Below are 57,671 nucleotides of genomic sequence, written 5' to 3'. Positions count from 1 at the left end.
GTTGTACGAGCCCGGCGATGCCCTGCTCGGCCCCGTCGGCGGTCGGCTGGAACGTGGCGAAGAAGGCGACCAGCAGGATCAGCGTCAACAGGCTGCCGAGCCGCAGCCAGTTGCCGAACCGCCGCCAGCCGGGTACGCCCCGGAAGTAGTAACCGGCGACGAGGAAGCCAGCGACCGGTGTACCGATGGCGAGGACGAAGCCGAGGGTGTGCGGCAGTACGGCCTCCAGGTTGAAGATGCCGCAGACGGCCTGCCCTATCCCGCTGCATCCGAGCAGTACCACCGACCAGCGGCGCAGGGCGGGCCGGCCGGTCGGAACCGCGCGGAACACCGCCACCACCCCGACGAGCAGGATCAGCCCGGTGACGACAAAGGCGCTGTTCATGTACGGCGCGGTCGCACCCATGCCGAGCCCGCTGATCGGCTGGCTGACCGGCGAGTAGTCGGTGAACCGGTGGTCGAAGAGGGTGTAGCCGTCGCTCACGACACCGAGGACGAGCCAGGCGAGGGTGAAAAGCGCCGGCCCGACGACGGCGCCCAGGGCGAGCCGTCGAGCGATCGGGTGTCCGGGCTGGACGCTGGGGCGGGTGTCGGAACGGGCGGCAGGAACGACGCGAGGGGAGATAGTCATAAACTGACTATACATCTTATGGCTAGTCCGTGGATCTGGATAGGCTCGGTGTGTGCCCGAATCACGCCGATCCGTCCTTGCGCTGGCCGTGCTGTCGATGCTCACCGAGGAGCCGATGCACGCGTACCGGATGCAGCAGTTGATCAAAACGCGCCGCAAGGACGACGTGGTGAACGTCAGTCAGCGCAACAGCGTCTACCAGACGATTCAGCGGCTGGTCCGGGACGGGCTCGTCGCCGTCGTCGGGATCGAACGCGCCGAGAATCGGCCGGAGCGCACGACGTACCGGATCACCGATGCCGGCCGGGCGACCCTGGCCGACTGGCTCCGCGCGATGCTCGCTAGCCCGACCGCGGAGTATCCCGAGTTCCCGGCCGCGCTGTCGTTCCTGCCGAACCTCTCCCCGGCCGACGCTGTTGCGGCGCTGACGCTGCGGGTGACCCGGCTGGAGGAGCGGCTCGCCGCCCTGGACCGGGAGATCGCCGAGGTCGCCACGTTCCTGCCCCGACTCTTCGGGATCGAGACGGAATACCGGCGCCAGGTCGTCGACGCGGAACTGCGGTATGTGCGCGACCTGGTGGCCGACCTGCGGGCGGAGCGGATCACCTGGCCGTTCGTCGACGGCGCACCCGGCCGCTTCGGCTGAGCCTCGCGTTTGCCGACCGGGTGCCCCTGCCAACCGCCGCTGCCGCAGCGAATCCGGTCAGGGCCGCTGCCGCAGCGAATCCATTGAGGACCGCTGCGGCAGTGAAACCGGTCAGGATCGGCGGCCCCACTGTCCTCGGTGGATCACCTCGTCGCGGTCGCGGCGGCGTCCGGCGATGGTGGGATTCTGCGGCGGCAGGTCCTCGGCCCGATAACCGACACAGATGCCACCGATCGGCGAGTACTCGTGGGGGATGCCGAACTCGGCCTTGAACGCGGCCGTGTGCGCGGGAACCTTCACCACGGGATCGAAGTCGTCGCCGGCCATCGGCATGATGCCGAAAAAGCAGGCGCCCAGCCCCTCGTCGACGGCGGTCAGCAGCATCATCAGGGTGGCCATGCCGGTGTCGACGTACCAGTACGGTGCCGGCCAGCGGGCCTCGGAGCGATCGGTCCAGCCCTTGTCGGCCTCGGCATACCGGGCCAGGTACGCGGCCTTGTGCGCCAGCGGCACCACGACGAGCGGCGCGTCCTGCATGGTCGGGGTCTGCGCGACGCGGGTCGGGACGAAGGGCCAGAACCTGGCCCGGTCGGCCGGGTCGGTGAGCGCGAGAAAGGCCCAGCCCTGCGAGAAGCCGGCCGACGGTGCCCGCAACGCACTGGCCAGGATCCTGTCGACGACGTCGGGACTGAGCGGCCGGTCGGCATAGTGGCGCACCATCCGGCGGCGGCGGATCACCTCGGCGAACTCCATGGGAATAGATCCTGCCACCGTCGAGCCGTCAGGCCGAGTTGACCTGCGCCGAGTACGGGCCGGTGGTGTCGGAGGGCTCCCGGCTGTCGCGGAGTGACAGTCGGCGGGCCAGGATCGTGGCGCCGCCGAGCGCGGCCAGCACGATGGCAATCTCGGTGACCACGACCTCTGGTGCGGTGCTGTAATCCGTCGACCAGGCGAACGCCATGGTGAGCGGCGTGACGAGGATGCCGGCGACCGGGAGCAGCAGCCCCATCATCCGGGACGTCCTCCTGATCTTCGGCACCTCGGGCAGCCAGAGCCGGACCGCGACGACCGCGCCGGTCACCACGACAGCGGCCGGCACGCCGTAGTAGACGGCGACGGCGAGCTGGATCGGTATCTCGATCGAGCGGGGGATGTCCACCGCGCGCACGAATATCGGGTACAGCACGGCCAGCGCGGCGTAGCCGAGCACGGCGCCGAGCACCGCACCGGTGAGCGCGGTGCCGAGCAGCGGGCCGTAGTGTCGGCGTACCCGTTGGACCCCGGCCTCGTCGGCGAGTCGGCGGGCGAATCCGGTCACGTCGCCGCCGAGCAACTGTGCCGGGTCGCCGCCGTCGGCGGCCGCGGCCTCCAGGTCTAGGCGCAGGTCGGCGGCGAGTGCCGCCCGATCGGCCCGGCCGACCCCGTAGGCCCGCCAGGCCCGCTCGGCTTCCGCCATGACGCTGTCGATGGTGTCCACGGTCAACTCCTGCTGGGGTCGTGGTCGGGTGGGCCGAGGAGGGCGCCGACGGTGTCGGCGAAGTGGTTCCACTGTTTCTGCCAGGCATCCAGGTGTGCCCGGCCGAGGTCGGTCAGCGCGTAGACCTTCCGGGGCGGGCCGTTCGGGCTCGCCTGCTGCTCGTCGGCGACCAGGCCCAGCCGACGCATCCGGGTCAGCAGCGGATAGATGGTGCCGTAGCTGATCACGCCGAAGTCGGCGGTCTCCATCCGGCGGACCAGTTCGTAGCCGTGGGCCGGCTGCCGGGCCAGGAGTGCCAGCAGACACATGTCGAGCACGCCGCGCAGCAGTTGGGTGTGCCGGTCGTTGTCGTCGGTCGGCTGGTGCTCCGCCGCTATCATGCGGAACATAATACCAAGCTATTCGGTCGCCCGATATACCGAAGTCATGACGAAGGCCGTGACGAAGAAGGCGGCCGCGACCCGCCCCGGCCCGCGCGCGGGGCCAGACCAGGAGGCGGTACGGGGATAAGCGGGCTATCCGGCCCGCGCGGCGGTCCGCTATCCGGTCCGGCGGCGCAGCAGATAGGTGTCCATGATCCAGCCCTTGCGCTCCCGGGCGGCCCGGCGTACCTCGACGATCTCCGGACCAACCTCGGCGAGCGGGCCGGCGACCAGGATCTCGTCGGCGGTACCGAGGTAGGCGCCCCAGTAGATCTGCACGTCGGGCTCCTCCACCCGCAGGAACGTGCAGTGCGCGTCGAGCATCACCACCAGGTCGTCCACCCCGGCCGGCCAACCCTGGGCCAGCAGCCGGCCGGTGGTGACCTGGAACGGCCGCCCGACCCGGTTCAGCCCGATCCGGTGCCGGGCGGCCAACGTCGACACGCTGCTCACCCCCGGGATCACCGCGTAGTCGAACTCGACCGACCCGTCCGCCAGCATCTCCTCGATGACCCCGAGCGTGCTGTCGTAGAGCGCCGGATCGCCCCAGACCAGGAAGGCGCCGCAGCCGTCGACCGGTACCTCGTCACGGACCAGCGCCCGCAACAGCTCCGCCCGGCGGCGACGCCACTCGTCCACCGCGTCCACATAGTCCGGTGCGCTCCGGTCCCGGTCCGGGTCGCGTACCTCCACCACCCGGTGCCCCGGTTTCGTCGGGTGCCGGCGCAGGATCTCCTGCCGCAGCCCGAGCAGATCCTGCTTGACGGCGCCCTTGTCCAAAACGAAGAAGACGTCGACCCCGGCGATCGCCTCGACCGCCTCCAGGGTCAACTGCGCGGGATCGCCCGCACCGATGCCGATGACCAGGATCTTCCGCACGACCGGCCGCCCCCTAGCGCTTCGCCGAGCGGTCGCGGCCGGCGGAGTAGAGGTAGGAGTCCGGGAAACCCTCGGCGGCGAGCACCCGGCCCACCACGATCACGGCGGTTCGGCGTACCCCGGCCTGCTCGACCTGGTCGGCGATGTCGGCGAGGGTACCGCGCAGCACCAGCTCGTCGGGGCGGCTGGCCCGGGCCACCACCGCGACCGGGCAGTCCGCGCCGTAGTGCGGGACGAGCTGCTCGACAAGGTGACGGGTCCGGCCGACCGCCAGGTGCAGCACCAGGGTCGCCCGGCTGGCGCCGAGCACGGCGAGATCCTCGGTCTCCGGCATCACCGTGGACCGGGCGCGGGCCCGGGTCAGGATGACCGTCTGACCGACCGTCGGCACGGTTAGCTCCCGGCCCAGCGTCGCGGCGGCGGCGGCGAAGGCCGGCACCCCGGGCACGATCTCGTACGGTACGCCCGCCTCGTCGAGCCGGCGCAGCTGCTCGGCCACGGCACTGTAGATCGACGGGTCGCCGGAGCAGAGCCGGGCCACCTCGTGGCCGGCCCGATGGGCGTCCACCATCCGGGCCACGATCTCGTCCAGGGTGAGGTCGGCGGTGTCCACCAGTTCCGCATCCGGCGGGCACGACTCCAGCAGCTCGGCCGGGACCAGGCTGCCGGCGTAGAGGCAGACCTGGGCGCGGGCCAGCACCCGCTGACCCCGTACGGTGATCAGGTCGGCGGCGCCCGGTCCGGCGCCGATGAAGGTCACCGGCACGGCTTGACCACCGCCCACTGCACCAGGGCCCGGGCCGGCTTCCACGCGGTGAAGCCGCCCAGCGGTGCGGCCCGCTCCACGCCGAGCCGGGTCAGGTCGCCGCCGAGGCGATCGGCACGGATGGTCAACTCGCGTTCCCCCTCGATCGTCACCGCGTGCGCGACCAGCCGGCCACCCGGGGCCAGCGCCGCCCAGCACGCGTCCAGGAGACCGTCGGCGGCCAGCCCGCCGCCGACGAAGACCGCCGCCGGGGTGGGCAGCCCGGCCAGCACCGCCGGAGCCCGGCCGACCACCACCGCCAGCTCCGGCACCCCGAGCGCCGAGGCGTTGCCGACGATCCGCTCGGCCCGGTCCGCCCGCGCCTCGACCGCCACCGCCCGGGCGTTCGGCTCGGCCCGCAACCACTCGATGCCGATGCTGCCCGAACCCGCGCCGACGTCCCAGAGCAGCTCGTCGGGGGCCGGGGCGAGCCGGGCCAGCGCCAGCGCCCTCGCCTCCCGCTTGGTCAGCGCGCCGTCGTGCGCGTACGCCTCGTCGGGCAGCCCCGGCACCGTCGACCGGAGTACGGCGTCCGGCCCGGCCGTGGCGTGCACCGCCACCACGTTCAACGGATCACCCGGCGGATGCGACCACTCCTCGGCCGTCCCGTCGAGCCGACGCTCCCGACCGCCGCCGTCGAGCTGCGGCTCCTGCCCGCCGCCGTCGAGCTGCGGCTCCCGACCGGTGCCGTCGAGCTGCGGCTTCCGCCCGGTGCCGAGGGACGAGAGCACGACCAGCCGGCTCGCCCCGTAGCCGGCGTCGGTGAGCAGGGCGGCCAGGGCCGACGGAGTGGACGCGTCCGCGCTGAGTACCAGGATCCGCCGGCCGGGGGCGAGCACCCGGCGTACCCGGGCCAGGTCGCGGCCGACCGCGCTGACCACGGCGACCCGCTCGACCGGCCAGCCGAGCCGGGCACAGGCCAGGCTGATCGACGACGGGTGCGGCAGTACCTGCACCCGGTCCGGGCCGACCAGTTCGACGATCCGCACCCCGATCCCGAACCACATCGGATCGCCGCTGGCCAGGACGGCGAGCCGGCGATCGGCGTACCCGTCGAGCAGGCCGGGCAGCGCCGGCAGCAGCGGGCTCGGCCAGCTCACCCGCTCGGCCCGCAGCTCCGCCGGGAGCAGGTCGAGCTGCCGGCGTCCGCCGAGCACGACCTCGGCGTCTTGCAACGCCCGCCGGCCGGCGTCGCCGAGCCCGGCCCAGCCGTCCGCGCCGATGCCGACCACGGTCAGCCCAGCTCTGGCACTCGTCGCGGTCACGAGCCGGAACGTTAGCCGACCCGCCGCCGCCGATGCCCCGCCGGGTGAGCCGGGTCATCGTCGGACCCGCCGGCCCGCCGGTGCCGTGGACCACCGCGATCCGAGCTGCGCCGCCGCCGACGGTGCCCGGTCGGCCGGGCTGTGTCATCATCGGCGGCGACGGTGCGGCGAGGAACACCGGTGGGTCGGTCCGACAGGGCCGGCGACTCCGGGGCGGTCCCGCCACTGTGACCGGCCGACGGCCGGGAGCCAGACACTCCGCCCCCGTCCCGGGTCGGCCCTCCGGGCGGCCCGGTACCGGACCGGTCGCGGGCGTGGACACCCGCGAGGCAGGAGGTTGGCCCCGTGCGGTCGTACCCGTTCTCCGCCGTCGTCGGAATGGACGACATGGCCCTCGCCCTCACCCTCAGCGCCGTCTCGCCGGCCATCGGCGGGGTGCTGATCCGGGGCGAGAAGGGGACCGCGAAGTCCACCATCGTCCGGGCGCTGACCGCACTGCTGCCACCGGTGACCGTCGTCACCGGCTGCCGGTTCTCCTGCGATCCGGCCGCACCGGACCCGGACTGCCCGGACGGGCCGCACGAACCGGCGGCACCGTCGGCGACCCGGCCGGCCCGGCTGGTCGAGCTGCCGGTCGGCGCCACCGAGGACCGGGTACTCGGCGCCCTGCACCTGGAACGGGCGCTGCGCGACGGCGTCACCGCGTACGAGCCGGGGCTGCTCGCCTCGGCGCATCGGGGACTGCTCTACGTCGACGAGGTCAACCTGCTGCACGACCACCTGGTCGACGTGTTGCTGGACGCGGCGGCGATGGGTCGGGCCACCGTGGAACGGGAGGGCGTCTCGGTCGCCCACGCCGCCCGGTTCGTCCTGGTCGGCACGATGAACCCGGAGGAGGGGGAACTCCGCCCGCAACTGCTGGACCGGTTCGGCCTGACCGTCGAGGTGGCCGCCAGCCGGGACCCGGCGGTACGGGCCGAGGTGACCCGGCGGCGACTCGGCTACGAGGCGGACCCGGACGGGTTCGCCGGCCGGTACGCGGCGGCGGACGCCGAGCGCGCCGCCCGGATCGCCCGAGCCCGTCGGCTCCTCCCCGAGGTGAAACTCGACGACGACACCCTGTACCGGATCGCGATGGTCTGCGCCTCGTTCGAGGTGGACGGGATGCGCGCCGACCTGGTGACCGCGCGGACCGCGATGGCGCACGCCGCGTGGTGTGGGCGTACCACGGTCACCGGGGTGGACATCCGTGCCGCCGCCCGGCTGGCGCTGCCGCACCGGCGTCGGCGGGACCCGTTCGACCCGCCCGGCATCGAACAGGAGCGGCTCGACCAGGCGCTCGCCGACGCCGGACTCGACCAGCCGGCCGAGCCGCCCCCGGACGGTGGTCCGCCGCCGCAGGGTCCCGGGTCGGACGAGCCCGATCCGGGTGGGCCGGGTGGTGCCCAGCCACCGGACGACGGCCCGGTGCCGGGGAACCCGCCGGGCACCGGTCCCGCCCCGGGGGCCGACGCCGGGCCGGACGGCACGACCGACGGCATGGGAGCCGAGCGGCCGGACCGGGTGCAGGTGCCGGCCGGGCCGCACGGCTCGGCGGCACCGGACGGCTCGGCGGATCCGGACAGGCCGGCGGGCGAGGGGTCGGGTGGCAGCCGGACACTCGCCGCCGGGCGGCCGTACCGGGCCCGGCTGCTGGTCGTACCGGGCGTCGGGGCGGGCGTCGCCGGGCGCCGCTCACCGGCGGTCACCACGGTCGGGCAGACGATCCGGACCACGCCGGCCGGGGCGGCTGCCGGCAACCGGCCACACCTGGTCGCCACGCTCTGGGCGGCAGCCCCGCACCAGCGGCTGCGCGGCCGGCGCGGCCCGGGGCTGGAACTGCGGCCGCAGGACCTCCGGGTGCCGGTACGGCAGGGCCGGGAGGGGAACCTGATCCTCTTCTGCGTCGACGCCTCCGGCTCGATGGCGGCGCGGCAGCGGATGCGCGAGGTGAAGACCGCCGTACTCTCGCTGCTGCTCGACGCCTACCAGCGGCGGGACAAGGTGGGTCTGGTCACCTTCCGGGGCAACGCCGCCGAACTCGCGCTGCCACCGACCTCCAGTGTGGACGTCGCCGCCACCCGGCTGGCCGGGCTGCCGACCGGTGGCCGTACCCCGCTGGCCGAGGGACTGCTCCGGGCCGGTGCGGTGCTGCGGGTGGAACGGATCCGGGACCCGCGCCGCCGCCCGCTGCTGGTGCTGCTGACCGACGGTCGGGCCACCGCCGGGCCGGACGCGGTGGCCCGCTCCCGGTACGCCGCCCGGCTGCTCGCCGGCAGCGGTGTCCGCTCGGTGGTGGTCGACTGCGAGGCGGGGCGGATCCGGCTCGGCCTGGCCGTCGAACTCGCCGACGCACTCGGTGCCGAACACCTGCCACTGGAGCGGGTCGCCGCCGCCACCCTGACCGGTGCGGTACGCGATCGCACCGGTACGCGTACCCGAAACGACCATGCCCGGGACGCCTCCGGCGGCGTCGGGAGCCGGTGGGGGAGGGCTGCCTGATGCCGCAGGGACAACCGGAGACGGTACCCGCCGACGGGCTGACCACCCGGCAGCGCCGCAACCGGCCACTGCTGATGGTGCACACCGGCCCGATGAAGGGTAAGTCGACGGCCGCCTTCGGGCTGGCCATGCGGGGCTGGCACCAGGGCTGGTCGATCGCGGTCTTCCAGTTCGTCAAGTCGGCCCGCTGGCGGGTCGGCGAGGAGTCCGCGCTGCTCGCCCTCGGCCGGCTGCACGAGCAGACCGGCGAGGGCGGCCCGGTGCAGTGGCACAAGATGGGCGCCGGCTGGAGTTGGAGCCGCCGGCCGGGCAGCGAGGCCGACCACGCCGCCGACGCCCTGGAGGGCTGGCGGGAGATCCGGCGCCGGATCGCCGAGGAACGGCACCAGCTCTACGTGCTCGACGAGTTCACCTATCCGATGAAGTGGGGCTGGGTGGACGTGGCCGAGGTGGTCGACACCCTGCGGAACCGCCCCGGCCACCAGCACGTCGTCGTCACCGGCCGGGACGCCGACCCCCGACTGGTCGAGGCCGCCGACCTGGTGGTCGAGATGACCAAGGTGAAGCATCCGATGGACACCGGTCAGAAGGGACAGCGGGGGATCGAGTGGTGACCCGGCTGCCCCGGGTGGTGATCGCCGCGCCCGCCTCCGGGCAGGGCAAGACCACGGTGGCGACCGGACTGATGGCGGCGCTGCGCGACCGGGGCCTGACGGTCAGCGGCCACAAGGTCGGCCCCGACTACATCGACCCCGGCTACCACGCGGTGGCGACCGGCCGGCCGGGCCGCAACCTCGACCCGCACCTACAGGGTGAGGAGCGGATCGTCCCGCTGCTGCGGCACGGCGCGAACGTGCCGACGCCGGCCGACATCGCGGTGATCGAGGGCGTGATGGGGCTGCACGACGGCGCCATCGGCCGGGAGGGCTTCGCCTCCACCGCGCACGTCGCCCGGCTGACCCGCAGCCCGGTGCTGCTGGTGGTCGACGTCTCCGGCGCCTCCCGCAGCATCGGCGCGCTGGTGCACGGCTTCGCCAACTACGACCCGGAACTGAGCATCGCCGGGGTGATCCTGAACAAGGTCGGTTCGGAGACGCACGAGGCGGAGGTGCGCCAGGCGGTCGCCCGGACCGGCGTACCGGTGCTCGGGGCGCTGCGCCGGGACGCGTCCCTGGACACCCCGAGCCGGCACCTCGGACTCGTACCCGCCGCCGAGCGCGGGGCGGCGGCCCGGCGTACCGTCGACGCGCTCGGCGGGCAGCTCGCCCGGGCGGTGGACCTGGACGCGGTGCTCGCCGTCGCCCGGCAGGCGCCGGAGTTGCCGGCCGGGCAGTGGCGACCCGCCGAGGAGGTGCCCCGGCTGCCCCCGGTGACGGTCGCGGTCGCCGGGGGTTCGGCGTTCACCTTCCGGTACGCCGAGACCGACGAACTCCTGGCGGCTGCCGGCCTCCGGGTCGTACCCGTCGATCCGCTCCGCGACGAGGAGCTGCCGCCGGAGTGCGCGGGTCTCTACCTCGGCGGCGGTTTCCCCGAGGTCTACGCGGCGGAACTCTCCGCCAACGCGCGACTGCGTGACGCGGTCGGCCGGGCGGCCCGGGCCGGGATGCCGGTGGTGGCCGAGTGCGCCGGGCTGCTCTACCTCTGCCGGGACCTCGACGGCCACCCGATGACCGGCGTGCTGGACGCCTCGGCCCGGATGACCGGCCGGCTCACCCTCGGCTACCGGGAGGCGGTCGCGGCCGGCGCCAGCCTGCTCGCCGAGCCGGGGACCATGGTGACCGAGCCGAGGACGACGGTTACCGGGCCGGAGACGATGGTTACCAGGCCGGAGACGGTGGTGACCGGGCCGGAGACCGTGGTGACCGGGCACGAGTTCCACCGCACCCGGGTCGAGTACGGCCCGGGGCGGGTGCCGGCCTGGCGGTTCCGGCCCCGGCCCTCCCGCCCGCACGGGCTCGACGCGACGGTCGAGGAGGGCGCGGTCGACGGCAACCTGCACGCCTCCTACCTGCACGTGCACTGGGCCGGGCATCCGGCGCTGGCCGCCCGGTTCGTCACGGCGGCGGCCCGGTACGCCGGGACCGCGCTCCGGCCAACTCCGGCCGCCGAGCGACAGAACCATCGGGGAGGTGCACCGTGGTTGACCTGACCGTACTCCTGGTCCGCCTCTGTCGCCGGGGTCGAGGCCGGCGCCCCCGTGCGCTGACCGATCAGTCGACGGCGTACGGGATCAGTTGCCGGGGAAGTAGGCGGCGAGCTTCCGGCGGAAGTGGCCCGAGTAGAGCCGGCCGAGCGCCGAGTTGCCCCGGAAGCAGGCGGCCGTGCCGGTGCCGGCGTCCACCACCACCGGGCGGGCCATGGCAGCGAACCGGACCCGCTGCCCGTGCTGTGCCCAGGCCACCGCCTCCGGCTCGACCTGCGTGCTCACCAGGGTGGGGAAGACCGCGACTCCGCTCTGCAAGCCGCGCAGCTGCCCCTTGCGGGCCACGACGTTGTCCAGGGCCGAGGTGGTGAACTGCTCGATCGCGCTCGCCGTGACCACGGGTGCCGGCGCGGCGATGGTGAACAGGTGCAGCTTGGTGGCCATCCATTGCACCTTGAAGTCGGCGCGGTAGCCGACCAGCACCGGTACGCCGGCCCAGTCCTCGGTCGTCACGACACACCCGTCGGCCCGCAGCCGCTCTGCCGTGGCGTCGAGATAGGTCCGGACCGGGTCCGTGGTCGTCCTGTCCGTCTGTTCCATCTGCCCCACCTGTTCCTCGCTGCCTCCGCCGGTCCGCCCGGCGACGTCATCTAACGCCAACCGGACGGTCACGTCGAGCCGGCACCTCGGTCGCCGTCCTCAAGATCACCTTCGAGTCGGAGGTACGTCTCCCGCAGCGCCGCCATCGTCGCCGGGTCCGGCTTGGCCCAGAGCCCCCGGTCGGCCGCCTCGGAGAGCCGCTCGATGATGTTGCGCAGCGCCCACGGGTTGGACCGGCGCAGGAACTCCTGGTTCTCCGCGTCGAGGGCGTACGTCTGCGCCAGGTCCTCGTACATCCAGTCGGCGACGACCCCGGCGGTGGCGTCGTACCCGAAGAGGTAGTCCACGGTGGCGGCCAGCTCGAACGCACCCTTGTAGCCGTGCCGGCGCATCGCCGCCAGCCAGCGCGGGTTCACCACCCGGGCCCGGAACACCCGGGCGGTCTCCTCGGTCAGCGACCGCGTCCGCACCGCGTCCGGAGTCGTGCTGTCCCCGATGTACGCCCTCGGCGCCTGCCCGGTCAGCGCCCGCACCGTGGCGATCATCCCGCCGTGGTACTGGAAGTAGTCGTCGGAGTCGGCGATGTCGTGTTCCCGGGTGTCGGTGTTCTTCGCCGCCACCGCGATCCGCCGGTACGCGTCCTCCATCTCCTCCCGGGCCGGCCGCCCGTCCAGGCCGCGCCCGTAGGCGAAGCCGCCCCAGACGGTGTAGACCTCGGCCAGGTCGGCGTCGTCGCGCCAGTTCCCGCTGTCGATCAGCGGCAGCAGCCCGGCCCCGTACGCGCCCGGCTTGGAGCCGAAGATCCGGCTGGTGGCCCTGCGCTCGTCGCCGTGCCGGGCGGCGTCGGCCCGGACGTGTGCGCGCAGGAAGTTCTGCTCCTCCGGCTCGTCGAGCGCGGCCACCGCCCGGATCGCGTCGTCGAGCAGCAGCACCACGTGCGGGAAGGCGTCCCGGAAGAAGCCGCTGATCCGCACCGTCACGTCGATGCGCGGCCGGCCCAGCTCGGCCAGCGGCACGATCTCGAAGCCGTTGACCCGGCGGGACGCCTCGTCCCAGGTCGGCGTCACGCCGATCAGCGCCAGCACCTCGGCCACGTCGTCCCCGGCGGTACGCATCGCCGAGGTGCCCCAGGCGGAGAGCCCGACCGAGCGCGGCCACTCCCCGGTGTCCCGGCGGTAGCGCTCGACCAGCGAGGTCGCCATCGCCTGCCCGGTGGCGTACGCCAGCCGGCTCGGGATCGCCTTCGGGTCCACCGTGTAGAAGTTCCGGCCGGTCGGCAGCACGTTGACCAGTCCGCGCAGCGGCGACCCGCTCGGCCCGGCCGGCACGTACCCGCCGTCGAGGGCGTGCAGCAGGTGGGTCAGCTCGTCGGTGGTCCGGGCCAGTCGGGGTACCACCTCGGTGGCGGCGAACTCCAGCACCGGGCGTACCGCAGTGCCGCGCGGGTCGCCGTCGCCGAGCACGTCACGCAGTACGGCCGGTACCGCCTCGACCGCCCAGTCCCGGGCCTGGAGCGCCTCGACCAGGGTCCGGGCCACCGCCTCGACCCGGTCCACCTCGGCGGTGCCCTGCTCGTCCGCGCCCTCGGTCAGGCCGAGCGCGGCCCGCAGCCCGTCGACGGCGCCGGCCTGCCCGCCCCAGACCTGCCGGGCGCGCAGGATCGACAGCACCAGGTTCACCTGTGCCGCGCCGCTCGGCGGTTCGCCGAGCACGTGCAGGCCGTCCCGGATCTGCGCGTCCTTGACCTCGCAGAGCCAGCCGTCCACGTGCAGCAGGAACTCGTCGAACTCGGCGTCGTGCGGGCGCTGCTCCAGCCCGAGGTCGTGGTCGAGCCGGGCGGCCTGGATCAGCGTCCAGATCTGCCCCCGGATCGCCGGCAGCTTGGCCGGGTCCATCGCGGCGATGTTGGCGTACTCGTCGAGGAGCTGCTCCAGTCGCGCGATGTCGCCGTAGCTCTCCGCCCGGGCCATCGGCGGCACCAGGTGGTCGACGATCACCGCGTGCGCCCGCCGCTTCGCCTGCGCGCCCTCGCCGGGATCGTTGACCAGGAACGGATAGACCAGCGGCAGCGAGCCGAGCACCGCGTCCGGACCGCAGGAGGCGGAGAGCCCGACGGTCTTGCCCGGCAGCCACTCCAGTGAGCCGTGTTTGCCGAGGTGCACCACGGCGTCCGCGCCGAACTCCTCGTCCAGCCACCGGTACGCGGCCAGGTAGTGATGCGTCGGCGGCAGGTCGGGATCGTGGTAGATGGCGACCGGGTTCTCGCCGAAGCCGCGCGGCGGCTGGATCATCAACACCACGTTGCCGGCCCGCAGGCAGGCGAGCACGATCTCGCCGTCCGGGTCGCGCGAGGTGTCGACGTAGAGCTGTCCGGGTGGCGGCCCCCAGTGCGTCACCATCGCCTCGCGCAGCTCCGCCGGCAGCGCCTCGAACCAGCGCCGGTACCGGCCCAGCGGGATCCGTACCGGGTTGGCGGCGAGCTGCTCCTCGGTCAGGAACTCCTGGTCCTGGCCGCCGGCCGCGATCAGCGCGTGGATCAGCCGGTCACCGTCGGGCAACCCGGCGTCCCGGGAGCCGGCATCAGGGGAGTCGGCGCCGGGGGAGCGGGCGTCGGGTCCGGTCTCGCGGACGGTCGCCCGGACGAGTCCGGGCAGCGCGTCCGGACCGTCGACCGGGCCGACGTCGTAGCCGAGGTCGCGCATCGCCCGGAGCAGGCGTACCGCGCTTTCCGGGGTGTCCAGCCCGACCGCGTTGCCGACCCGGGCGTGCTTGGTCGGATAGGCCGACAGCACCAGGGCGATCCGGCGCCGGTCGGCCGGGGTGTGCCGGAGCCGGGCAAGCCGGACGGCGGTGCCGGCGACCCGGGCAGCCCGCTCCGGGTCCGCGACGTAGCGCGGCAGCCCGTCGGTGTCGGTCTCCTTGAACGAGAACGGCACCGTGATCAGCCGCCCGTCGAACTCCGGCACCGCGACCTGGGTCGCCGCGTCCAGCGGGGAGAGGCCGTCGTCACTGTCCGACCAGGCCGCCCGGGTGGAGGTGAGGCAGAGCGCCTGGAGGATCGGCACGTCCAGCGCGGCCAGCGCCCCGACGTCCCAGGCTTCCTCGGTGCCGCCGGCGGCGGCGTCTGCCGGCCGGGTGCCACCGGCGGCCAGCACCGTGACCAGCAGCGCGTCGGCCGCACCGAGCGTCGCCAGCAGCTCCGGTTCCGGGGTACGCAGGCTGGCGCAGAAGACCGGCAGCGCCCGGCCGCCCGCCTCCTCGACGGCGTCGGCGAGCGCGTCGACGAAGCCGGTGTTCCCGCTGAGCTGGTGCGCCCGGTAGTAGAGGATCCCGACCACCGGCCCGGTCGCCGGACCGGCCGGGCGGGGCCGGACGCCCCAGTTAGGTTGCGCGACCGGCGGGGCGAAGCCGTGCCCGGTCAGCAGCACCGTGTCGGAGAGGAAGGCGTGCAGTTCGCGCAGGTTCTCCGGCCCGCCCTGGGCCAGGTAGCCGTGCGCCTGCGCGGCGGTGCCGGCCGGCACCGTGGACCGGGCCATCAGGTCGGCGTCCGGGGTCTGCTCGCCGCCGAGCGCCACCACCGGCCGGGTGCCGGCCCGCAGTGCCGCCAGCCCCTCGGCCCACATCCGGGCGCCGCCGAGGATGCGCACCACCACCAGGTCGACGCCGTCGACCAGGTCGGTCAGCTCGGCCGGGTCGATCCGGGCCGGGTTCGCCAGCCGGTACGCCGCGCCGCTGGCCCGGGCCGACAGCAAATCGGTGTCCGAAGTGGACAGGAGCAGGATGGTGGCAGCGTCCGCCGCAGGCATGGGTGGCTCCTCCCCGGGTCCGCGCCCGTGGTCGTGGTCCGTTGTGACGGCGGTCCGGAGTGTCTGGCTCCCGACCCGTACGCAGGTCGGTGACAGTGGCGGGACCGCCCCGGACTCGCACCGGGTTCCTCCGGGTCCACCGCGTGATGCTTTTCTCGCCGCCGGTCGACGCCGAGGACCACGACTCTACGATGAGCCCGTGTCCGCCCTCGCCACCCCGTCCCCCCGGCCGCCGGAGGACCGCTGTCCCGGTGCGCTGCGGGCGCACCGGGCCGCCGACGGGCTGCTGGTCCGGGTGCGGCTGCCCGGCGGTCAACTCCGCCCCGGCCAACTGCGGGTCCTCGCCGACCTCGCCCGGATCGAGTCCGACGGCGCACTGGAGCTGACCTCCCGGGCCAACCTCCAACTCCGCCGCCTCGCCGACGACGCCTCGGTACGCCGGGTCGCCGACCGGATCGCCGAGGTGGGACTGCTGCCCACCGCCACCCACGAACGGGTACGCAACCTGCTCGCCTCCCCGCTGAGTGGGCGGGACCGGGCCGGGCGGCTCGACGTACGCCCGATGGTGCGGGACCTGGACGCGGCGCTGCGCGGCGCCGCCGACCTGGCGTCGCTCAGCGGGCGTTTCCTGTTTGCCCTCGACGACGGCCGGCACGACGTCGCCGCCCTCGGCCCGGACCTCTGCTGGACCGGCGATTCGCAGGTGCTCTGGCTGGCCGGCACCGACACCGGGCTGCGGACCGGTCCGGAGGATGCCGTCGAGCTGCTGATCGCGGCCGCCCGTGCCTTCCTGCGGGTCCGCGGCGACCGCCGGGACCTGTGGCGGCTGGCGGACCTGCCCGACGGGCCGGCCCGGGTGACCGCCGCGCTCGACCGCCCCGCCTCGACCGCGCTCGACCGTCCCACCTCCGTCGCGGCCCCGACCGGGCCGTCCCGGGTCGGGTCGCCGAGCGGGTCGGCGCCGGCACCGGCGGTGGGCCTTCATCCGGGCGGCGTGCTGGTGGTCGGTACCCGGCTCGGCCGGTTGACCGCCGACCAGGCCGAGCTGCTGGCCGACCTCGCCGGCACGGACGAGATCGTCGTCACGCCGTGGCGCAGCCTGGTGCTCGACACCGAGGGACCCGATATCGTCGGCCGGCTGGCCACGGCCGGCCTGCTGGTCGACCCGGCCTCGCCCTGGCTCGGCGTGACCGCCTGCACCGGACGGCCCGGCTGCGCCAGCGCGCTCGCCGACGTACGGCGGGACGTCACCGAGGCGCTGGCCGACGCCGGTACGGCGGGCGGGGCGGCGCTGCCGGCGCACGTGGCGGCGCTGCCGGTGCACGTGGTGGGTTGCGAGCGTGGCTGTGGCCGACCGGCCGGACCGGCCGTACTGGCGGTCGCCACCGGCACCGGGTACCGGATCGAGGCCGGCGGCACCAGCCGACCGGGCACCCCGGCGACCGCGCTGGCCGCACGGGCAGAGAGGCAGAAGTGAGCTACGAGTACATCCGCGACGGTGCGGAGATCTACCGGCGGTCGTTCGCGACCATCCGGGCCGAGGCCGACCTCTCCGCGCTGCCGCCGGAGCTGGCGCCGGTGGTGGTCCGGATGATCCACGCCAGCGGCAGCGTCGACCTGGTCGACGACGTCGAGGCCGCGCCCGACCTGGTCCGCGCCGGTCGGGCCGCGCTGCGGGCCGGTGCGCCGATCCTCTGCGACGCGGTGATGGTCGCCGCCGGCATCACCCGGGCCCGGCTGCCCCGCGACAACGAGGTGCTCTGCACGCTGCGCGACCCCGAGGTGCCCGAGCTGGCCCGCCGGCTCGGCACCACCCGGAGCGCCGCCGCGCTAGAACTGTGGCGGGACCGGCTCGACGGTGCCGTGGTGGCGATCGGCAACGCCCCCACGGCGCTGTTCCGGCTGCTGGAGATGATCGACGAGGGCGCGGCCCGACCGGCGGCGATCGTCGGCGTACCGGTGGGGTTCATCGGGGCGGCCGAGTCGAAGCAGGCGCTGGCCGAGCACGGCGCCGGCATCCCGTACCTGGTGGTGCACGGCCGGCGCGGCGGCAGCGCCGTCACCGCCGCCGCCGTCAACGCGATCGCGAGCGAGGTCGAATGAGCGCGACCGAGCCGGCCGGCGGGTCGACCGGGGCCGGTGGCCGGGTGGGGACGCTGCGTGGCGTCGGCGTCGGGCCGGGCGATCCCGAACTGGTGACGGTGAAGGCGGCCCGGGTGATCGGCGCCGCCGACGTGGTCGCCTACTACTCGGCCCGGCACGGCCGGAGCATCGCCCGGTCCATCGCCGCGCCCTACCTCCGGGACGGCCAACTGACCGAGCCGCTGGTCTATCCGGTCACCACCGAGACGACCGACCATCCGGGCGGCTACGAGGCGGCGATCACCGAGTTCTACGACGCCAGCGCCGAGCGGCTCGCCGCGCACCTGTCGGCCGGCCGGGACGTGGTGGTGATCTGCGCCGGGGATCCGATGTTCTACGGCTCCTACATGTACCTGCACGAGCGGCTCGCGCACCGGTTTCCCGCCGAGGTGGTACCCGGGGTCACCTCGATCAGCGCCGCCACCGCCGTACTGGGGCGGCCGCTGGTGGAGCGGGACGAGGTGCTCACCGTACTGCCCGGGACGTTGCCGGCCGACGAGCTGACCCGCCGGCTGGCCGACACCGACGCCGCCGCCGTACTCAAGCTGGGGCGGACGTTTCCGCAGGTACGGGCGGCGTTCGCCGATGCCGGACGGCTGGCCGACGCCTGGTACGTCGAGCGGGCCACCACCGAGGGTGGCCGGGAGCTGCCGCTGGCCGAGGTCGACCCGGACGGGGTGCCGTACTTCTCCCTCGCCGTGCTGACCAGCCCCACCGGCGACGCCGTGGCGGCCGGTGTCGGCGCGGACCCCGGCGTGGCGCCCTCGACCGATCCGGCGGCGCCAACCGGCTCGACAGCGCTGACCGGCTCGACGGCAGCGCGGACCGGCTCGACGGCGGCGACCGGGGGCGGGGAGCCGGCCGGCGGGGTGACGGTGGTCGGCCTCGGTCCGGCCGGCACCCGCTGGCTCACCCCGGAGACCAGCCAGGCGCTGCGCGAGGCGGAGCACCTGGTCGGCTACGGCCCGTACGTCGACCGGGTGCCGCACCGCCCCGGACAGCACCGGCACACCTCCGGCAACCAGGTCGAGATCGACCGGGCCCGGCACGCCCTGGAACTCGCCCTGGCCGGCGCCCGGGTGGCCGTGGTCTCCTCCGGTGACCCGGGAGTCTTCGCGATGGCCACGGCGGTGTTGGAGGTCGCCACCACCGACGAGCGGTTCGACGCCGTACCGGTACGGGTGCTGCCCGGGCTGACCGCGGCGCAGGCGGCGGCGAGCCGGATCGGTGCCCCGCTCGGCCACGACTTCGCGGTGCTCTCGCTCTCGGACCGGTTGAAGCCGTGGGCGGTGATCGAGCAGCGGTTGGCCGGTGCGGCCGCCGCCGACCTGGTGCTGGCGCTCTACAACCCGGCCTCGGCCAGCCGGCGGTGGCAGGTCGAGGCGGCCCAGAAGGTGCTGCTGCGGCACCGCGGCGCCGACACGCCGGTGGTGATCGCCCGGGACGTGGGCCGACCGGGGGAGCGGATCACCGTGGTACCGCTGGCCGACCTCGATCCGTCCGATGTGGACATGCGCTGCCTGCTGATCGTCGGTTCCTCCACCACCCGGACCGACCGGCGGGCGGACGGTTCGACCGTGGTCTGGACGCCCCGCACCTACCCCGGCTGAGCGCCGCCGGCCCGGCCAGGCTCCCGGCCGGTCAGGCTCCCGGCCCGCTCCCGGCCGGTCAACCTGCCGGGAGCGCCCGCTCCAGCCAGGCCAGCGCCGCCGTCACGTCGCCGACCGCCGCCGGCAGGGCGACCGGCGCCGGTCGGTCCACCAGCACCACCGGCAGCTCCAGCTCGCGGGCGGCGGCCAGCTTCGCCATCGTGTACGTCCCACCGCTGTCCTTGCTGACCAGCACGTCGATCCGGTGCGCGGTCAGCAGTTCCCGCTCCGCCGCCAGCCGGTAGGGTCCCCGGTCGCGGAGCAGGGTGACGTTGCCCGGCAACGGGACCGTCGGCTCGTCGACCACCCGGACCAGCAGCCAGGTGCCGGTCAGGTGCAGGAAGGCGCCGAGCCCCTGCCGGCCGGTGGTGACGAAGGCCCGGCGGCCGAGCCGGGGCAGCAGGTCGGCGGCGGCGGCGAGATCCGGTACCCGGTGCCACCGGTCCCCGGGACCCGCCGTCCACCCGGGACGCTCCAACCGCAGGTACGGCACCCCGGTCGCCTCGGCCGCCTGCACCGCCGACGACCTCATCCGGGCCGCGTACGGGTGTGTGGCGTCGACGAGTACGTCGATCCGGTGCTCGACCAGCCAGCGGGCGAGCCCGGCCGGTCCACCGAACCCGCCGATCCGCACCTCGCCGACCGGCAGCCGGGGGTCGGCGACCCGCCCGGCCAGCGACGAGACCACCACGGTGTCGGGGCGGTCGACCAGCGCGGCGGCCAGCTCCCGCGCCTCGGCGGTGCCGCCGAGCAGCAGCACCCGGGTCGTCACGGGCGCGACGGTATCGGCCGGCCCGGGTCGGCACAACGGTACGGTGCTGCGGCGGTGACCTCCGACACCCGCGGCGGGCGGTGCGCCGTACCGGCCGACGGTGGGCCGCGCCGCCCGAGCGGTGTCCCGGTTGACCGGCGGGTACCGCCCGGTTACGGTCGACTGGCCATCTGCGGCGGTACGAGGGAAGCCGGTGAAAGTCCGGCGCGGTCGCGCCACTGTGAGCGGTCCCGACCCGGTCGGGGTCCCGCGAGCCAGGACGCTCGGTCGTCGCAGCCTGTCGACGGGGACGCGTCATCCCCGAGGAGGTTCTACGCGCATGTCCAGCCCTGCTCCGGCCCGCCCGCTCTCCCAGCCGGTGGTCTCCGCCCGGCTACTGTGGACGGCCCTCGCCGTCGTCGCGCTGCTCGCCCTGCTGGTCTACCTGGTCGCCTTCGACCAGGGGGCCGTCTCGCGCAGCGGCATGTACCTGCACGAGCTGATGCACGACGGTCGGCACCTGCTCGGCGTCCCCTGCCACTGATCGACCCAGCACCGTGCCGACGTTTCTGTCCGTACTGCTGCGTGGCCTGCTCGCAGGCCTGGTCGCCGGTCTGATCGCCGGGACCTTCGCCTATCTCGTCGGCGAGCCGCGGATCGACGCCGCGATCGCGATCGAGGAAGCGGCGACCCACTCCACCCCCGGCGTCGAGGCCGACCACCACGCCGAGGAACTCGTCGGCCGGGATGGTCAGCGCGCCGGGCTGTTCCTGGCCACCGGGCTCTTCGGTGCCGCGATGGGCGGCCTGCTCGCCACCGGGTACGTCCTGCTGCGCCGTCGACTGCACAGCACCGACGACGGCCGGGCGGCGCTGCTGCTGGCCGGCGGGGCGCTGCTCGGGGCGGTCGTCGTACCGTTCGGCAAGTATCCGGCGAACCCTCCGGCGGTCGGCAACCCGGACACCATCGACCAGCGGACCGGCAGTTACCTGCTGCTGGTGGTGCTCGGTCTGGTGGCGGTCTGGGCCGGTGCGCTCGCCCACCGCTCGGTTCCGCCGCACACCCCGTACGCACTGCGGGCTGCGGCGGCGGTCGGCGGCTTCCTGCTGGTCGCCGTGGTGGCCTACACCGTGCTGCCGTCGTACCGGGAGGTGCCGGACGACTTCCCGGCGACCCTGTTGTGGGAGTTCCGGCTCGCCTCGCTGGGTACCCAGGTGGTGCTCTGGACCGGGATCGGCCTGCTCTTCGCCGTGTTGCTCGGTTGGCGGGGTCGGGACCGACGGCCAACTGTCGACGGTGGACCGGGGCGGTCCGCCGGGACGCCGGACGGTGCCGGGGTTCCGGCCGGACGGTGAGCCCGACCAACCTGCACCTGGTCGCCCACGCGCACACCGCCGCCCTGCGCCGGGCGGTGTTCGGCGGCGGCGACGACGGCCTGGACCGCGCCGGCCTGGCGGCGGCCCGCGCGCTGGCCCACACCGGGTCGGGTCGGCGCGGGCCGTTCGGTCGGGTCGACGCCTGCCTCAGCACTCCGGCCGAGGCGGGCCGGCAGACCGGGTACGCGCTGGGCCTGCGGCCGACCGCCGTGCCCGCGCTCGCCGACTGCGACTACGGCCGGTGGACCGGGCTCTCCCTGGCCGAGGTCGCCGCCCGGGAGCCCGACGCGCTGCGGGACTGGCTCGGTACCCCCGGGGCGGCCCCGCACGGCGGCGAGTCCGTGCGGGCGCTGCTCGACCGGGTCGACGGCTGGCTGGCCGGGGAGCTGGGCCGGGGCGAGCGGATCGTCGCCGTCACCCATCCGGTGGTGGTCCGGGCCGCGCTGGTCCGGGCGCTGCGGCTGCCGGCCGACACCTTCTGGCGGCTGGAGGTGGCGCCGCTGGCGGTGGTCCGGCTGACCGGACGCGGCCCGGGGTGGCAGCTTCGGCTCACCGCCCCGCCCGCCGCCGGGGTGGGCGCCGAGCCGGAATAACCGGCGGGTGGGCCAGGTTGCCCGGGTATACTTGACGCGTCAACGAGACGGGGGAGGGTCGTGCGGACACAGCGGGGTCTGATCCGTCGGCACGCCCGCATCGTCGCCGCCGTGCCGGGAACGCGACCGGAGCGCCCCCTTCCGGTGCCGGCCGCTCCCGCCGCGAGGACTTCCCGATCATGAACGGCTCGTCGCTGCCCCGGATCGCCGTACTCGGTGCCGGGCACGTCGGCCCGGTGATCGCCCGGGTCGCGCTCGCGGCCGGCCACCGGGTGACGATCGCCGCCTCCGGCGACCCCGAGAGGATCGCCCTGATCACCCAGATCCTGGTGCCGGGCGTCGAGCCCCGGTGGGCCGCCGACGCCGTACGCGACGCCGACCTCGTGGTACTCGCGATCCCGCTGCACCGGTTCCCGGACTTCGACCCCGGACTCGTCGCCGGCAAGCTGGTCGTGGACACGATGAACTACTGGCCGCCCACCGACGGCGTACAGGCGCTGTTCGAAGATCCCCGGTACGGCAGCAGCGAGATCGTGGCCCGCCGGCTCGACCGGTCGACGGTGGTGAAGACGTTCAACCACGCCGGCTACCACCAGATCGAGGAGGAGCGGCGGCCGGCGGGTGACCCGGACCGGCGCGCGCTCGGGGTGGCCGGTGACGACAAGGCGGCGACGGATCTGGTGGCCGGGGTCGTCGAGCGCATCGGCTACGACGCCGTACGGCTGGAGAGCCTCGCCGCCGGGCGGCTGCTCGAACCCGGCGGCCCGGTCTTCGGCGCCTCGCTGCGCCGCCCCGAGTTCGAACTCGCCGTCCGGGGCGTGCTGCGGTAGGTCGCCCCGGACGGAGGTTCACCAGGCGTGCTCCGGCGACCGGCCGGTCTCGCCGGGAACCGTGATGGTCACCCGGTCGAGCCGGTCCGGGTCGCCGATCACCTCGACGGCGTGGATTCGCCCCGCCTCGACGGTGAGCCGCAGCACGGCGCTGAGCCGGCCGCGCGGAGCGATCACGAGGCCGGGGCTGCCGTCGATCCAGGCGACACCGCCGCGCCGGGCCCGGGCGGCGAAGTGCCGGGTCTCCTCCGCCACCGCCCGCGCCCCGCGCAGCTCGGTCGGCATCCCGGCGGGCAGCAGCACCGGGTCGGCCCGGCGCACGACGTCGGGGGCGAGCAGGTCGAGCAGGGTCTCCAGGTCACCGCCCCGGGATGCGGCGAGGAAGGCCGCCACCAGCGGGAGGTGCCGGGCGGCGAGCCGCCGCTGCCCGGGAGCCGGCCCCCGCACCCGGTCCCGGGCCCGGCTCGCCAGCTTCTTCGCCGCCGCCGGGGTGCGGTCCAGCACCCGGCCGACCTCCTCGAACGGTACCGAGAAGAGGTCGTGCAGTACGAAGGCGACCCGCTGCGCCGGTGAGAGCCGGTCCAGTACGACGAGCAGCGCCAGCCCCACCGACTCGGCGAGCAGCACCTCCTCCTCCCCGGTCCGGGCCGGCGCGGTCAGCGGGGTCGCGCCCGGCGCCGGGAACTCCGGGTCGGGGAGGGCGACCTCGGCCCGGCGGCTCCGGGCCCGGAGCATGTCCAGGCACTCCCGGGCGGTGACGGTGGTCAGCCAGCCGGTCAGGTTGCGTACCTCGCCCAGGTCGGCCTGGTCGGCCTTCAGCCAGGCCCGCTGCACGGCGTCCTCCGCGTCGGGCAGCGAACCGAGCAGGCGGTAGGCGACCGCCCGCAGGTGCTGCCGGTCGCGGGCGAACCGGTCGGCGAGGAATTCGTCGGGGCTCACGGGTCACCTTCTCCAGGCATCAGACGTCATGGGGGTGACCAGCCCGAGACGACCGTGTCCGTGAGAGCCGAGGAGAACGACCCCGTGAGACTACCGATGGTGCCCCGCGCCGAGCGCTCGGCCCTGCCCGTCCACCGGCAGCCCGGAGGTGGGCCGTGCTGACCGCGTACGTCGTGGTGGCCCTTTTGACGATTGTGGCCTGTGCCTGGAGTGCCGCCGTCGACCTGGCCCGGACGGAGTTCGTGCTCGCCAACTCCGCCCGGGTGGGTGTGCCGCCGTCCTGGCTGCCGCCGCTCGCCGCGCTGAAGGCGGCCGGGGCGGCCGGCCTGCTGCTCGGGCTGCTCGGGGTGCCGGTGGTGGGACTCGCCGCGGCGACCGGCCTGGTGCTCTTTTTCGTCGGGGCGGTGACCGTGCACCTGCGGGCCCGGGTCCTCGACACCGTGGGGTACGCCGGCAGCTTCCTGGCGCTCGCCCTCGGCTGCCTGGTGCTGGGGATCGCGGTGTCCGGCTGAGCCGCTGCCGCTCGCGGCGCCACGACCTTGACAAGGCTGCCCGGGATCCAGAATTCTCAGTGGGTTGTATCGTTTCAGCCCGGTCGCGTTCGTCCCACCGGCAGGATCGGGTCGGACCCACATTGGAGACCCATGAGATCTCGAACCAGGGCAGGCCGGAGGTTCGCCTCGCTGTCGCGGGCGGCCGTCGCGGCCCTCTCGGTGACCGTGTTGCTGGTCGGCAGTCCGGCGGCGGTCACCGCCGGACCGGGCGGCGGCGGGCACGGCGCCGGGCCCCACCTCGAACGCCTCGACCGCGGACTCGTCGCGGTCGCCACCCCCGACGGGGTGTTCCTCAGCTGGCGGCTGCTCGGCGCCGAGGCGACCGGCCGCGGCCGTACCGGCCTGACCGGGGCCGACTTCGCGGTATACCGGGACGGCCGGCGGATCGGCACCGTCACCGACAGCACCAACTATCTCGACCGGGCCGGCACCGGCACCGCCAGCTACCAGGTCGCGGCGGTGGTCCGGGGCCGGACGGGTGCCCGGAGCGCGGCCGTGACTCCGTGGGCCGAGGGGCACCGCGACCTGCCGCTGCGCAAGCCGGCCGACGGGGTGACCCCGACCGGCGAGGCGTACACCTACTCGGCCTCCGACCTGAGCGTCGGCGACGTCGACGGCGACGGGCAGTACGAGTACGTCGTCAAGTGGGATCCGTCGAACTCCAAGGACGTCTCCCAGGTCGGCTACACCGGCGAGGTCTACCTCGACACCTACGAACTCGACGGCACCCTGCTGCACCGCGTCTCGCTCGGGGTCAACATCCGGGCCGGGGCGCACTACACGCAGTTCCTGGTCTACGACTTCGACGGTGACAACCGGGCCGAGATGATGCTCAAGACCGCGCCCGGCACCAAGGTCACCCGGTACGACAAGCGCGGCCGGGTGCTCTCCGAGCGGTACGTCACGATGCCCCGCGAGGACGTCCGGGCCGGGTACGCGCACACCGACGACTACCGGCTGACCCCGGAGAAGTACCGGCAGAAGCTCGTCGACCTCTTCCTCGGCTGGCACCGGCACCCCGAGGTGGTCGCCGGGCGCTGGCCGGCCACCCTGGAGCAGGCGTTCGGGCTCGCCCCGAGCTACACCTACCCGCTCTCCCGCCCCGACGCCGAGGCGCTGGTCGACCACTTCCTCGACGTCTACGCCCCGGCGCGCAGCGCCCGCAACGTGCTGCGGTCGTTCCAGGGCTTCATCGTGGACGGGCCGGAATATCTCACCGTCTTCGACGGGGCGACCGGCCGCGAGTTGCAGACCATCCACTACAAGCCCGGCCGGCACGACGACGGGCTGATGTGGGGCGACTACGCGATGAGCCGGATCGAGCCGGGCAACCGGGTGGACCGCTTCCTCGCCGGAGTGGCCTACCTGGACGGCCGGCACCCGTCGGCGGTCTTCGCCCGGGGCTACTACACCCGGGCCACCCTGGTCGCCTACCGCTGGGACGGCCGGCGGCTGCGCGAGGGCTGGTACGTCGACAGCGGCTGGGTGCCGATGAGCAACCCGTTCAACGACGGCCCGCACGGCCGGGAGGGCACCGACCCGGAGTACGGCACCCTGACCACCCAGGGCGCGCACTCGCTCAGCGTCGCCGACGTGGACGCCGACGGGAAGCAGGAGATCGTCTACGGTGGCGCCACCATCGACCACGACGGCAGCCTGCTCTACAGCTCCTACGGCGTCCTGCCGCCGGGCAGCGCCAATCCGGGCGCCCGGGCCAAGGTCGGGCACGGCGACGCGCTGCACGTCACCGACATCGACCCGGCCCGTCCCGGGCTGGAGATCTTCATGGTGCACGAGGGCGCGTCCGGGGCACCGTACGGCTACGCGCTGCGGGACGCCCGTACCGGTGAGGTGATCTACGGCGGCTACACCGGCGTGGACACCGGGCGGGGCATGGTCGGCGACGTCGTACCCGCCGAGCCGGGGTTGGAGACCTGGGCGACGGTGGTCGGCGGCCAGCCGGACGGGCCGGGCCTGCGTACCGCCGACGGTGACCTGCTCGGCACCGTCATCCCGGGCACCAACCAGAGCATCCGGTGGGCGGCCGACATGACCACCCAGATCGTCAACGGCGCCGGGGAGGTGACCCCGACCATCGACGACTGGCAGCGGGGCCGGCTGCTCACCGCCGAGGGGACCCGGACGAACAACGGGACGAAGGGCAACCCGGGGCTGGTCGCCGACGTCCTCGGGGACTGGCGTGAGGAGTTGCTGGTCCGCACGGTGGACAGTTCGGCGATCCGGATCTATCTGAGCACCGAGCTGACCGACCGCAAGCTCTACACACTGATGCACGACCCGCAGTACCGGGTCGAGGTGGCCCGGCAGCAGACGACGTACAACCAGCCGTCGTACCCGAGCTTCTATCTGGGCTCGGACATCGACTGGTCCCGGGTGCCGCTGCCCGGTCGCTGACCGGCGGCGGGGCCACCCGAGCGACGCCGGACGGACCCGGCGCTCCACCCGGAGCGCCGGGTCCGTCGTCGTCCGGGATTTCCGGGGGTACCGGCGCGGCGGGGGGAACCGGGCGGCGGGGCCGCGGCTCGTCTGCGGTGGAGGTGGTCAACGATGCGCACCCGTCGCATGCTCGCCGCCGTCGCCGCGACCCTGGTCGCGCTGGCCGGCACCCTACTGCTCGCCCCGACGCCGGCCCAGGCCGGCAACTGGGCGGCCACCCTGCTGGATCCGCTGCCGGAGCGGCTGGAACCGGGCCGGGGCTACACCGTCGGGCTCTGGGTGCTCCAGCACGGTTTCCGCCCCTTCGAGGGTGATCTCGGCCGGGTGGCGTTGCGGCTGGAGGACGGGAAGGGCGGCTCGCTCTCCTTCCCGGCGTCGGCGCTGCCGGAGCCGGCGCACTACGCGGCGGCCGTCGCGGTGCCGCACGCCGGCGCCTGGACGGTGACCGCCGTACAGGGCCGGTTCACCGACTACCGGATCGGCACCCTCACCGTGCCCGGCGGGCTGGCGGTGCTCGGCGTGCCGGCGCCGCTGCGGGCGGACGAGACCGAGAGGTACTGGCCCGGCGCGATCCGGCCGCCGACGGCTCCGGTCGACCCGGACCGGGACCCGTTCGCGGTGGCCGCCCCGGCGCCGGTCGACGACCCGAGTGCCGCGGCCGGGGCGGCCGGATCGGAAGCCGCGCCGGATCGGGCGACGGGCACGTCCCGGCGTGCCCTGCTGGTCGCCGGCACGCTGCTGGTGGTGGCGCTCGCCGGGCTCGGACTCGTCGCCGGATACCGGTGGCGGCGGCCCCGCCGTGCCGACCGACCCAGCACCGTCTGACCGGGGGCCCGGACGGTCAGCCGGCCTGCTCCCCGCCGTGCCGGGACCGGGCGGCCTCGCCCCTGATCGGCAGCCAGTACGCCGGGATGAAGGCGGCGATCACGGCCACGCCGAAGAGCGGGAAGAACCCGCCGAGCGCGGTACCGGCGGCGATCCAGAAGAGGGCCAGCCGGAATCGTCGGGCGATCGAGGCGGCCACCGTCCGGTCGGTGCCGGGGTCGAGCAGTCCGGGTCGTCGGCGGACGTACTCCCAGATGACGTTGAACAGGATCGGGGCCGCCTCCAGGGTCAGGCCGTAGAAGACCACCGCGACCCGCTGGCCCTCGCCGTGGTGGAACGCGTCGGAGAGGACCGACGCGGCGAACGGCAGGAACGCGATGTCCATCAGCAGCAGCGTGTTGAGGAACAGCACGAGCCGGTCGACGGCCCGGATGTGGTCGAACATCACGTGGTGGTTGACCCAGACCTGGCCGATCAGCAGGAAGGTGATCCCGTAGGCCAGGAAGGACGGCCAGAGTGCTGTCAGGGCGTGTGACAGCCGCCCGAAGTCACCGGGTGGATGGATCTCCAGGACGAGCAGGGTCACCGCGATCGCGAAGACGGCGTCGCTGAACGTCACCACCCGGCCCGGCTGCCGGGTCCCGCTGAACGCCCGGCCGCGCTGGCCGGCTGGCGGGGACTCGGACACGGCCGTCAACCCCTCGATGACCTGCGGAACCCTCCGCGCGAATCTGGCCCGACCGTAGCAGCGGGCCGGGTGCCGGGCCGGGCCTTCGACGGAATCCGTCCGCGCTCGGCTCAGTCCGGGTCGGGGAGCAGGCCCTGCTCGCGCAGTTGCTGGCAGTGCAGTTCCGGCGGCGGTTCCGGATCCCAGTCGGAGGCGCGGGGCCCCTCCGGGCCGTCCGGGCCGACCCGGACGAACCGCTCCACCCGGGTCACCCGGCAGCGGACGCCCCGGATCTCGAACTCGTCCGTACGCGGCGCCTCGAACTCCTCCAGCGCCCGGGTGTACGCGGCCCGGATCTCCTCCAGCGACGCGTCCTCGTGCGGGACGATGTCGCTGAACCGGAAGGCGGCCGAGTCGCGGGCGGCCTGCGGCGTTGGGTACGTGCTGAACGACCGGGGTTGCCAGCTCCCGTGCACGTACTCGCCGATGGTGAAGCCGACCGGCAGCAGCACCACGTTCGGGTGGGTGGCGAGTGCCCGGCGGGAGTCGGCCCGGACGTCGTCGGGGACGATGCCGGCCTTGTAGAACGCGGGGACCATCTCTATCCGCAGTAGCCCGTCGGAGAGGCCGGTACTCGCGGTCGGGTCGATGACGAAGCCCTCCTCCTGGGACCGGACGCCGCGCGTCTTGCCCGGCGGGTACGGGTCCGGGTCGGTGGGCCGGGGCGGTTCGGGCCCGTCCGGCCCCATCCGGATGAACGGCTGGGCGCGGATGATCCGGTAACGCCGCCCGTGCACGGTGAGGTCGTCGACCACCTCCCAGTCGAGCAGCCGGATCGCCTCCCGGTATTCCCGGCGTCGCGTCGCGTGTCCGGCGGTCTCCGGCGTCTCGCTGAGCAGTCGGCGGAAGTGCGAGCCGAGGCCGTCCCGGCTGCCCTGCGGCTGGTCGCCGCTGAGGCTGAGGATCCGCCACCGGCCGGCCACCTCCTCGGCGTACCCGAAGACCGGCGCTCCCCACATCAGCTTCGGATAGGCGAGCGACCGGCGGCGCGCGTCGTCCTCGGAGACCGCCGACACCGGATCGTTCCGCTGCGTGATCCGGATCAGCAGATGATCCGGCACCTGCCTACCGTGATGAGTCATGCACGCAGTGTGCCCCGGTCGTACCCGATCCGCAGCCCACCGCGCTCGTACCGTCTTGGTACAGATGCGGCGGCGTCGGGGTGGGAGCGTGACCCGCCGACGCGGTGGGCGGAGGGCCCGGCCGGGCGGCCCTTCGCCGTCTCTTCCCGGGCCGGACACCGATTGTCCTAGGATGCTTTACGGGGAGTGCGCCGCAGCACCCTCCCGACCCGACCATCCGCTTGGCCCGGGGATATCCCCTCGGGGCGAACACCGATGTGGACGCATCGACGGGCTTCCTAGGGTGGGGCCCAGGTGCTCGGAGGGGGAGGAGACCAACGTGTCCATAAAGCTCGGTCGAGGCGCGCGGTGCCTGATGGTCGCGACGCTGGTGACCGCGATGCTCGGCGTCGCCGTCGCGCCACCGGCGTCCGGGTCCACATCCGTCGACAGTGGACGGTGGTTGCGGGTCGGCGTGACCGACCTGCACGCCCTCGGCATCACCGGGGTGCAGGGGCTGGCCCGGGACGGCGTGCGCGACAGCTACGCCCGGGCCGGGACGGCAGACCTGGCCACGGGTGCGCCGGTACCCCGGGACGGGTACTTCCGGATCGGCAGCAACACCAAGACCTTCGCCGCGGTGGTGGTCCTGCAACTGGTCGGTGAGGGTCGGCTCCGGCTCGACGACACCGTCGACCGCTGGCTGCCCGGCGTGGTGGCGGGCAACGGCAACGACGGCCGGCGGATCACCGTCCGCCAGCTCCTGCAGCACACCAGCGGCCTCTACAACTACACCCGGGACCTGCCCGGTCTCTCCTCCGCCGAGGGGTACGCCCGGCACCGGTTCGACCACTACGAGCCGGCCGAACTGGTGGCGCTCGCCATGGCGCACCCGCCGACGTTCGCCCCCGGCACGAGCTGGGACTACTCGAACACCAACTACATCCTGGCCGGGATGCTGATCGAGCGGGTGACCGGCCGGAGCTGGGCGGCCGAACTGCGGGACCGCATCCTGCGGCCGCTGCGGTTGACCGAGACCTCCACGCCGGGGGACCGGGCGTACCTGCCGGGGCCGCACGCCAGGGGCTACCAGCAGTGGGAGCCGGGTGGGCCGCTGGACGACACCACGCTGTTCAACACCACCATGGCCTACACGGCCGGCGATTTGGTCAGTACCCCGTCCGACCTGGTCCGCTTCTGGCAGGCCCTGCAACAGGGCCGGCTGCTCGCCCCGGCCCAGTTGGCCGAGATGCGGCGTACCGTGCTCGCCGAGACCTTCCAGGACTACCTGCCGGGCGCCCGTTACGGGCTCGGCGTCATGTGGGCGCCGAACGCCTGCGGCGGGTACTGGAGCCACGGCGGCGACGTACCGGGGATGAGTACGGTCAACGGCGCCACCACGGACGGCCGGCGGGTCGTCGTGCTCTCCCTGACCACCCAGTTGGCCGGGGACGAGGCCGCCATGGCGGTGTTGCGCCGCGCGGACGAGATCGTGGCGGACGCGGTCTGCGGCAGGCCGGCGGGGTAGTCACGCCGCGCCGACGCCGGTAGCCGGCGTGAGCCCGCCCGCCCCGTGACCCGTTGTGGTCGCGGGGCGGGCGGCTCTGTGTCGGGCCGGCGGTGGGCCTTCCCGAGGTCGCATCGATCGGAATGGAAGCGTTGACGTGTCGGTGGCCCGCCGGTAACCTTTGGCCAACCTCATGCAAGAACAGAACAGATCGATGCTCTGTTTACCACTGCCAAGCGGAACTTCCGTACAGCACCCGCTCCTCCCGCTGGTGGTCCTCCTCGGTCCGGAGAGGCCGGTGATGCGATCGGCATGTCCGCACCGGTCGGCCCGTCCCCGGTCCGACCCACGGCACCACTTCCACCGCGCTGACCCGGCACCGCCCCGGCCGCCCCGCCCGACCTTCCCGGCGCGGCCGGTCTGCCGACCACCCCCGCCGCCGCGACGTGGCCCCCGCCACCCGTGGAACCGTCCCTCAGCGAAAAGGACAGTGATGAGACGCTCCGATCTGGTCCCGGCGACGGCGACGACGGTCGCCGCCGCCGTGATCGTCACCCTGGCGTTGTCGGTGCCCGCCGCGCACGCCGCCGGCCCGGCACAGCTCGCCCACCAACCGGCCGTCGCGGCCGACCCCGCCGGCCGACCGGACCCGGCCGCCGCCGCCCTGGCCGAGGGCAACCTCGCGCAGGGCCGCCCCACCCAGGAGAGCGGCCACGCCGACGTCTACGACTCGTCCCGGGCCGTCGACGGCAACCAGGGCAGCTACTGGGAGAGCGTCAACAACGCCTTCCCGGAGTGGCTCCAGGTCGACCTCGGCTCGGCCGTCCCGGTCAACCGGGTCGTACTGAAGCTGCCGGCCGCCGGCTGGGGCACCCGTACCCAGACGCTGAGCGTGCAGGGGAGTACCAACGGGTCGTCCTTCGGTGACCTGGCCGCGTCCCGGACGTACACCTTCAACCCGGCGGTCGACGCCAACTCGGTGACGATCACGTTCGGGCAGGCCAGCACCCGCTACCTGCGGATCACCATCACCGCCAACAGCGGCTGGCCGGCCGGGCAGCTCTCCGAACTGGAGGTCTACGGCCCGGACGGTGGCGGCGGCACCGACACCACCCCGCCGGCCGTGCCCGGCACGCTCGGCTTCACCCAGTCCGGTACGACGATCGCGCTGAGCTGGGGCGCCTCGACCGACAACCCCGGCGGCAGCGGCCTGGCCGGTTACAACGTCTACCGCAACGGTGCCCAGGTCGCCTCGCTCGGCAACGTGACCAGCTTCAACGACACCCAGCCCACCAACACCACCGTGTCGTACTTCGTCCGGGCCCGGGACGTGGCCGGCAACCTCTCCGGCAACAGCAACACCGTCACCCGGACCGGCAGCCAACAGTCCGGCTGTGTCAACGTCGCCCGGGGCAGGCCGGCCACCGCCAGCGGCTCCACCTTCACCTTCGTACCGGCGAACGCCGTCGACGGCTCGCTCGGCACGTACTGGGAGGGGGCGCCCGGCTATCCGCAGACCCTGACGGTGGCGCTCGGCGCCAACCACGCGATCACGGCGGTGCAGGTGAAGCTGAACCCGGATCCCGCCTGGGGCACCCGTACCCAGAACTTCCAGGTGCTCGGCCGGGACCAGGCCGCGACCACCTACACCAGCCTGGTGCCGGCGGCGAACTACCAGTTCGTGGCGGGCAGCAACGCGGTGGTGGTCCCGGTCAGCGCGACCACGGCGGACGTGCAGCTCCGGTTCAACTCCAACACCGGTGCCCCGTCCGGCCAGGTCGCCGAGCTGGAGGTCTGCGGCACCCCCGCGCCCAACCCGGACCTGGTGGTCACCTCGACCAGCTGGACGCCGGCCGCGCCGAGCGAGACCACCCCGGTCACCCTCTCGGCCACGGTCCGCAACAGCGGCTCGGCGGCGGCCGCGGCGACCACGGTCAACATCAGCCTCGGCGGCACCGTCGCCGGCAGCGCCCCGGTGCCCGCGCTGGCCGCCGGTGCCTCGGCCACGGTCACGGTGAACGCCGGTACCCGGCCGATGGGCAGCTATCCGGTCGTCGCCGTGGTCGACCCGACCAACACGATCGTCGAGCAGAACGACGCCAACAACAGCTTCACCGCCCCGTCGCCGCTGGTCGTCGGCCAGGCACCCGGCCCGGACCTCCAGGTGACCGGGATCGCCTCGAACCCGCCGAACCCGGCGGTCGGGGCGGCGGTGACCTTCACGGTCTCGGTGCAGAACCGGGGTACCGCCGCGACCGGCGCGACCACCGTCACCCGGGTCACGGTCGGCGGCACCACGCTGAACACCAACACCCCGTCGATCGCGGCGGGTGCGACCAGCGCCGTGGCGATCAGCGGCAGCTGGACCGCTACCAGCGGCGGGGCCACCATCACCGCCACCGCCGACGCGACAAACGTGGTCGCGGAGACGAACGAGGGCAACAACGTACGCACCCAGTCGATCGTCGTCGGGCGCGGTGCGGCGGTGCCGTACGTGTCGTACGAGGCGGAGGCCGGCCGTTACCAGGGCACCCTGCTGGAGGCCGATCCGCTGCGTACCTTCGGGCACACCAACTTCGCCACCGAGTCCTCGGGGCGCAGGTCGGTGCGGCTGAACAGCACCGGTCAGTTCGTCGAGTTCACCTCGACCAACGCGGCGAACTCGATCGTGGTGCGCAACTCCATCCCGGACGCGCCGGGCGGCGGCGGCATCGAGGCCACCATCAGCCTGTACGTCAACGACACCTTCCTGCGCAAGCTGACCCTCTCCTCCCGGCACAGCTGGCTGTACGGCAACACCGACGACCCCGAGGGGCTGTCGAACAGCCCGGGTGGCGACGCCCGGCGGCTCTTCGACGAGGCGAACGCGCTGCTGGCCCAGTCGTACCCGGCCGGCACCCGGTTCCGGCTCCAGCGGGACGCGGGCGACACGGCGGCGTTCTACATCATCGACCTGGTCGACCTGGAGCAGGTCGCCCCGGCGACCAGCCAGCCGGCCGGTTGCACGTCGATCACCCAGTACGGCGCGGTGCCGAACGACGGGCTGGACGACACCGCCGCGATCCAGCGGGCGGTCACCGACGACCAGAACGGTGTGATCGGCTGTGTCTGGATCCCGCCGGGGCAGTGGCGCCAGGAGCAGAAGATCCTCACCGACGACCCGCTGAACCGGGGGCAGTGGAACCAGGTCGGGATCAGCAACGTCACCATCCGGGGTGCCGGGATGTGGCACTCGCAGCTCTACACGCTGACCGAACCGCACCTGGTGGTCGGCGGGATCAACCACCCGCACGAGGGGAACTTCGGCTTCGACATCGACGCCAACACCCAGATCTCGGACATCGCCATCTTCGGCTCGGGCCGGATCCGGGGCGGGCCGGGCGGTGCCGAGGGCGGCGTCGGGCTCAACGGCCGGTTCGGCGTGGGTACCCGGATCAGCAACGTCTGGATCGAGCACGCCAACGTCGGCGTCTGGGTGGGCCGGGACTACGAGAACATCCCGGCGCTCTGGGGTCCCGGCGACGGGCTGGAGTTCACCGGGATGCGGATCCGCAACACGTACGCCGACGGAATCAACTTCACCAACGGCACCCGGAACTCGCGGGTCTTCAACTCGTCGTTCCGGAACACCGGTGACGACGCGCTGGCGGTCTGGGCCAGCCGCTACGTCCGGGACACCTCGGTCGACATCGGCCACTCCAACGCCTTCGTCAACAACACGATCCAGCTTCCGTGGCGGGCCAACGGCATCGCGGTCTACGGCGGGTACGGCAACCGGATCGAGAACAACCTGATCTACGACACGATGAACTACCCGGGGATCATGCTCGCCACCGACCACGACCCGCTGCCGTTCTCCGGGCAGACGCTGATCGCCAACAACGGGCTCTATCGCACGGGTGGCGCCTTCTGGGGCGAGCAGCAGAAGTTCGGGGCGATCACGCTCTTCCCGGCGACCCGGGACATCGTCGGGGTCACCATCCGGGACACCGAGATCGTCGACTCGACGTACGACGGCATCCAGTTCAAGACCGGTGGCGGCAACATGCCGGGCGTCGTGATCAGCAACGTCCGGATCGACCGGTCCAACAACGGCGCCGGGATCCTGGCGATGAACGGGGCGCGCGGCAGCGCGACGCTGTCGAACGTGACCATCACCAACTCGGCCACCGGCAACATCGTGGTCGAGCCGGGGTCGAGTTTCACCATCACCGGTGCGCAGCCGGCCCTCCGGCAACCGCGCAGGCCGGCCGTGGACTGAACCTGTTTACAGGGCATCAGCTCCGGGCCTGACCGGCCACGGGCGTGCCTCCCGGGTACCGCACCGGGAGCCGCCCGTGGCCGGTCGGCGCATTCTCCCGGGCCGGCCGGGGTGGCCTCCGCACCCCGGGCCGGTCGGTGGGGCCGTAACCTGGCCGGATGATCCGCACCCTGGCCGTGCAGAACTACCGGTCGCTGCGCAGCCTGGTGGTGGAGCTGGGCCGGCTGACGGTGGTGACCGGGGCGAACGGCACCGGCAAGTCGAGCCTGTACCGGGCGTTGCGGCTGCTGGCCGACTCGGCCCGCAACGGGGCGGTCGCGGCGCTGGCCCGGGAGGGCGGGTTGTCGTCGACGCTCTGGGCGGGGTCGGAGACGATCGGCCGGGCGGTCCGGGCCGGTGAGCATCCGGTGCAGGGGACGGTCCGGCGCGGCCCGGTCAGCCTGCGCCTCGGCTTCGCCGGGGACGATTTCGGGTACGCCGTCGACTTCGGGCTGCCTCCGCCGTCGAAGGACTCGGCCTTCACCCGGGATCCGGAGGTGAAGCGGGAGGCGGTCTGGTCCGGGCCGCTGCTGCGCCCGTCGACGCTGCTGGCCGAGCGCGCCGGTACCGCGTTGCGGATCCGTGACGGCCGGTCGTGGCTGGCGGTGCCGGACGCGGTGCACCCGTTCGACAGCATGCTGAGCGAGTACACCGATCCGCAGCGCGCCCCGGAGCTGCTCAGCGTACGGGAGCGGATCCGGTCGTGGCGCTTCTACGACCAGCCGCGTACCGACATGGCCGCGCCGGCCCGGCAGCCGCAGGTCGGTACCCGGACCCCGGTGCTCGGCCCGGACGGTGCCGACCTGGCCGCCGCGTTGCAGACGATCCGGGAGACCGGCGACGCCGCGGCGCTGGCCTCCGCCGTCGACGCGGCGTTTCCCGGCACCGAGCTGACGATCGGGGTCGAGTCCGGGCGGTTCGAGGTGCGGCTGCACCAGCCGGGCCTGCTGCGCCCGCTCGGCGGTGCCGAACTCTCCGACGGCACGCTGCGGTACCTGCTCTGGGTCGCCGCGCTGCTCAGCCCGCGACCGCCGGCGCTGCTGGTGCTCAACGAGCCGGAGACGAGCCTGCATCCGGAGCTGCTGCGGCCGCTGGCCGGGCTGATCCTGGCCGGCTCGGCACGTACCCAGGTGGTGGTGGTCAGCCACTCCCGGGCGTTGACCGGCGCGCTGGAGCACGACGCGGCCGAACTGAGCACGATCGAGCTGGTGAAGGAGTTCGGCGAGACCCGGGTCGCCGGACGGGGCCGGCTGGACGAGCCGGCCTGGCAGTGGCCGAAGCGTTAGGGAGCGGGCGGTGGTGGCCCGGACGGCGGGGGAGGTAGCGACGTGTCGATGCGGGGTACCGCGAGCTATGCCGGGGTGACCGGGCTGCCGCCGCTCGTCTCGGCGGCGGTGGCGCTCGCCGAGGAGCTGGGTTTCGGATGCTCGTGCCGGCTGGAACAGGGGCGGTTGCTGACCGCGCTGGCGGCCGGCGCGACCACGGCCATCGGCGAGACGGGTACGGGCTGCGGTGTCGGGTTGGCCTGGCTGGTCGCCGGCCGGCGGCCCGGGGTCCGGGTGGTCAGCGTCGAGCGGGACGCCGAGCGGGCCGAGCGGGTGGCCGGGCTCTTCGCCGCCGTCCCGGGGGTCGAAGTGGTCTCCGGCGACTGGACGCGCATCGAGGGGTACGGCCCGTTCGACCTGCTGGTCCTCGACGGCGGTGGCAACGGCAAGCTGGGTGCGGCGGCGGATCCCGAGCGGCTGCTCCGGCCGGCCGGGTCGGTGGTGGTCGACGACTTCACGCCACTGACCGGGTGGCCGCCGATGCTCGGTCCGGCTCCGGATGCCGCCCGGCTGGGCTGGCTAAACCATCCGGCGCTGCTCGCCACCGAGGTACGGCTGGCCCCGGACCTCTCGACGGTGATCGGTACCCGCCGCCCCTGAACGCGCGGGCCGCTCCCCGGACCGTGCGGCCCGGGGTGACGGGGCCGTCGGTGCGTTCGGTCCGGGGTGACGGCGCCGGCCGGTCCGTTCGGTCCGATCTCGTGCTGGCGCGGAGACTATCTCGTCTGCTTATCATAAGCGTTAGTCGATGTCTTCGACGAGCGTCAGCCGCCGCCGGGTCCGCCGGGGTGCCGGCCACGAAGGGTCTAGAGTTTCGCCGTGAAGCGCACCTCCAGGGACATCCGGATCGCCAACCGTTTCGAGGTGCTGCGCCGGATCATCGGCGCGCCGATGGTGTCGCGGCAGCAGATCGCCCAGGACACCGGGCTCAGCCTCGCCACCGCCGCCAACCTGATCGGCGAGCTGCTGGAGCTGGGGCTGCTGGTCGAGGTGGGCTACCAGGACTCCGGCGGCGGGCGGCCCCGGGGTGTGGTTTCGGTCAACCCGGCCGGCGGCGCGCTGGTCGGCGTCGACGTGGCCGAGACGTACGTGCACGTCGACCTCTTCGACGCCGGGCTGGGGGTGCTGGCCAGCGTCGAGGAGGAGCTGCACCGGACGGAGAACCGGCCCGAGCAGGTGGTGGCGCACATCGCCTCGGCGGTCCGGGCGGCCTTCGCCGAGGGCGGCGTCGACCCGGAGCGGGTGCTCGGGGTCGGGGTCAGCGTGCCCGGCCAGGTCGACCGCGAGGGCGGGGTCTCGGTGTACGCCCCGAACTGGGACTGGCACGACGTACCGCTGCGCGACCTGCTCGCCGGTTCGCTGGACCTGCCGCTCTATCTGGACAACCCGCTGCGCGCCTGCGTCGTCGCCGAGCTGTGGTTCGGGGCCGGGCGGGGGCGCGACGACGTGGTGGTGGTCAACCTCGGCACCGGGGTCGGCGCCGGGCTGGCCTTCGGCGGGGCGCTCTACCGGGGCGCCACCAACAGTGCGGGGGAGTGGGGGCACACCACCCTGGTGGTCGACGGGCGGCTCTGCCACTGCGGCAGCCGTGGCTGCGTCGAGACGTACGTGGGTGCCCCCGGCATCATGCAGACACTGCGCGACCTGGCGCCGAACAGTCCACTGCTGCACCCCGAGGACCAGACCGCGACCGTCGAGGCGCTCGCCGCCGGGGTCGCCGCCGGAGATCCGGTGGCCGCCAAGGTGGTCACCGAGACCGCCCGCTATCTCGGCGTCGCCGTCGCCGACCTGGTCAACCTGGTCAACCCGGAGGTGATCGTGCTCAGCAGTTGGGTCGCGGCCCGGCTCGGCGAGGCGCTGCTGGCCGAGGTCCGGGCGGTGGTGGCCCAGCACGCGCTGAGCCGGCCGCTGGCGGCGACCGAGATCACGCTCTGCCGGATCCCCGGCAACCCGGTCAGCCTCGGGGCGGCGACCTTCGCCCTCAAGCGCTTCCTCGCCGGCATCGGCACCACCGCCGGGGGCCTCATCCGGCAACGCTGACCGCCCGGCACCGCCGTGGGCCGGGAACCGGTCCGATCGCCGCCGCCGATCGGGCGCCGTGCCGCTCGGCCGGTGCAACTCGGCTGCGGCCGGGGCGCGATGCCGGTCAGTTCCCGGCGGACGCCGGGCCGGCCAACCCGTGCGAAGCACGGCGAAGCCGCGCGGCGGGATCTGGACGCCGCCCGGTCAACCCGTGCGGAGCACGGCGAAGCCGCGTGGCGGGATCTGGACGCCGCCCGGTCAATCCGCGCGGAGCACGGCGAAGCCGCGTGGCGGGATCCGGACGCCGCCCGGCGCCGGCTCGGCACCGCACAGCACCCGGCCGTCGACGGTGACCTCGACCGGGCCGTCGGTGTCGTTGGCCAGGAAGGTGTAGCGGCGACCGTCGGGATGCCGGCGTTGCACCGCCTCGATCCCGGGCGGCGGGGCGGCCAGCACCGGCACCACCCCGGCCTCACCGGCCAGCCGGGTCAGCAGCCGGCCTAGGTCGGCGTCGGCCAGATGGGTACCGAGGTAGTGGGCGGTGCCCCGGCCGTGCCGCCGACGGGTCAGCGCCGCAGCGCCGGCCAGCGGTCCGGCGGCGTACGTCAGCAGCACCTCGGCCGTCTCCGCCGTCGCCATCTCCGTCCACAGTCGACCGTACGTGCCGTCGCCGAGCGGCACCCGCTGGCCCTCGTCGAGCGGGAAGAACTCCTCGACCCGTACGCCGAGCAGTTCGGCCCAGGCGCCGTACCCGCCGAGCCGGATCCGGTCGTCGGAGTCGACCACCCCGGCGTACGGGCCGATCAGCACGGTGCCGCCGTCGGCGACGTACCGGGTCAGGTTCTCGGCGTCGGCGTCGCTGACCAGGTGCAGTGCCGGGACCAGCACCAGCCGGTACCGGCCGAGGTCGCCGCCGGGTCGGGCGAAGTCACAGGTGACGGTGGCGGTACGCAGCACCCGGTGCCACTGCTCCAGCAACGCCACCGGTTCGGCGTCCACGCTCGGCTGGCTGGGGTGCTGCTGCGCCCAGATGCTCGGCCAGTCGAGCAGTACGGCGACGTCGGCGACCACCTCGCTGCCGACGATCTCGGCCAGCTCGTCGAGTTCGGCGCCGAGCGCCACCACCTCGCGCCAGACCTTGGTGTCGGTGCCGGCGTGCGGCACCATGCCGGAGTGCCACTTCTCGGCGCCGGACCGGGAGGCCCGCCACTGGAAGTAGAGCACCGAGTCGGCGCCCCGGGCGACGTGTGCCAGCGAGTCCCGGCGCAGCCGTCCGGGCGGCTTGGCGAGGTTGCGCGGCTGCCAGTTGACGGCGCTGGCGGCGTGCTCCATCAGCGCCCAGGGCCGACCGCCGGCCAGTGACCGGGCCAGGTCGGCGATGAAGGCGAGGTCGGCGTACGGGTCGGCGCGGTCGGCGCTCAGGTAGTGGTCCATGGCGACCACGTCGACCTCGCCGGCCCAGGCCCAGAAGTCCACACTCCACCGGTCGACCAGGAAGTTCGTCGTCACCGGTACGCCCGGACTGAGCCGGCGCAGCACGTCGCGTTCGGCCCGGTAGCAGTCGAGCAGTTCGGCGGAGGAGAAGCGGTGGAAGTCGAGCTGCTGGGTGGGGTTGGTGAAGCTCGGGGTCTGCCGGGGCGGCAGGATCTGCGCCCAGTCGGTGTAGCGCTGCGACCAGAACGCGGTGCCCCAGGCGGCGTTGAGCGCGTCCAGGGTGGCGTAGCGGTCGCGCAGCCAGCTCCGGAACGCCTCGGCGGAGGTGTCGCACCAGCAGCGGGCGACGTGGCAGCCGTACTCGTTGTTGACGTGCCACATGGCCAGCGCCGGGTGGTCGGCGTAGCGGGTGGCGAGCCGTTCGACCAGGGCCACGGCCGCCGCCCGGTACACCGGTGAGCTGGGGCAGTACGCCTGCCGGCTGCCCCACCAGAGCCGGCTGCCGTCCGGGCCGACCGGCAGCGACTCGGGGTGGGCGTGGCTGAACCAGGGCGGCGGGGCGGCGGTGGCGGTGGCCAGGTCGACGGCGACGCCGTGCCGGGCGAGCAGGTCGAGTAGGCGGTCGAGCCAGTCGAAGTCGTAGCGGCCGGGTTCGGTCTCCAGCATCGCCCAGCCGAAGACGCCGACGGTGACCAGGCCGACCCGCGCGTCCTTCATCAGCCGGACGTCGGAGGTCCAGACCTGCTCCGGCCACTGCTCGGCGTTGTAGTCGCCGCCGAAGGCGAAGCCGGGCAGGGCCGGGAGATCGAAGGCCATGCCTAGATCGTCCGATCTGGACGGCGGGGCGTCAACCGGTCGCGGAGGCTTATTCTTTGTCCTTGACGAAGTAGTTGCAGAAGCCTAGGCTACGGCTCACCCCAGCGACGCCATCCACCAGCTCCAATGCCCGCGCCGATTGCCGCGCGAGAAGGAAGGCGCACCATGAGCGGTACCCGTTCCGGCCTGTCCCGACGGCGCTTCCTCGGCGGCTCGCTGCTGGTCGTCGGCGGCGCCGTGCTCCCGGCCTGCCAGTCCGACCCGACCGGCGGCGGCGGGGGGTCGGCCAAGGTCACCCTCAACCACTGGTACCACGAGTACGGCGAGCAGGGCACCCGGGAGGCCGCGCTGCGCTACGCCGCCGACTACACCAAGCAGAACCCGGACGTCGCGGTCAAGGTGACCTGGGTGCCGGGCGACTACAAGACGAAGTGGCAGTCGTCGGTGCTCACCCCGGAGGGCCCCGACGTGTACGAGATCAACGAGGTCACCCCGGACATGGTGGCGCAGCAGCAGGTCGCCGCCCTCGACGACATCCTCGGGGCGGCCAAGGCCGAACTCAACCCGCACGCGCTCAGCCCGCTCACCCACGGCGGCAAGGCGTACGGCGTACCGATGATCATCGACGTGATGCTGCTCTACTACCGCAAGAGCCTGCTCGCCGGGGCCGGCATCGCGGCACCGGCCACCCTCACCGAGCTGGTCACCGCAGCGAAGGCGCTCACCAAGGGCAAGACCAAGGGCATCTTCGTCGGCAACGACGGCCTCGCCGGGATGCGCGGGGTACTGCCGTTCTCGGTCGGCCAGACCGTGCTCACCGACCGGAAGGTCAGCTACGCCACCCCGGAGATCGCCGACGCCTTCGCCGTCGCCCGCCGGATGTTCACCGACAAGTCGATGCTGCTCGGCTACGCCACCGAGTGGTACGACCCGGGCGCCCTGATCACCGGCGCCACCGCGATCGCCTGGGGCGGGCTCTGGGCGCTGCCCCGGATCAGCAAGGAACTCGGCGACGACTTCGACCTCGTCCCGTGGCCGGCGCACGGCCCGACCGGCAAGCCGGTGGTGATCCTCGGCGGCTGGTCCCAGGTGGTCAACGGCAAGAGCAAGCACGTCGACGAGGCGAAGAAGTACGTGCAGTGGCTCTGGTTGCAGAACAACGAGGTGCAGCAGGACTGGGCGCTGAGCTACGGCTTCCACGTGCCGCCCCGGGCCAGCCTCGCCGCCCAGGCCGAGCCGTTGCGGACCGGGCCGGCGAAGAAGGTGGTGGACCTGCTCAACCAGTACGGCACCCGGACCACCGCGCTCTGGGCGCCGACGGTCAGCAAGCCGTACGACGACGCCGCCTCCGACATCATCCGCAAGAACGCCGACCCGCTGGCGACGCTGACCGCTGCGGCGGGCCGCTCCCAGGAGGCGCTCGACAAGCTGCCCACGGTCTGAGGCCCCGGTGTCCGTGCGTACCGGTCCGCTCCAGGCCGACGCCGGGCCGGCGGTCCGGCCGGCGTCCGCGCCGCCGCGCCGCCGCCGGGTCGACTGGTCGGCCTGGCGGGCCTTCGCGCTGCTGACCGCGCCGCTGCTGGTCGGGCTGCTGCTCTTCAAGTACGTCGCGATGGGCTGGGGACTGCTGCTCAGCTTCAGCAACGCCCGGGGCACCATCGCGCTCGGCGACTGGGCGGGACTGGAGAACTACCGGACCCTCTTCGGCGATCCCCGGTTCCGCACCTCGCTGTCGATGATCGTGGTCTTCACCCTGGTGATCGTGCCGCTGACCTTCGCGATCGCGCTCGGGCTGGCCGTACTCGTCAACCGGCTGCGCCGGGGTCGGGCACTGTTCCGGACCACGTTCTTCCTGCCGGCCGCCGTCTCCTACGTGGTCGCCTCGCTGATCTGGAAGATGAGCCTGTTCAGCGGCGTACCGTCCAGCGCGGCCAACTCGCTGGCCGCCCTCTTCGGCCAGGAGCCGACCGCGTGGATCGCCACCGTCGACCCGCCGCTGTACTGGATCGTGCTGATCACCGTCCGGCTCTGGTTGCAGATCGGCCTCTACATGATCCTGTTCCTGGCCGGCATGCAGGAGATCCCCGGCGAGCTGTACGAGGCGGCCCGGGTCGACGGCGCGGCGGGCGAGTGGCGGCTGTTCCGGCACATCACCTTCCCGCTGCTGCGCAACACCTCCGTGGCGGTGACCCTGCTGCTGGTGATCGCGGCGTTCCAGGCGTTCGACGAGTTCTACAACCTGCTCAGTACCGGCCTGGCCGGCGCGCCCGGTCCGGACGGCCGCCCGCCGCTGGTCTACCTCTACGACGTCTCGCTGGTGCAGCAGGACTACGGCCTGGGCTCGGCCGGCGCGTTCGTGGTCACCCTGCTGATCGTGCTGGTGACCCTGGTGCAGGGCCGGCTGGTCGGCTTCGGCAGAGGGGACGGGGAATGAGCGACGACCGCCTCCCACGCCGCCGTGCCGGCCGGATCGGCCGGGCCCGGATCGGCAGCTACCTGGCGGCCGTCGTCTTCGCGGTGCCGTTCCTGCTCCCGTTCTATCTGCTGCTGCGCAACTCACTGATGACCCAGACCGAGCTGGGCGCCCTGGAGTGGCGCTGGTGGCCGGAGCGGATCGACCTGACCGGCTTCACCGACGCGTTCGCCAACAGCAGCGCCCCGCTGGGTCGGGCACTGCTCAACTCGGCGCTGGTCGCGATCGTCTCGGCCCCGGTCTCCACGCTCCTCGCCTCGATGGCCGGTTACGCGGTCGCCCGGATCCGGGTCGCCGCGGCGAGGCCGGTCTTCCTGCTGGTCGTGGCGACCATGATGGTGCCCGGCGCGGCCACCTTCGTGCCGACCTTCGTGGTGGTCGGTTCGCTGGGCGGGGTGAACACACTCTGGGGGCTGATCGTGCCGGGGCTGTTCAACGCCCTCGCCGTGCTGCTCTTCCGCGGCTTCTACCTGCGCTTCCCGCAGGAGATCGAGGACGCCGGCCGGATCGACGGGCTCGGCCACCTCGGCGTCTACCTGCGGCTGGCGCTGCCCAACTCGGCGGGGCTGCTCGCCGCGCTCGGCGTACTCTCCTTCATCGAGCACTGGAACTCGTTCCTCTGGCCGCTGGTGATCGGGCAGGATCCGGCACTCTGGACGGTCCAGGTGGCGATGTCGACGAACCTCACCGCACAGGCGATCAACCTGCCGGCGCTCTTCGCCAGCGCGGTCGTCTCGGTCCTCCCGCTGGCCCTGGTCTTCCTGGTCGCCCAGCGGTGGATCGTGCGCGGGATCATGGCGACCGGGATCAAGGGCTGACCGGCGCCCGCCGCCAGCTCCGCGGCCATGGGGATCGGCATCACTTCGACGTCGGGAAATGTGTGACGACGCGCCATGTCGGCGGTTCGTCTTCGGGTCGTAACGTCGCGGCAACTTCCACGTGATCCAGCCCACACCGCCGCCGGAGGCCCACCATGCGCCACAGACCCGTCCTGGCCCGCCTCGTGCGGGCCGCCCTCGTGCCCGTACTGGCCGCGGTCGGCGTACTCGCCGTCAGCGGGCCCGCCCAGGCCGCCACCTTCGGCCAGGTGACCGGCTTCGGCTCCAACCCCGGCAACCTCACCATGTACGCGTACCGGCCGGACAACCTGCCCGGCAACGCCCCCGCGGTGGTGCTGCTGCACGGCTGCGCGCAGAACGCCAACGGCTACTTCAGCAACTCCGGCTGGCGCAAGTACGCCGACCAGTGGGGGTTCGCGCTGATCGTCCCGGAGCAGAAGTCGGCGAACAACTCCACCTCCTGCTTCAACTGGTTCGAGCCGGGTGACACCGCCCGGGGCCAGGGCGAGGCGCTCTCCATCAAGCAGATGGTCGACCACGCCCGGAGCAGCTTCGGCATCGCCGCCAACCGGGTCTACGTCAGCGGGCTCTCCGCCGGTGGGGCGATGGCCGCGGCGATGCTCGCCAGCTATCCGGACACCTTCGCGGCCGGCTCGATCGTCGCCGGCATCCCCTACCGCTGCGCCACCAGCATGGTCAACGCGTTCAGCTGCATGAACCCGGGCGTCGACCGGAGCCCGGCGCAGTGGGGCGACCTGGTCCGGCAGGCGTACCCCGGCTACTCCGGCGCCCGGCCGAAGGTGGCGATCTGGCACGGCACCGCCGACTACACGGTCGGCACCGCCAACGCCACCGAGTCCCGGGACCAGTGGACCAACGTGCTGGGCGTGTCGCAGACCCCGAGCGGCACGTCGAGCCTGCCCGGCGGCACCACGCTGGAGACGTACGGCGCCGACCAGGTGCGCCTCTACCGGGTCGCCGGCATGGGCCACGGCACCCCGGTCGACCCGGGCTCCGGGACCGAGCAGTGTGGCACCGCCGCCGCCTACTTCCTGGACACCATCTGCTCGGCGTACCGGGACGCGCTCTTCTTCGGCCTCGGCACCGGCACCGACCCCGGCGACCCCGGAGATCCCGGCGACCCGGGCGATCCCGGTGATCCGGGCGAGGACCCGGTCTGCGTCACCGCCAGCAACTACGCGCACGTCCAGGCGGGCCGCGCCTACCAGTCCGGCGGGTACGCCTACGCGCTCGGCTCCGGCGCCCGGATGGGTCTCTACAACATCTTCGCCACCAGCACCCTCCGGCAGACCGGTCCCGCCCACTGGGTGATCGGCTGCTGAACGGGCCCGTCCGGCGCCGGCCCCCTCCGGCGCCGGACACCCGGCGACTCCGGCCGGTCGGAGACCCCGGAGTCACCGGGCCGGCGACTCAGCCCGCCCGGTCGCCCTCGCCCAGCTCCTGGGTCAGGTTGACCATGTTGCCGTCCGGATCGTGCAGGTGGACCACCCGCTGGCCCCACGGCATGTCGTTCGGCGGGCCCAGCACCCGCCCGCCGAGCGCCGTCACCTCGTCCAGCAGCCCGTCGACGTCCGGCACGGCCACGCTGAGGGCGATCCGCGACGGGGTCGAGAGGTCGACCTCGGCCTCGCTGACCACCCCGAGGTCGGAGTCGCCCAGCCGCAGGAAGACGTAGAAGACCGGCCCGTCGTCCGGGAACCGGCGTACCTCCACCGCGCCGAGCAACCGTTGGTAGAAGTTCAGCAGGCGGGGCAGGTCGGGTGTGACGATGATCGGCTGCACGGTGGTCATGTCGGTCTCCTCCGGGATCCGTCGTAGCACTTCCGTCGGGAGGTACGCGGCGGAAGGCCGGAACTCATCGGTCGGCGGACGGCAACTCGGCCGGCGGCCCGAAGAGGGTCATCAGCCGGTCGGCGTCGAGGAACGTGGTCAGCCCGGTCACCAGTCCGTCGGCCACGTCGAGCAGGACCAGCCCGAACGGCCGGTAGCCGCCCTCGGGAGCCGGCCGGAGCTGCCAGAACGCCGGGGAGCCGTTCGCCGCGACCGGAACGAGCCGGGCACCCGCGCACGACGCGGCCGGATCCAGCAGGGCCAGCCGGATCTGATCGCGACCCCGCAACCAGAACCGGACCGGCGGCATCGACATCGTGGCCTCCTCGTGCAGCAACGCCACCAGCGCCTCGACGTCGTGGCGCTCGAACGCGTCGCAGTACCGGGCGAGCAGGTCGCGCTGGTTCGGGTCGGCCGGCCGGAACGGTTCGCCGGGGGCCCGGTCGACGGTCCGCAGCGTGGCCCTGGCCCGCTGCAACGCACTGGTCACCGACGCGACCGTGCTCTCCAGCAGGTGGGCGACCTCCTCGGCCCGCCAGCAGAGCACGTCGCGCAGGATCAACACCGCCCGCTGCCGGGGCGGCAGGTGCTGCAACGCGGCAACGAACGCCAGCCGGATCGTCTCCCGGCGTAACGCCAGCTCCTCGGGGTCGCCGTGCATCGACAGCGCGGCGCCGTCCGGGACCGGCTGGACGAAGACCCGCTCCGGGGCCGGTGCGCCGATGCCCGGCCCGTCGGCGGCCGGCCCCAGGTCCATGGCGAGCGCCCGGCGTTGCGCGCTGCGGAGCATGTCGAGGCAGATGTTCGTCGCGATGCGGTAGAGCCAGGTGCGCAGCGACCCGCGCCGCTCGTCGTACCGGTCGAACGACCGCCAGGCCCGCACCAGGGTCTCCTGGACGGCGTCCTCGGCCTCGAACCCCGAGCCGAGCATCCGGTAGCAGTATCCGGTCAGCTCCGTCCGGAACGGCTCCAGCCGGGACGTCTGCGCGTCCAGCCGGGATGTCTGCACGGTCGTCGGTTCCACCACCGGTCCGACCATACCCAGCCCGGCCGGCCCGGCCACCCCCGAAAGGGACGTGTCCGGGCACCGATGAGTTTTCCGCGCCCGCCCCGTATCACCGGCAGGAGCCGCCGGGCCGGTGCGGCCGGACGGGAGGAGAGTCGATGAGTGAAGATCGTTTGTGGGCCGAGGTACGGGCCGAGCGCCAGGAACAGGTGGACCTGCTCGCCGCACTCCGCCCCGAGCAGTGGGACGCGCCCACGCTCTGTGCCGGCTGGCGGGTACGCGAGGTCGTCGCACACACCACCCTGCCGTTCCGGAACTCGTTCGGGCGTTTCGTCGTGGACCTGGTCAGGGCCCGGGGAAGCTTCGACCGGATGGCCGACCGGTGCGCCCGGCGCGACGCCGCCGAACTTTCCGCCGAGCGCCTGCTCGGGTCGCTGCGGGACAACGTCGCGCACACCTGGACACCACCCGGCGGCGGCGCGCACGGCGCGCTCTCGCACGACGTGATCCACGGACTCGACATCACCGTCGGACTCGGGCTGGACCGCCGGACACCACCGGACCGGGTCGGCCTGGTGCTGTCCCGGATGCGACCGAGAAACATCGGGTACTTCGGAGTGGACCTCGGCGGGGTGGCGCTGCACGCCACCGACCTGGACTGGAGCTACGGCACCGGCAGCCCGCTGCGGGGTCTCGCCCAGGACCTGCTGCTGGTGATCTGCGGACGTCTGCTGCCACCCGGCCGGCTCGACGGCGAGAGCGCGGCCCGGTTCTCCGGAGAGCCCGCACCCCGCTGACCCCCGCCCCGCTGACCCCCGCCCCGGCCGGCACCGTGCCGCCGTCGACCAAGGGCCACCGGTGGCGGATTGGCCCGGCCGGCAACCGGTCGACCGTCGGTAGCATCGGGCCTCCCGCCGGTGGCGCGAGATCACCGCCGAACCGCATCCGACCAGGGAGGGAACCCTCGTGCTGCGCGACGCCTTCGCCGAGCTGTCAACGCCGTTGGTCGCCGACGCCTGCGTACGCCTCGGTGTGCCGCTGCGGATCGCCCCGCCCGGCATCGCCGCGGTCGTACCCGGACAGCGGCTCGCCGGGCGCGTCCTGCCGGCCCGGCACTACGGCAGTGTGGACGTCTTCCTGGCGGCGCTGGAGGCCGCCGACCGGGACGACGTGCTGGTCGTCGACAACGGCGGGCGGACCGACGAGGCCTGTGTCGGCGACCTGGTGGTGCTGGAGGCCCGGGCGGCCGGGCTGGCCGGTCTGGTGATCTGGGGCCTGCACCGCGACACGCCGGAGCTGGTGGAGATCGGTCTGCCCGTCTTCAGCTACGGCAGCTACCCGGCCGGTCCGGTACGCCTCGACGAACCCGAGCCGGCGGCCCTGGTCAGCGCAGCGTTCGGTACGCACTCCGTCGGTGCGGCCGATGCCGTCTTCGCCGACGACGACGGGGTGTTGTTCGTCGCCGTCGACCGGACCGAGGAGGTGCTGACGACCGCGCGGCAGATCCGGCGGACCGAACGCGACCAGGCCGACCGGATCCGGGCCGGGCAGTCCCTGCGCGAGCAGACCCGTTTCGCCGACTATCTGGCCCGGCGGGCGGCCGATCCGGGGTACAGCTTCCGGCGGCACCTGCGCCGGATCGGTGGCGCCATCGAGGAGTAGCCGGCGGCGCGGTCAGGACGGCCGGCCGAGCACGGCCAGCCGATCCGGCGACTCGGCCGCCTCGGGCACCCCGAGCATCCGGTAGAGGGCGTTGGCGGAACTCCAGTGCGTCTCGGCACGCCCGTCGTCACCGGCCGCCCGGTACGCCCGGCTGAGTCCGGCGTGCGCCCGGGCCTGCTCGTACGCGTCCCCGATCTCGGTGGCCAGGCTGAGCGCGCCGCTGTGCTGCGCCCGCGCCGGTTCGGGCCGGCCCAGCCGGTGCAGGATCTCACCGAGACTGTTGGTGGACGCGGCCTCGCCGGCCCGCTCACCGACCCGGCGCAGCAGCGTGAGCGCCTGCTCGACCAGTTCCAGTGCGGACTCGTGGTCTCCCTGCCGCAGGCGTACCCGGCCGAGCCCGTCCAGCGCGAGCGCCCGGCCGGCCCGGTCGCCGACCGCCTCGAACAACGCCAGCGCCCGCCGGTGCCGACCGGCGGCGGTGCGCAGCCGTCCGGCGCGCAGGTGCAGGTCCCCGAGGCTGGTCAGCGCGTACGCCTCGCCGGTCGCGTCGGCGATCCGCCGGCAGAGCACGGCGGCGGTACGCAGGTGCACCCCCGCCTCCCGGTAGTTGCCCTGCCGCAGCAGTACGTGCCCGAGGTTGCCGCCGGCCCGGGCCTCGCCGGCCGGGTCACCGGCCCGTCGGCAGAGCAGCAGCGCGGCACGCAGCGCCTCGGCCGCCTCGTCGTACCGGCCCTGCCGCTGCTGGACGTGACCGAGGTTGCCCAGCGCCCGCGCCTCACCCGCACTGTCGCCGTTCTCCCGGCTCAGCGCCACCGCCTCACGCAGCCGGGCGATCGAGGGGGCGTACCGGCCCTGCTGGGCGTACATCACGGCGAGGCCGGTCAGCAGGTGCGCCTCGGTGACCCGGTCGCCGTCCTGCCGGGCCGCCGCCAGGGCGTGCGTGTGCATCCGTTCGGCGTCGGCGAAGTATCCGCCGCTCTCCAGATAGCGCAGCAGGGTCAGGGTCAGCCGTACCGCGTGTGCCGACCGGCCGCGTTCGGCGGCCCGGACCGCCGTCGCCACCAGGGTCGGCCGCTCCGCGTCCAGCCACTCCCGGGCCGCCTGCGGGTCCGGCATCGGCGGTGGCGGGACCGGCGGCCGGTGCACGGGTGCCCGGCGGTGCCGTTCCGCCGGATAGAGCGTGTCGATCGCCGTCGTCGCGGCGGCCAGTTCGTAGTCGAAGAGGCGGTCGGCGGCGGCGTCGGCCGCCGAGGCCGGCTCGTCGGCGGCACAGCGTTCGGTGGCATAGGCCCGGAGCAGGTCGTGGAAGGTGTAGCGGTGGTTGCCCGCCGTCTGCACGAGGTTCGCCCGGGCGAGCGTGTCGAGCAGGTGCCGGGCCGGCTCCGGTTCGGTGTCGAAGAGCGCCGCCGCGGCGTACCGGTCGACGTCCGGTCCGGGATGCGGCCCGAGCATCCGGAAGGCGCGCGCGGCGGCGGACGGCAGTTGCTGGTACGACCAGGAGAGCACCGCCCGTACGCCGGTGCGCGGGTCGCCCCCGGCGTCGAGGAGCCGGAGCCGGTGCTGCTGGTCGGCCAGCTCGGCGACGAGTACCGCCAGCGGTGCGGTCGGTCGGGTGAGCACGAGTTCGGCGGCGACCCGCAGCGCCAGCGGCAGGTGGGCGCAGCGCTCGGCGAGCGCCGCGGCGGCGGCCGGTTCCCGGGCGACCCGCTCGCCGAGGGTGCGCCAGAGCAGCTCGACCGAGTCGGCGCTGGTGAGCAGGCCGAGTTCGATCCGCTCGGCGCCGTCCCGGGCGACCAGTCCGGCGAGGGTGTTCCGGCTGGTGACCAGCACGGCGCAGGAGGCGCTGCCGGGGAGGAGCGGCCGGGCCTGCTCCACCGAGGCGGCGTTGTCCAGCACGATCAGCATCCGCCGGCCGTCCAGGGCGCTGCGGTACCGTGCCGCGCACTCGTCGAGGTCGAACGGCACCTCGGTGCCGGGTACGCCCAGTGCGCGGAGGAACCCGGCCAGCGCCTCCTGCGGCGGCATCGGCCGGTCGACGTCGTAGCCGCGCAGGTTGACGTAGAGCTGCCCGTCGGGGAACCGGTGCCGGGCGTGGTGCCCCCAGCGCAGGGCGAGGGCGGTCTTGCCGACTCCGGCGGTGCCGGAGAGCACCACGACGGGGACGGTCGACGGGTCCGGCCGGGCGTGCTGAGCGGGGCGCACCAGCAGCCGGTCCAGCCTGGCGAGTTCGGCCGAGCGGCCGCAGAATCCGGGTACGTCGGCGGGGAGCTGCGCGGGCACGGCCGGCGCGTCGCGGGTATCGGGCGCGGTGGCCGGTGCCGCCGTCTCGGCGGTCCGCAGCGCGTCCCGGTAGGCGCCGGCCAGTTCGGGGCCGGGTTCGACTCCCAACTCCTCGACGAGGCGCCGACGGACGGCGCGGTAGACCGTGACGGCCCGGTCCCGGCGCCCGAGCGCGTGGTAGGCGCGGATCAGCAGTGCCTGGGCGGTCTCGTCCAGCGGACTGCCGGCGGCGAGTTCCTCCAGCGCCGGGAGCACGTCGGCGGCCCCGCCGACGGCGATCATGACCTCGCCGTACCGGCGTACCGCCGCCCGGCGTTCCTCGGCCAGCGCGACGACCTTCGGGTGCCCGGCGAGCGAGGGGACGTCGACCAGCGGTTCGGCCCGCCACAGCGCCAGCGCCCGCTGCCAGAGCCGGACCGAACCGGCCAGGTCGTCCCGGCGGTACGCCTCGGAGGCCGCGCCGGCGAGTTCCCGGAACACGCAGAGGTCGAGGTTGCGGGCGGGTACACCCACCGCGTACCCGTCGCCGACCCGGGGCAGGACGGCGCTGGCGGTGTGCGTGCGCCGGTCGGGTTCGAGCAGTCGACGGAGGTTCTTGACGTGCGTCTGGATCACGTTGGTGGCCGTCGCCGGCGGTTCGCTGTCGTCCCAGAGCACGTCGATGATCTCGGCCCGGGTCATCGGCCGGCCGGCGGCGAGCGCGAGCAGGCCGAGCACGGCCCGTTGGCCGGGTGAGGAGAAGGCGATCTGGTGCCCACCGCGCCAGGCCCGCACCGAGCCGAGGATCTCCAGCCGTACCGTGTCGACGCCGCCGTCGCCGGACTCCCCGAAAACGCTGACACCGTAGGCGCTTTCGTGAGCTACGACCATGCCGCCCCCATGCCTAACAGGGTGGCGTGCGGGCGAAACCGAGGCAAGGGCCCGAATACCCGAAGCGGTGATCCGACACCGGGGGTGTGCCGCGGAGTGGCCGGTCCGCCGTACCGGCCATCCGATGTTCAGCGGTAGACGCGTACGTAGTCGACGAGCATCCGGGACGGGAACGGCGTACTCGAATCGACCGGTCCGGGGAAGTCACCGCCGACGGCGAGGTTGAGGATCAGATAGAAGGGGTGGTCGAAGACCCACGGGCCACGGGTCGACTCCACCGTCTCCTTGCTGGCGTAGAAGACCGTCTGGCCGTCCACCTTGAACGTGATGCCCCGGCTGTCCCACTCCGCGGCCCAGACGTGGAAGCCGGCGGAGAAGTCGACCCCGCCCGGCGCGGGATACTTCTGCCCGTAGCCGCCACCGCCGTTGTACTGCGGTGCGTGCAGCGTCGAGTATCCCTCCAGGGTGTTCCGGCCGAGCACCTCCATGATGTCGATCTCCCCGTTGTACGGCCACGGCCGCCCGGTGAGGAAGTCGGCGCCCATCATCCAGAAGGCGGGCCAGAGGCCGTTGCCCTTCGGCACCTGGATCCGGGCCTCGATCCGGCCGTACTGGACGTGGAACCTGTTGCCGGTGTTCATCCGGTGCGAGGTGTAGTCGCGCCCGCCGGCCGTCTCCCGACGTGCCTCGATCACCAGGGCGCCGGTGCCGTTCATCGAGGCGTTGTTGTTGTTCGTGTAGTACTGGATCTCGTTGTTCTGCCCGGTGCCCGGGTCGATCGTCCACTTTGCCGGGTCGGGCTTGCTGCCGGCCGCGCCGTTGAACTCGTCGCTCCAGACGAGGTTGTTGGCCGGGAACGTCGGGTCGGGCGGCATCGCCGGTGGGGCCGTCGGGTTGCCCCCGGTGCCGTAGACCTTGAACTCGTAGAGCGAGTAGCCGTACGGGCCGACCCGGGCGGTGCCGTACATCCGGACGTACCGGCCGGTGCCGGTGACGTTCAGCGTCTCCTTGAAGCCCCGACCACCGGTGGTGGAGTAGATCGGGGTCCAGCTGCTGGCGTTCGCGGAGACCTGGATCTGGTAGGCGGTGGCGTAGGCCGGGTCCCACTGCAACACCACCTGGGTGATGCTGGCGGTGGCGCCCAGGTCGACGTAGATCCAGCCGGGGTCGACCCATCCGGTGGTGGTGCTGGTCGCCCACCGGCTGGCCGGGTCGTTGTCGAAGGCCCGGGCGGGCAGGCACTCGAAGCAGGTGCCGTCGTTCTGGCTGCTGGAGGCGACCGCCGGCTTCTGGTACGACAGCAGCACGCTGCCGCCGGGCGGGGGAGTGGTGGTCGGCGGCGGGGTGGTGGTCGGCGGGGTCGTCGGCCCGCCGCTGCCGGTCCGTACCGCCAGCTCCCAGAGCGAGTAGCCCCACCCGGTCGCCCGGGCGGTGCCGTACATCCGGACGTACCGGCCGGTGCCGGTGACGGTCAGGTTCTGTGTTCCGCCCGTGCCGGTGGTGCTGGTGTGCACGGTGGTCCAGGTCGAGCCGTCGGTGGAGGTCTGGATCTGGAACGCGGTGGCGTAGGCGGCCTCCCAGACCAGGGTGATCCCGCAGATCGACTGGGTGCTGCCGAGGTCGACCCGGAGCCACTGCGGGTCGGCGGCGGCGCTGGCCCAGCGGGTGCCGGTGTTGCCGTCGACCGCGGCCGAGGCCGGGTAGGCGGCGGATTCGGTGGAGGAGGCGGTCGCCGGCCGGCCCTGGGCGGCGTTGCCGGTGCCGCAGGCGGTGGTGCCGGTCTCGCCGTACACCTGGAACTCCCAGAGCGACACCCCGTACGCCGTGCCCCGCTGGGTGGCGTGCAGCCGGACGTACCGGCCGCTGCCGGTGACGCCGATCTCCTGGTTGCCGCCGCTGCCGGTGGTACTGCTGTGCACGGTCGTCCAGGTCGAGCCGTTGGTCGAGGTCTCGATCGTGAAGGCGCGGGCGTAGGCGCCCTCCCAGTTCAGCACGACCCGGCTGACCGGGGTGACCGCGCCGAGGTCGACCTGTATCCACTGCGGGTCGGCGAAGCCGCTGGACCAGCGGGTGCCGGGGTTGCCGTCGACCGCAGCCGAGGCGGGGTAGCCGGCGGACTGGATCGAGGAGGCGGTGGCCGGCCTGCCCTGCGAGAGCAGGGTCTCGGCCGCACCGGCCGACGTACCGGAGATGGCGAGATAGCCGGCGAGCAGCGCCGGGATCGCGACGGCCGACCCGGCGAGGGCCCGCCAGCGGCGTGCCCGGGATGGTCGGCGGCGGGGTGGGGACAGAGCGCTGTCCATCAGTGCTCCCTGAGGTGAGGCCCGCGACGGTTTCCGGCCGGTTGCGGGCTGATGACGATCGGGCAAGAGAGCGCTCTCTCGGATACTGTGAATCAATCAACGAGAGCTGTCAATGTGGCCCGGGTCGTCGGCTCCGGCGCCGCCTGGAAACGTCCGAAGTGTAAGGACTCTTTACAGTTCTGCTCTCCGATCTCTATCATTCGGCGGATGCAACTTCGTCGATGACCCTGATCCGTGGCGATCGACCGCCGTCCGCGCCCGCACCGTCCCGGGCCACCGGGGACGGGCCGGTGCCCGGCGGGCGCCCGCCCCAGCCGCAGCAGGAGGGCGTGACAATGCAGAGGCCGGACACGTCGACACCACCACCCCGCCGCAGGCGTACCGCCGGCAGCGGTCCGGCCCGGCTCGGCCGGGCCGCCCTCGGGATAACCCTCGTGGCCCAGAGCCTCGTGCTGGCCGGTCAGTTCGGCACCCCGGCCGCCCGAGCGGCCACCGCGCCGAGCGAGCCCGCCCAGGTCCCGGTGGCCGCCCAGGTCGTCCCGGTACCGGTCAGCGCGGTCCCGGTGCCGGGGGAGACCTTCACCCTCGGCCGGGAGAGCCGGATCGTCGTCGCCCCGGACGGCGGCGCCCAGACCACATCGGTGGCCGACGGACTGGCGACGCTGCTGCGGCCACCCACCGGCTATCCGCTGCCCGTCACCGCCGCCGCGCCGCGCACCGGCGACATCGAACTGCGGCTGGTCACCGCCGCCGAACTCGGCACCGAGGGCTACCGGCTCGACGTCACGGCCGCCGGGGTACGCCTGACGGCGGCCCGCCCGGCCGGGCTCTTCTACGGGGTACAGACGCTGCGGCAGTTGCTCCCGCCGTGGATCGAGAGCCGGACCGTCCGACCGGGACCGTGGACGGTGGCCGGGGTGCGGATCGAGGACGTGCCGCGCTACGGCTACCGGGGGATCATGCTCGACATCGCCCGGCACTTCCAGCCCCCGGACGTGGTCAAGCGGTACGTCGACCAGGCCGCCGCATACAAGATCAATACGCTGCACCTGCACGTCGGCGACGACCAGGGCTTCCGGATCGCCATCGACGGCCGCCCCGAACTCACCGAGATCGGCGCCCAGTTCTCCATCAACAACGACCCGGGCGGCTACTGGACCCAGGCCGAGTACGTCGACGTCGTCAACTACGCGGCGGAACGCTTCGTGACCGTCATCCCCGAGGTGGACACCCCCGGGCACACCAACGCGATCATCATGTCGTACGCTGGCCCGGAGGCGGACCCGGTGCTGCCGGACGTCAACTGCAGCAACCGTACGCCGCCGGTGTGGAACCTCAGCACGGACGTCGGCTACAGCGCGCTCTGCCCGGAGAGCCCGAACACCTGGGCGATCCTCACCGACATCGTCGCGCAGCTCAGCGCGCTGACCCCCGGCCCGTACTACCACTTCGGCGGCGACGAGGTGCCGGCCTCCATCCTCTCCCACGAGCGCTTCGTCGACTTCGTCGACCGCAAGGCCGATCTCGTCACGGCGCACGGCAAGACCGGGATCGGCTGGGCCGAGATCTCCCAGGCGAACTTCGACCGGCCCGGCGCCGCCCCGGCGGTCGCGCAGTTCTGGAACAACGGCAACCCGGCCGGTGCCGGCGGCGACTCGGCCCGGCGGGCCGTGCAGAAGGGCATGAAGGTCGTCATGTCACCGGCCAACCACACCTATCTGGACATGCGGCAGTGGCCGGGCAGCCCGCTCGGGCTCGGCTGGGCCGGCATCCTGGACGTGTCGCACTTCTACCACTGGTCCGGCACCAGCAGCGACCCGGGCAGCTACATCCCGGCCCGCATGGTGAACGGCGAGACCCTGCCGGCGGTGACCGACGCGCACATCCTCGGCGTCGAGGCGCCGATGTGGTCGGAGACGCTGCGCACCGGCGCCGACATCGAGTTCCAGGCGTTCCCCCGGCTGCCGGCGACGGCGGAGATCGGCTGGTCGCCGAACGTCCACCCGGAACGCAACCTCGACTCGTTCGTGAACCGGCTGGCCGGGCACGGCCTGCGCTGGCAGCTCCGGGGGCAGAACTTCCACCCCTCGCCGCAGGTGCCGTGGCGGGTCGACGTGACCGCCCCGGACGTCGAGCGCGACACGCGTACCGTCGACGGCGCGCTCGGCACGATCTCCGCGCCGGGAGTCGCCCCCGACCAGGTGACCGCGACCGTCGACTGGGGCGACGGCACCAGCTCTCCGGCCACGGTCAGCGGCACGGCCGGCACCGTCACCAGGGTCAACGGCCTCTACACCGCGACCGCCAGCCACCGGTACGCCCGGGACGGCGTCTACCGGGCCACCCTCACCGCGACCCGGCCGGGCGGGGTGACCAGCAGTGCCGAGTTCACCGTCACCGTCGACACCTGCACCAGCCGGCTCTCCGGCCAGCACCGGGGCGCCCTGGTGGTCTGGACCGGGGTGACCTGCCTGGCCGGCGCCACCGTCACCGGCCCGGTCACCGTCCGGCCCGGCGGCTCGCTGATCGCCACGGCCGCCTCGGTGCGGGGGCCGGTACAGGCCACCGGCGCGACCACGCTGGAACTCCTCGGCGGTTCGGTCGCCGGCCCGGTCAGCCTCACCGGCACCACCGGACAGCTCGTCGTCGAGGGCGTCCGGGTCGGCGGACCGCTCGTGGTCACCGGCACCGACACCGTCCCGGCACCGGTGATCGCCGGCAACACCGTCGGTGGCCCGCTGGTCTGCACCGGCAACACCCCGGCACCGGTCGACAACGGCGTACCGAACACGCTGCGCGGGCCGGCGATCGGGCAGTGCCGGGGACTCTGACCGCGAAACCGGCCCCCGGGCACCGTTCCGGGGGCCGGTGACGCGGGCCGGTCGGGTACCGATCTCCGGCATACCACGCATCGGACCCAAGCCGCCCCGCACACCCTCCGACGGCCCTCCGGACCCGGACGGGAGGAGCGCGGCTCCCGGCGACATAGTGGCCGTCCGGCACCGGTCCGGCCCGTTCACCCCGCCGTGCCCGCCAACGCGAGGCGCGGGCCGGCATGAGCGGGGTGAGCCGGGGTAGGTGAACAGTCGGGACGCCGAGAGGAGACCGTGATGACCAACATCCAGCAGCCGGAGATGCGCCGCAGCGGCGAGACGGGGACGACCAAGCAGCGGATCCAGGACGCCAACCCGACCGACCCGCCGGGCGGCAGCCACGACAAGACCGCGAAGCGTCCGGTGCCGAAGGGACAGACCTCGCCGTACGGGCCCGGCGGCAAGGTGGCCGACGACGAGTCCTGACCCACGGCGCGGTGGGAAGGGTCCCGCTCCCGGTGCGGAGAGCGACAGCGTGAATCCGCCCGGGAAGGGGCTCTTCCCTGCCTTCGCGCGAAAGGTCGGGTCGCCGGCAGGGGTCGACGCAGACCGAAGGCCCGGCTCGGCCGCTGGGCTATCCGCCGCCGGGGCTGACCAGGCCGGTCTCGTAGGCGACGACGACGGCCTGGACCCGGTCGCGGAGCCCGAGCTTGCCGAGGATGCGGGCGACGTGCGTCTTGACGGTCGCCTCGGAGAGGTGGAGGCGGGCGGCGAGTTCGGCGTTGCTCAGCCCCTGGGCCAGCAGTCGCAGCACCTCGAGTTCGCGGGGCGTCAACGTGGACAGGTCGCGGTGCGGTGCGGCGGGGTCCGCGCTGCGGCTGGCGAACCGCTCGACGAGCCGACGGGTGATGGTGGGGGCCAACAGCGCGTCGCCGGACCGGACCATCCGGACGGCGGCGACCAGATGTTCCGGGGTGACGTCCTTGAGCAGGAAGCCGCTGGCGCCGGCGGAGAGCGCCGCGTAGACGTAGTGGTCCAGGTCGAACGTGGT

The 57,671-nt window shown here is 73.6% G+C and carries 46 protein-coding genes and 3 riboswitches (2 of these 49 running past the window's edge); of the genes, 27 read left to right on the top strand and 19 right to left on the bottom strand.

All coding sequences use genetic code 11. From position 1 onward, the window contains the following. Positions 1–631 carry the 5' portion of a DUF998 domain-containing protein gene (locus C6W10_RS04960; RefSeq protein WP_159104468.1) on the bottom strand. 119 nt of this gene lie to the left of the window's left edge, so only the first 631 of its 750 coding nucleotides appear in the window; it begins with the start codon at positions 629–631; its stop codon lies off the left edge, out of view. Positions 632–683: 52 nt separating this feature from the next. Here C6W10_RS04960 and C6W10_RS04955 point away from each other — a divergent pair, with 52 nt between their 5' ends. Further along, complete coding sequence (locus C6W10_RS04955; RefSeq protein ID WP_234361620.1) at positions 684–1,277, top strand: PadR family transcriptional regulator; 594 nt, start codon at positions 684–686, stop codon at positions 1,275–1,277. 111 nt (positions 1,278–1,388) lie between these two features. On the opposite strand, the gene C6W10_RS04950 is transcribed toward C6W10_RS04955, so the two are convergent. The 6 genes from C6W10_RS04950 to cbiE form a co-directional block, all read right to left on the bottom strand. Next, a complete protein-coding gene (locus tag C6W10_RS04950; protein WP_107256924.1) occupies positions 1,389–2,030 on the bottom strand; it encodes a nitroreductase family protein in 642 nt (213 codons plus the stop codon). Between the two features lie 28 nt (positions 2,031–2,058). Beyond that, positions 2,059–2,754, bottom strand: coding sequence for a hypothetical protein (locus C6W10_RS04945; RefSeq protein ID WP_107256922.1), 696 nt, complete (start codon positions 2,752–2,754; stop codon positions 2,059–2,061). Between the two features lie 2 nt (positions 2,755–2,756). Further along, complete coding sequence (locus C6W10_RS04940) at positions 2,757–3,134, bottom strand: PadR family transcriptional regulator (RefSeq protein WP_107263669.1); 378 nt, start codon at positions 3,132–3,134, stop codon at positions 2,757–2,759. Positions 3,135–3,293: 159 nt separating this feature from the next. Next, positions 3,294–4,055 (bottom strand): precorrin-6A synthase (deacetylating), encoded by a 762-nt coding sequence (cobF, locus tag C6W10_RS04935; RefSeq protein ID WP_107256920.1) that lies wholly within the window; start codon positions 4,053–4,055, stop codon positions 3,294–3,296. 13 nt (positions 4,056–4,068) lie between these two features. Next, positions 4,069–4,821 (bottom strand): precorrin-4 C(11)-methyltransferase, encoded by a 753-nt coding sequence (gene cobM, locus C6W10_RS04930; RefSeq protein ID WP_107256918.1) that lies wholly within the window; start codon positions 4,819–4,821, stop codon positions 4,069–4,071. After that, complete coding sequence (cbiE, locus tag C6W10_RS04925) at positions 4,812–6,125, bottom strand: precorrin-6y C5,15-methyltransferase (decarboxylating) subunit CbiE (protein WP_107256916.1); 1,314 nt, start codon at positions 6,123–6,125, stop codon at positions 4,812–4,814. The genes cobM and cbiE overlap by 10 nt, the downstream gene beginning before the upstream one ends. Positions 6,126–6,294: 169 nt before the next feature. Then, positions 6,295–6,384, top strand: a riboswitch (cobalamin riboswitch). A 119-nt stretch (positions 6,385–6,503) separates the two neighbouring features. On the opposite strand from cbiE, the gene C6W10_RS04920 reads away from it, so the two are divergent. The 3 genes from C6W10_RS04920 to C6W10_RS04910 are packed head-to-tail and all read left to right on the top strand — an operon-like array spanning position 6,504 to position 10,815. Then, positions 6,504–8,666: a magnesium chelatase subunit D family protein gene (locus C6W10_RS04920; protein WP_199853989.1), complete on the top strand. Its 2,163-nt coding sequence runs from the start codon at positions 6,504–6,506 to the stop codon at positions 8,664–8,666. Continuing rightward, positions 8,666–9,280: a cob(I)yrinic acid a,c-diamide adenosyltransferase gene (gene cobO / locus C6W10_RS04915; RefSeq protein ID WP_107263668.1), complete on the top strand. Its 615-nt coding sequence runs from the start codon at positions 8,666–8,668 to the stop codon at positions 9,278–9,280. The genes C6W10_RS04920 and cobO overlap by 1 nt, the downstream gene beginning before the upstream one ends. Further along, positions 9,277–10,815 carry a cobyrinate a,c-diamide synthase gene (locus C6W10_RS04910; protein WP_199853868.1) on the top strand — a complete coding sequence of 513 codons (1,539 nt, stop codon included), beginning with the start codon at positions 9,277–9,279 and terminating at the stop codon, positions 10,813–10,815. Before cobO ends, C6W10_RS04910 begins: the two co-directional genes overlap by 4 nt. A gap of 81 nt (positions 10,816–10,896) precedes the next feature. Here C6W10_RS04910 and C6W10_RS04905 read toward each other — a convergent pair whose 3' ends face one another. After that, the gene (locus tag C6W10_RS04905; protein WP_107256911.1) at positions 10,897–11,409 is read right to left on the bottom strand and encodes a levansucrase; all 513 of its coding nucleotides are present in this window, start codon (positions 11,407–11,409) and stop codon (positions 10,897–10,899) included. A 68-nt stretch (positions 11,410–11,477) separates the two neighbouring features. Further along, the gene (gene cobN / locus C6W10_RS04900; protein ID WP_107256909.1) at positions 11,478–15,215 is read right to left on the bottom strand and encodes a cobaltochelatase subunit CobN; all 3,738 of its coding nucleotides are present in this window, start codon (positions 15,213–15,215) and stop codon (positions 11,478–11,480) included. 57 nt (positions 15,216–15,272) lie between these two features. Further along, positions 15,273–15,346, bottom strand: a riboswitch (cobalamin riboswitch). Between the two features lie 68 nt (positions 15,347–15,414). Between cobN and C6W10_RS04895 the strand changes: the two genes are divergently transcribed. From C6W10_RS04895 to C6W10_RS04885, 3 genes are read left to right on the top strand one after another with little or no spacing between them, the layout of a single operon-like run. Further along, a complete protein-coding gene (locus C6W10_RS04895) occupies positions 15,415–16,692 on the top strand; it encodes a precorrin-3B synthase (protein WP_107256908.1) in 1,278 nt (425 codons plus the stop codon). Continuing rightward, positions 16,689–17,318: a precorrin-8X methylmutase gene (locus C6W10_RS04890; protein WP_107256906.1), complete on the top strand. Its 630-nt coding sequence runs from the start codon at positions 16,689–16,691 to the stop codon at positions 17,316–17,318. Before C6W10_RS04895 ends, C6W10_RS04890 begins: the two co-directional genes overlap by 4 nt. Then, positions 17,315–18,967, top strand: coding sequence for a precorrin-2 C(20)-methyltransferase (locus C6W10_RS04885; protein WP_107256904.1), 1,653 nt, complete (start codon positions 17,315–17,317; stop codon positions 18,965–18,967). Before C6W10_RS04890 ends, C6W10_RS04885 begins: the two co-directional genes overlap by 4 nt. A 58-nt stretch (positions 18,968–19,025) precedes the next feature. Here the strand turns inward: C6W10_RS04885 and C6W10_RS04880 are convergent, their stop codons facing one another. After that, the gene (locus tag C6W10_RS04880; RefSeq protein WP_107256902.1) at positions 19,026–19,778 is read right to left on the bottom strand and encodes a cobalt-precorrin-6A reductase; all 753 of its coding nucleotides are present in this window, start codon (positions 19,776–19,778) and stop codon (positions 19,026–19,028) included. A 185-nt stretch (positions 19,779–19,963) separates the two neighbouring features. Continuing rightward, a riboswitch (cobalamin riboswitch) is annotated at positions 19,964–20,041 on the top strand. Between the two features lie 56 nt (positions 20,042–20,097). Between C6W10_RS04880 and C6W10_RS04875 the strand changes: the two genes are divergently transcribed. The 4 genes from C6W10_RS04875 to C6W10_RS04860 all read left to right on the top strand — a co-directional run bounded on the left by C6W10_RS04875 (position 20,098) and on the right by C6W10_RS04860 (position 22,556). Then, positions 20,098–20,301 carry a CbtB-domain containing protein gene (locus C6W10_RS04875; protein WP_107256901.1) on the top strand — a complete coding sequence of 68 codons (204 nt, stop codon included), beginning with the start codon at positions 20,098–20,100 and terminating at the stop codon, positions 20,299–20,301. Positions 20,302–20,314: 13 nt separating this feature from the next. Continuing rightward, positions 20,315–21,112 (top strand): CbtA family protein, encoded by a 798-nt coding sequence (locus tag C6W10_RS04870; RefSeq protein WP_107256899.1) that lies wholly within the window; start codon positions 20,315–20,317, stop codon positions 21,110–21,112. Beyond that, a complete protein-coding gene (locus C6W10_RS04865) occupies positions 21,109–21,726 on the top strand; it encodes a histidine phosphatase family protein (RefSeq protein WP_107256897.1) in 618 nt (205 codons plus the stop codon). The genes C6W10_RS04870 and C6W10_RS04865 overlap by 4 nt, the downstream gene beginning before the upstream one ends. Before the next feature lie 179 nt (positions 21,727–21,905). Then, positions 21,906–22,556 carry an NADPH-dependent F420 reductase gene (locus tag C6W10_RS04860; protein WP_107256882.1) on the top strand — a complete coding sequence of 217 codons (651 nt, stop codon included), beginning with the start codon at positions 21,906–21,908 and terminating at the stop codon, positions 22,554–22,556. Positions 22,557–22,574: 18 nt separating this feature from the next. Here the strand turns inward: C6W10_RS04860 and C6W10_RS04855 are convergent, their stop codons facing one another. Beyond that, complete coding sequence (locus C6W10_RS04855) at positions 22,575–23,495, bottom strand: sigma-70 family RNA polymerase sigma factor (protein ID WP_107256880.1); 921 nt, start codon at positions 23,493–23,495, stop codon at positions 22,575–22,577. A 155-nt stretch (positions 23,496–23,650) separates the two neighbouring features. On the opposite strand from C6W10_RS04855, the gene C6W10_RS04850 reads away from it, so the two are divergent. From C6W10_RS04850 to C6W10_RS04840, 3 genes are all read left to right on the top strand, one after another. Further along, on the top strand, positions 23,651–24,007 hold the full coding sequence (locus C6W10_RS04850) for a DoxX family protein (protein WP_107256878.1): 357 nt from the start codon (positions 23,651–23,653) through the stop codon (positions 24,005–24,007). A 132-nt stretch (positions 24,008–24,139) separates the two neighbouring features. Further along, positions 24,140–26,464: a rhamnogalacturonan lyase gene (locus C6W10_RS04845; RefSeq protein ID WP_107256876.1), complete on the top strand. Its 2,325-nt coding sequence runs from the start codon at positions 24,140–24,142 to the stop codon at positions 26,462–26,464. A 153-nt stretch (positions 26,465–26,617) separates the two neighbouring features. Beyond that, complete coding sequence (locus tag C6W10_RS04840; RefSeq protein WP_159104467.1) at positions 26,618–27,331, top strand: hypothetical protein; 714 nt, start codon at positions 26,618–26,620, stop codon at positions 27,329–27,331. A gap of 16 nt (positions 27,332–27,347) precedes the next feature. Here C6W10_RS04840 and C6W10_RS04835 read toward each other — a convergent pair whose 3' ends face one another. Together C6W10_RS04835 and C6W10_RS04830 are read right to left on the bottom strand one after the other, a co-directional pair. Continuing rightward, positions 27,348–28,019 carry a TMEM175 family protein gene (locus tag C6W10_RS04835; protein ID WP_107256873.1) on the bottom strand — a complete coding sequence of 224 codons (672 nt, stop codon included), beginning with the start codon at positions 28,017–28,019 and terminating at the stop codon, positions 27,348–27,350. A 110-nt stretch (positions 28,020–28,129) separates the two neighbouring features. Then, a complete protein-coding gene (locus C6W10_RS04830) occupies positions 28,130–29,119 on the bottom strand; it encodes a DUF5954 family protein (protein ID WP_234361619.1) in 990 nt (329 codons plus the stop codon). A 340-nt stretch (positions 29,120–29,459) separates the two neighbouring features. Here C6W10_RS04830 and C6W10_RS04825 point away from each other — a divergent pair, with 340 nt between their 5' ends. The 5 genes from C6W10_RS04825 (at position 29,460) to C6W10_RS04805 (ending at position 38,291) form a co-directional block, all read left to right on the top strand. Then, on the top strand, positions 29,460–30,647 hold the full coding sequence (locus C6W10_RS04825) for a serine hydrolase (protein WP_234361618.1): 1,188 nt from the start codon (positions 29,460–29,462) through the stop codon (positions 30,645–30,647). Positions 30,648–31,119: 472 nt separating this feature from the next. Beyond that, a complete protein-coding gene (locus tag C6W10_RS04820) occupies positions 31,120–34,887 on the top strand; it encodes a CARDB domain-containing protein (protein ID WP_107256867.1) in 3,768 nt (1,255 codons plus the stop codon). 158 nt (positions 34,888–35,045) lie between these two features. Next, positions 35,046–36,212, top strand: coding sequence for an AAA family ATPase (locus C6W10_RS04815; RefSeq protein ID WP_107256865.1), 1,167 nt, complete (start codon positions 35,046–35,048; stop codon positions 36,210–36,212). 48 nt (positions 36,213–36,260) lie between these two features. Then, positions 36,261–36,851 (top strand): SAM-dependent methyltransferase, encoded by a 591-nt coding sequence (locus C6W10_RS04810; RefSeq protein WP_199853867.1) that lies wholly within the window; start codon positions 36,261–36,263, stop codon positions 36,849–36,851. Between the two features lie 219 nt (positions 36,852–37,070). Further along, positions 37,071–38,291, top strand: a complete 1,221-nt coding sequence (locus C6W10_RS04805) for an ROK family protein (RefSeq protein WP_107256861.1) — start codon at positions 37,071–37,073, stop codon at positions 38,289–38,291. 240 nt (positions 38,292–38,531) lie between these two features. On the opposite strand, the gene C6W10_RS04800 is transcribed toward C6W10_RS04805, so the two are convergent. Next, positions 38,532–40,523, bottom strand: coding sequence for a beta-galactosidase (locus C6W10_RS04800; RefSeq protein WP_107256860.1), 1,992 nt, complete (start codon positions 40,521–40,523; stop codon positions 38,532–38,534). A 165-nt stretch (positions 40,524–40,688) separates the two neighbouring features. Here C6W10_RS04800 and C6W10_RS04795 point away from each other — a divergent pair, with 165 nt between their 5' ends. The 4 genes from C6W10_RS04795 (at position 40,689) to C6W10_RS04780 (ending at position 45,178) form a co-directional block, all read left to right on the top strand. Continuing rightward, positions 40,689–41,966, top strand: a complete 1,278-nt coding sequence (locus C6W10_RS04795; RefSeq protein ID WP_159079240.1) for an ABC transporter substrate-binding protein — start codon at positions 40,689–40,691, stop codon at positions 41,964–41,966. Positions 41,967–41,973: 7 nt separating this feature from the next. Then, entirely contained in the window at positions 41,974–42,957 is a 984-nt protein-coding gene (locus C6W10_RS04790; protein WP_234361617.1) for a carbohydrate ABC transporter permease, read from the top strand. Next, positions 42,954–43,814: a carbohydrate ABC transporter permease gene (locus C6W10_RS04785; protein ID WP_107256856.1), complete on the top strand. Its 861-nt coding sequence runs from the start codon at positions 42,954–42,956 to the stop codon at positions 43,812–43,814. Before C6W10_RS04790 ends, C6W10_RS04785 begins: the two co-directional genes overlap by 4 nt. Positions 43,815–43,969: 155 nt before the next feature. Further along, complete coding sequence (locus tag C6W10_RS04780; protein WP_107256854.1) at positions 43,970–45,178, top strand: PHB depolymerase family esterase; 1,209 nt, start codon at positions 43,970–43,972, stop codon at positions 45,176–45,178. A gap of 88 nt (positions 45,179–45,266) precedes the next feature. Here C6W10_RS04780 and C6W10_RS04775 read toward each other — a convergent pair whose 3' ends face one another. Continuing rightward, a complete protein-coding gene (locus C6W10_RS04775) occupies positions 45,267–45,647 on the bottom strand; it encodes a VOC family protein (RefSeq protein ID WP_107263666.1) in 381 nt (126 codons plus the stop codon). A gap of 64 nt (positions 45,648–45,711) precedes the next feature. Beyond that, complete coding sequence (locus C6W10_RS04770) at positions 45,712–46,713, bottom strand: sigma-70 family RNA polymerase sigma factor (protein WP_234361616.1); 1,002 nt, start codon at positions 46,711–46,713, stop codon at positions 45,712–45,714. 137 nt (positions 46,714–46,850) lie between these two features. On the opposite strand from C6W10_RS04770, the gene C6W10_RS04765 reads away from it, so the two are divergent. Both C6W10_RS04765 and C6W10_RS04760 read left to right on the top strand, forming a co-directional pair. Beyond that, complete coding sequence (locus tag C6W10_RS04765) at positions 46,851–47,489, top strand: maleylpyruvate isomerase family mycothiol-dependent enzyme (RefSeq protein WP_107256852.1); 639 nt, start codon at positions 46,851–46,853, stop codon at positions 47,487–47,489. Between the two features lie 169 nt (positions 47,490–47,658). Next, entirely contained in the window at positions 47,659–48,354 is a 696-nt protein-coding gene (locus C6W10_RS04760) for an RraA family protein (protein ID WP_199853866.1), read from the top strand. A gap of 12 nt (positions 48,355–48,366) precedes the next feature. On the opposite strand, the gene C6W10_RS04755 is transcribed toward C6W10_RS04760, so the two are convergent. Next, the gene (locus C6W10_RS04755) at positions 48,367–51,504 is read right to left on the bottom strand and encodes a tetratricopeptide repeat protein (protein ID WP_107256850.1); all 3,138 of its coding nucleotides are present in this window, start codon (positions 51,502–51,504) and stop codon (positions 48,367–48,369) included. Between the two features lie 128 nt (positions 51,505–51,632). Beyond that, positions 51,633–53,807 carry a discoidin domain-containing protein gene (locus tag C6W10_RS04750; protein WP_107256848.1) on the bottom strand — a complete coding sequence of 725 codons (2,175 nt, stop codon included), beginning with the start codon at positions 53,805–53,807 and terminating at the stop codon, positions 51,633–51,635. A 335-nt stretch (positions 53,808–54,142) separates the two neighbouring features. Here C6W10_RS04750 and C6W10_RS04745 point away from each other — a divergent pair, with 335 nt between their 5' ends. Next, positions 54,143–56,638 (top strand): family 20 glycosylhydrolase, encoded by a 2,496-nt coding sequence (locus tag C6W10_RS04745; RefSeq protein ID WP_199853865.1) that lies wholly within the window; start codon positions 54,143–54,145, stop codon positions 56,636–56,638. Between the two features lie 279 nt (positions 56,639–56,917). Beyond that, complete coding sequence (locus C6W10_RS04740; RefSeq protein ID WP_107256846.1) at positions 56,918–57,106, top strand: hypothetical protein; 189 nt, start codon at positions 56,918–56,920, stop codon at positions 57,104–57,106. A gap of 148 nt (positions 57,107–57,254) precedes the next feature. Here the strand turns inward: C6W10_RS04740 and C6W10_RS04735 are convergent, their stop codons facing one another. Next, positions 57,255–57,671: the 3' portion of a response regulator transcription factor gene (locus C6W10_RS04735; RefSeq protein WP_107256844.1), read on the bottom strand. The gene runs 252 nt beyond the window's last position; 417 of the gene's 669 nt are visible here — the last part of the coding sequence; the start codon falls outside the window, past its right edge — the gene reads right to left on this strand; its stop codon occupies positions 57,255–57,257.

Source organism: Plantactinospora sp. BB1 (genome assembly GCF_003030385.1).
Lineage (GTDB): Bacteria > Actinomycetota > Actinomycetes > Mycobacteriales > Micromonosporaceae > Plantactinospora.
This window is presented reverse-complemented; position numbering and strand designations above follow the sequence as displayed.

Bases quoted from the DNA above. Each gene is read 5' to 3' on its own strand.
- C6W10_RS04950 (WP_107256924.1), bottom strand. From the start codon at position 2,030: ATGGAGTTCGCCGAGGTGATCCGCCGCCGCCGGATGGTGCGCCACTAT.
- C6W10_RS04940 (WP_107263669.1), bottom strand. From the start codon at position 3,134: ATGATAGCGGCGGAGCACCAGCCGACCGACGACAACGACCGGCACACC.
- C6W10_RS04920 (WP_199853989.1), top strand. From the start codon at position 6,504: ATGGACGACATGGCCCTCGCCCTCACCCTCAGCGCCGTCTCGCCGGCC.
- cobO (WP_107263668.1), top strand. From the start codon at position 8,666: ATGCCGCAGGGACAACCGGAGACGGTACCCGCCGACGGGCTGACCACC.
- C6W10_RS04905 (WP_107256911.1), bottom strand. From the start codon at position 11,409: ATGGAACAGACGGACAGGACGACCACGGACCCGGTCCGGACCTATCTC.
- cobN (WP_107256909.1), bottom strand. From the start codon at position 15,215: ATGCCTGCGGCGGACGCTGCCACCATCCTGCTCCTGTCCACTTCGGAC.
- C6W10_RS04885 (WP_107256904.1), top strand. From the start codon at position 17,315: ATGAGCGCGACCGAGCCGGCCGGCGGGTCGACCGGGGCCGGTGGCCGG.
- C6W10_RS04875 (WP_107256901.1), top strand. From the start codon at position 20,098: ATGTCCAGCCCTGCTCCGGCCCGCCCGCTCTCCCAGCCGGTGGTCTCC.
- C6W10_RS04860 (WP_107256882.1), top strand. From the start codon at position 21,906: ATGAACGGCTCGTCGCTGCCCCGGATCGCCGTACTCGGTGCCGGGCAC.
- C6W10_RS04845 (WP_107256876.1), top strand. From the start codon at position 24,140: ATGAGATCTCGAACCAGGGCAGGCCGGAGGTTCGCCTCGCTGTCGCGG.
- C6W10_RS04840 (WP_159104467.1), top strand. From the start codon at position 26,618: ATGCGCACCCGTCGCATGCTCGCCGCCGTCGCCGCGACCCTGGTCGCG.
- C6W10_RS04820 (WP_107256867.1), top strand. From the start codon at position 31,120: ATGAGACGCTCCGATCTGGTCCCGGCGACGGCGACGACGGTCGCCGCC.
- C6W10_RS04815 (WP_107256865.1), top strand. From the start codon at position 35,046: ATGATCCGCACCCTGGCCGTGCAGAACTACCGGTCGCTGCGCAGCCTG.
- C6W10_RS04810 (WP_199853867.1), top strand. From the start codon at position 36,261: ATGCGGGGTACCGCGAGCTATGCCGGGGTGACCGGGCTGCCGCCGCTC.
- C6W10_RS04800 (WP_107256860.1), bottom strand. From the start codon at position 40,523: ATGGCCTTCGATCTCCCGGCCCTGCCCGGCTTCGCCTTCGGCGGCGAC.
- C6W10_RS04795 (WP_159079240.1), top strand. From the start codon at position 40,689: ATGAGCGGTACCCGTTCCGGCCTGTCCCGACGGCGCTTCCTCGGCGGC.
- C6W10_RS04785 (WP_107256856.1), top strand. From the start codon at position 42,954: ATGAGCGACGACCGCCTCCCACGCCGCCGTGCCGGCCGGATCGGCCGG.
- C6W10_RS04780 (WP_107256854.1), top strand. From the start codon at position 43,970: ATGCGCCACAGACCCGTCCTGGCCCGCCTCGTGCGGGCCGCCCTCGTG.
- C6W10_RS04775 (WP_107263666.1), bottom strand. From the start codon at position 45,647: ATGACCACCGTGCAGCCGATCATCGTCACACCCGACCTGCCCCGCCTG.
- C6W10_RS04765 (WP_107256852.1), top strand. From the start codon at position 46,851: ATGAGTGAAGATCGTTTGTGGGCCGAGGTACGGGCCGAGCGCCAGGAA.
- C6W10_RS04755 (WP_107256850.1), bottom strand. From the start codon at position 51,504: ATGGTCGTAGCTCACGAAAGCGCCTACGGTGTCAGCGTTTTCGGGGAG.
- C6W10_RS04750 (WP_107256848.1), bottom strand. From the start codon at position 53,807: ATGGACAGCGCTCTGTCCCCACCCCGCCGCCGACCATCCCGGGCACGC.
- C6W10_RS04745 (WP_199853865.1), top strand. From the start codon at position 54,143: ATGCAGAGGCCGGACACGTCGACACCACCACCCCGCCGCAGGCGTACC.
- C6W10_RS04740 (WP_107256846.1), top strand. From the start codon at position 56,918: ATGACCAACATCCAGCAGCCGGAGATGCGCCGCAGCGGCGAGACGGGG.